This window comes from Brachybacterium sp. NPDC056505 (genome assembly GCF_042794925.1).
In the GTDB taxonomy this organism is placed as follows: domain Bacteria; phylum Actinomycetota; class Actinomycetes; order Actinomycetales; family Dermabacteraceae; genus Brachybacterium; species Brachybacterium kimchii.
In genome coordinates, this window is sequence record NZ_JBHTSV010000013.1 from 1 (window position 1) to 57,066 (window position 57,066).

At 72.6% G+C, this 57,066-nt stretch carries 45 protein-coding genes, 1 tRNA gene and 1 pseudogene (1 of these 47 only partly in view); 19 read left to right on the top strand and 28 right to left on the bottom strand.

Translation table 11 applies throughout. From position 1 onward, the window contains the following. Positions 1-71: 71 nt before the first annotated feature. From ACFQ53_RS09095 to ACFQ53_RS09105, 3 genes are all read right to left on the bottom strand, one after another. The gene (locus ACFQ53_RS09095) at positions 72-992 is read right to left on the bottom strand and encodes an endonuclease domain-containing protein (protein WP_377858447.1); all 921 of its coding nucleotides are present in this window, start codon (positions 990-992) and stop codon (positions 72-74) included. Positions 993-1,396: 404 nt separating this feature from the next. Beyond that, a complete protein-coding gene (locus ACFQ53_RS09100) occupies positions 1,397-2,185 on the bottom strand; it encodes a ferritin-like domain-containing protein (protein ID WP_152353709.1) in 789 nt (262 codons plus the stop codon). Next, entirely contained in the window at positions 2,169-3,341 is a 1,173-nt protein-coding gene (locus ACFQ53_RS09105) for a hypothetical protein (RefSeq protein ID WP_377858451.1), read from the bottom strand. The genes ACFQ53_RS09100 and ACFQ53_RS09105 overlap by 17 nt, the downstream gene beginning before the upstream one ends. A gap of 429 nt (positions 3,342-3,770) precedes the next feature. Between ACFQ53_RS09105 and ACFQ53_RS09110 the strand changes: the two genes are divergently transcribed. Then, complete coding sequence (locus ACFQ53_RS09110) at positions 3,771-5,933, top strand: hypothetical protein (RefSeq protein WP_377858463.1); 2,163 nt, start codon at positions 3,771-3,773, stop codon at positions 5,931-5,933. Positions 5,934-6,045: 112 nt separating this feature from the next. Beyond that, complete coding sequence (locus ACFQ53_RS09115) at positions 6,046-6,552, top strand: DinB family protein (RefSeq protein WP_377858466.1); 507 nt, start codon at positions 6,046-6,048, stop codon at positions 6,550-6,552. Between the two features lie 16 nt (positions 6,553-6,568). Here the strand turns inward: ACFQ53_RS09115 and ACFQ53_RS09120 are convergent, their stop codons facing one another. The 3 genes from ACFQ53_RS09120 to ACFQ53_RS09130 all read right to left on the bottom strand — a co-directional run bounded on the left by ACFQ53_RS09120 (position 6,569) and on the right by ACFQ53_RS09130 (position 9,721). Continuing rightward, positions 6,569-8,074, bottom strand: a complete 1,506-nt coding sequence (locus tag ACFQ53_RS09120) for a peptide MFS transporter (RefSeq protein WP_377858469.1) — start codon at positions 8,072-8,074, stop codon at positions 6,569-6,571. A 59-nt stretch (positions 8,075-8,133) separates the two neighbouring features. Further along, a complete protein-coding gene (locus ACFQ53_RS09125; RefSeq protein WP_377858472.1) occupies positions 8,134-9,069 on the bottom strand; it encodes an SDR family oxidoreductase in 936 nt (311 codons plus the stop codon). Positions 9,070-9,268: 199 nt separating this feature from the next. Beyond that, positions 9,269-9,721, bottom strand: coding sequence for a DoxX family protein (locus ACFQ53_RS09130; protein ID WP_377858475.1), 453 nt, complete (start codon positions 9,719-9,721; stop codon positions 9,269-9,271). A gap of 195 nt (positions 9,722-9,916) precedes the next feature. Here ACFQ53_RS09130 and dnaB point away from each other — a divergent pair, with 195 nt between their 5' ends. Then, positions 9,917-11,296, top strand: coding sequence for a replicative DNA helicase (dnaB, locus tag ACFQ53_RS09135; protein WP_200503355.1), 1,380 nt, complete (start codon positions 9,917-9,919; stop codon positions 11,294-11,296). A gap of 182 nt (positions 11,297-11,478) precedes the next feature. Here the strand turns inward: dnaB and ACFQ53_RS09140 are convergent, their stop codons facing one another. Beyond that, positions 11,479-12,096, bottom strand: coding sequence for a GNAT family N-acetyltransferase (locus ACFQ53_RS09140; RefSeq protein ID WP_377858480.1), 618 nt, complete (start codon positions 12,094-12,096; stop codon positions 11,479-11,481). Beyond that, the gene (locus ACFQ53_RS09145; protein WP_377858483.1) at positions 12,093-13,097 is read right to left on the bottom strand and encodes a hypothetical protein; all 1,005 of its coding nucleotides are present in this window, start codon (positions 13,095-13,097) and stop codon (positions 12,093-12,095) included. The genes ACFQ53_RS09140 and ACFQ53_RS09145 overlap by 4 nt, the downstream gene beginning before the upstream one ends. A gap of 57 nt (positions 13,098-13,154) precedes the next feature. Here ACFQ53_RS09145 and ACFQ53_RS09150 point away from each other — a divergent pair, with 57 nt between their 5' ends. Further along, on the top strand, positions 13,155-14,546 hold the full coding sequence (locus tag ACFQ53_RS09150) for an MFS transporter (RefSeq protein WP_377858486.1): 1,392 nt from the start codon (positions 13,155-13,157) through the stop codon (positions 14,544-14,546). An 89-nt stretch (positions 14,547-14,635) separates the two neighbouring features. Beyond that, positions 14,636-15,613: an alpha/beta hydrolase gene (locus ACFQ53_RS09155; protein ID WP_377858489.1), complete on the top strand. Its 978-nt coding sequence runs from the start codon at positions 14,636-14,638 to the stop codon at positions 15,611-15,613. 44 nt (positions 15,614-15,657) lie between these two features. On the opposite strand, the gene ACFQ53_RS09160 is transcribed toward ACFQ53_RS09155, so the two are convergent. After that, positions 15,658-17,136: a PLP-dependent aminotransferase family protein gene (locus ACFQ53_RS09160; protein ID WP_377858492.1), complete on the bottom strand. Its 1,479-nt coding sequence runs from the start codon at positions 17,134-17,136 to the stop codon at positions 15,658-15,660. Positions 17,137-17,197: 61 nt separating this feature from the next. Between ACFQ53_RS09160 and ACFQ53_RS09165 the strand changes: the two genes are divergently transcribed. After that, positions 17,198-17,860: a YitT family protein gene (locus tag ACFQ53_RS09165; protein WP_377858495.1), complete on the top strand. Its 663-nt coding sequence runs from the start codon at positions 17,198-17,200 to the stop codon at positions 17,858-17,860. Here the strand turns inward: ACFQ53_RS09165 and ACFQ53_RS09170 are convergent. Both ACFQ53_RS09170 and ACFQ53_RS09175 read right to left on the bottom strand, forming a co-directional pair. Next, positions 17,838-18,374: a GNAT family N-acetyltransferase gene (locus ACFQ53_RS09170; protein WP_377858497.1), complete on the bottom strand. Its 537-nt coding sequence runs from the start codon at positions 18,372-18,374 to the stop codon at positions 17,838-17,840. The two genes, ACFQ53_RS09165 and ACFQ53_RS09170, sit on opposite strands and share 23 nt — an antisense overlap. Further along, a complete protein-coding gene (locus ACFQ53_RS09175) occupies positions 18,371-18,673 on the bottom strand; it encodes a hypothetical protein (RefSeq protein ID WP_377858500.1) in 303 nt (100 codons plus the stop codon). The genes ACFQ53_RS09170 and ACFQ53_RS09175 overlap by 4 nt, the downstream gene beginning before the upstream one ends. Positions 18,674-18,873: 200 nt before the next feature. Here ACFQ53_RS09175 and ACFQ53_RS09180 point away from each other — a divergent pair, with 200 nt between their 5' ends. Next, the gene (locus ACFQ53_RS09180) at positions 18,874-20,214 is read left to right on the top strand and encodes a serine/threonine-protein kinase (RefSeq protein WP_377858503.1); all 1,341 of its coding nucleotides are present in this window, start codon (positions 18,874-18,876) and stop codon (positions 20,212-20,214) included. Between the two features lie 15 nt (positions 20,215-20,229). On the opposite strand, the gene ACFQ53_RS09185 is transcribed toward ACFQ53_RS09180, so the two are convergent. The 6 genes from ACFQ53_RS09185 to upp all read right to left on the bottom strand — a co-directional run bounded on the left by ACFQ53_RS09185 (position 20,230) and on the right by upp (position 30,707). Further along, positions 20,230-21,909 carry a serine hydrolase domain-containing protein gene (locus ACFQ53_RS09185; protein WP_377858506.1) on the bottom strand — a complete coding sequence of 560 codons (1,680 nt, stop codon included), beginning with the start codon at positions 21,907-21,909 and terminating at the stop codon, positions 20,230-20,232. A gap of 265 nt (positions 21,910-22,174) precedes the next feature. After that, a complete protein-coding gene (locus tag ACFQ53_RS09190) occupies positions 22,175-23,026 on the bottom strand; it encodes an SWIM zinc finger family protein (RefSeq protein ID WP_377858508.1) in 852 nt (283 codons plus the stop codon). Next, positions 23,023-26,373: an SNF2-related protein gene (locus ACFQ53_RS09195; protein WP_377858511.1), complete on the bottom strand. Its 3,351-nt coding sequence runs from the start codon at positions 26,371-26,373 to the stop codon at positions 23,023-23,025. The genes ACFQ53_RS09190 and ACFQ53_RS09195 overlap by 4 nt, the downstream gene beginning before the upstream one ends. Positions 26,374-26,461: 88 nt before the next feature. Then, entirely contained in the window at positions 26,462-28,258 is a 1,797-nt protein-coding gene (locus tag ACFQ53_RS09200) for a chromosome partitioning protein (protein WP_377858513.1), read from the bottom strand. Between the two features lie 527 nt (positions 28,259-28,785). Continuing rightward, complete coding sequence (locus ACFQ53_RS09205; RefSeq protein ID WP_377858515.1) at positions 28,786-29,682, bottom strand: winged helix-turn-helix domain-containing protein; 897 nt, start codon at positions 29,680-29,682, stop codon at positions 28,786-28,788. Positions 29,683-30,068: 386 nt separating this feature from the next. Continuing rightward, the gene (gene upp / locus ACFQ53_RS09210) at positions 30,069-30,707 is read right to left on the bottom strand and encodes a uracil phosphoribosyltransferase (protein WP_228356449.1); all 639 of its coding nucleotides are present in this window, start codon (positions 30,705-30,707) and stop codon (positions 30,069-30,071) included. A 122-nt stretch (positions 30,708-30,829) separates the two neighbouring features. Between upp and ACFQ53_RS09215 the strand changes: the two genes are divergently transcribed. From ACFQ53_RS09215 to ACFQ53_RS09235, 5 genes are all read left to right on the top strand, one after another. Beyond that, positions 30,830-31,375, top strand: a complete 546-nt coding sequence (locus ACFQ53_RS09215; protein ID WP_377858519.1) for a dihydrofolate reductase family protein — start codon at positions 30,830-30,832, stop codon at positions 31,373-31,375. A gap of 64 nt (positions 31,376-31,439) precedes the next feature. Continuing rightward, entirely contained in the window at positions 31,440-31,883 is a 444-nt protein-coding gene (locus tag ACFQ53_RS09220) for a nucleoside deaminase (RefSeq protein ID WP_377858604.1), read from the top strand. 119 nt (positions 31,884-32,002) lie between these two features. Continuing rightward, positions 32,003-33,031, top strand: a complete 1,029-nt coding sequence (locus ACFQ53_RS09225; RefSeq protein ID WP_377858522.1) for a methionine ABC transporter ATP-binding protein — start codon at positions 32,003-32,005, stop codon at positions 33,029-33,031. Continuing rightward, positions 33,028-33,723, top strand: coding sequence for a methionine ABC transporter permease (locus ACFQ53_RS09230; protein WP_200503337.1), 696 nt, complete (start codon positions 33,028-33,030; stop codon positions 33,721-33,723). Before ACFQ53_RS09225 ends, ACFQ53_RS09230 begins: the two co-directional genes overlap by 4 nt. A gap of 70 nt (positions 33,724-33,793) precedes the next feature. Next, positions 33,794-34,645 carry a MetQ/NlpA family ABC transporter substrate-binding protein gene (locus tag ACFQ53_RS09235; protein ID WP_377858526.1) on the top strand — a complete coding sequence of 284 codons (852 nt, stop codon included), beginning with the start codon at positions 33,794-33,796 and terminating at the stop codon, positions 34,643-34,645. Between the two features lie 151 nt (positions 34,646-34,796). Here the strand turns inward: ACFQ53_RS09235 and ACFQ53_RS09240 are convergent, their stop codons facing one another. Next, complete coding sequence (locus tag ACFQ53_RS09240; RefSeq protein WP_377858529.1) at positions 34,797-37,052, bottom strand: S9 family peptidase; 2,256 nt, start codon at positions 37,050-37,052, stop codon at positions 34,797-34,799. Positions 37,053-37,145: 93 nt separating this feature from the next. Here ACFQ53_RS09240 and ACFQ53_RS09245 point away from each other — a divergent pair. From ACFQ53_RS09245 to ACFQ53_RS09260, 4 genes and pseudogenes are all read left to right on the top strand, one after another. Further along, positions 37,146-37,231, top strand: a tRNA-Ser gene (locus tag ACFQ53_RS09245). Positions 37,232-37,379: 148 nt separating this feature from the next. After that, the gene (locus ACFQ53_RS09250; protein WP_377858532.1) at positions 37,380-38,777 is read left to right on the top strand and encodes a dihydrolipoyl dehydrogenase family protein; all 1,398 of its coding nucleotides are present in this window, start codon (positions 37,380-37,382) and stop codon (positions 38,775-38,777) included. A 138-nt stretch (positions 38,778-38,915) separates the two neighbouring features. Continuing rightward, positions 38,916-40,130 (top strand): annotated as a pseudogene (locus tag ACFQ53_RS09255) (beta-galactosidase); the annotation flags it as partial. Between the two features lie 761 nt (positions 40,131-40,891). After that, positions 40,892-42,562, top strand: a complete 1,671-nt coding sequence (locus tag ACFQ53_RS09260; RefSeq protein WP_377858535.1) for a beta galactosidase jelly roll domain-containing protein — start codon at positions 40,892-40,894, stop codon at positions 42,560-42,562. Positions 42,563-42,616: 54 nt separating this feature from the next. On the opposite strand, the gene ACFQ53_RS09265 is transcribed toward ACFQ53_RS09260, so the two are convergent. The 4 genes from ACFQ53_RS09265 to ACFQ53_RS09280 all read right to left on the bottom strand — a co-directional run bounded on the left by ACFQ53_RS09265 (position 42,617) and on the right by ACFQ53_RS09280 (position 46,428). Next, entirely contained in the window at positions 42,617-43,165 is a 549-nt protein-coding gene (locus ACFQ53_RS09265; RefSeq protein ID WP_377858538.1) for an NYN domain-containing protein, read from the bottom strand. 155 nt (positions 43,166-43,320) lie between these two features. Further along, positions 43,321-44,232 (bottom strand): carbohydrate ABC transporter permease, encoded by a 912-nt coding sequence (locus ACFQ53_RS09270; protein ID WP_377858541.1) that lies wholly within the window; start codon positions 44,230-44,232, stop codon positions 43,321-43,323. Continuing rightward, positions 44,229-45,131, bottom strand: coding sequence for a carbohydrate ABC transporter permease (locus ACFQ53_RS09275; protein ID WP_200503331.1), 903 nt, complete (start codon positions 45,129-45,131; stop codon positions 44,229-44,231). The genes ACFQ53_RS09270 and ACFQ53_RS09275 overlap by 4 nt, the downstream gene beginning before the upstream one ends. Before the next feature lie 13 nt (positions 45,132-45,144). Continuing rightward, the gene (locus ACFQ53_RS09280; protein WP_377858546.1) at positions 45,145-46,428 is read right to left on the bottom strand and encodes an ABC transporter substrate-binding protein; all 1,284 of its coding nucleotides are present in this window, start codon (positions 46,426-46,428) and stop codon (positions 45,145-45,147) included. Between the two features lie 326 nt (positions 46,429-46,754). Between ACFQ53_RS09280 and ptsP the strand changes: the two genes are divergently transcribed. Continuing rightward, positions 46,755-48,473, top strand: coding sequence for a phosphoenolpyruvate--protein phosphotransferase (ptsP, locus tag ACFQ53_RS09285; RefSeq protein ID WP_377858550.1), 1,719 nt, complete (start codon positions 46,755-46,757; stop codon positions 48,471-48,473). A gap of 124 nt (positions 48,474-48,597) precedes the next feature. Here ptsP and ACFQ53_RS09290 read toward each other — a convergent pair whose 3' ends face one another. From ACFQ53_RS09290 to ACFQ53_RS09305, 4 genes are all read right to left on the bottom strand, one after another. Next, positions 48,598-48,870 (bottom strand): HPr family phosphocarrier protein, encoded by a 273-nt coding sequence (locus ACFQ53_RS09290; RefSeq protein WP_152353681.1) that lies wholly within the window; start codon positions 48,868-48,870, stop codon positions 48,598-48,600. A gap of 183 nt (positions 48,871-49,053) precedes the next feature. After that, positions 49,054-50,205 carry a mannitol-1-phosphate 5-dehydrogenase gene (locus ACFQ53_RS09295; RefSeq protein ID WP_377858554.1) on the bottom strand — a complete coding sequence of 384 codons (1,152 nt, stop codon included), beginning with the start codon at positions 50,203-50,205 and terminating at the stop codon, positions 49,054-49,056. 6 nt (positions 50,206-50,211) lie between these two features. Then, a complete protein-coding gene (locus ACFQ53_RS09300) occupies positions 50,212-52,443 on the bottom strand; it encodes a PTS sugar transporter subunit IIA (RefSeq protein WP_377858557.1) in 2,232 nt (743 codons plus the stop codon). A gap of 123 nt (positions 52,444-52,566) precedes the next feature. Then, entirely contained in the window at positions 52,567-53,094 is a 528-nt protein-coding gene (locus ACFQ53_RS09305; RefSeq protein WP_377858560.1) for a GtrA family protein, read from the bottom strand. 99 nt (positions 53,095-53,193) lie between these two features. Between ACFQ53_RS09305 and ACFQ53_RS09310 the strand changes: the two genes are divergently transcribed. Continuing rightward, positions 53,194-53,997, top strand: coding sequence for a hydroxymethylpyrimidine/phosphomethylpyrimidine kinase (locus ACFQ53_RS09310; RefSeq protein WP_377858563.1), 804 nt, complete (start codon positions 53,194-53,196; stop codon positions 53,995-53,997). 22 nt (positions 53,998-54,019) lie between these two features. Here ACFQ53_RS09310 and ACFQ53_RS09315 read toward each other — a convergent pair whose 3' ends face one another. Together ACFQ53_RS09315 and ACFQ53_RS09320 are read right to left on the bottom strand one after the other, a co-directional pair. Next, on the bottom strand, positions 54,020-55,033 hold the full coding sequence (locus tag ACFQ53_RS09315) for a D-cysteine desulfhydrase (protein ID WP_377858566.1): 1,014 nt from the start codon (positions 55,031-55,033) through the stop codon (positions 54,020-54,022). A 2-nt stretch (positions 55,034-55,035) separates the two neighbouring features. After that, a complete protein-coding gene (locus ACFQ53_RS09320) occupies positions 55,036-56,373 on the bottom strand; it encodes a dicarboxylate/amino acid:cation symporter (protein ID WP_377858569.1) in 1,338 nt (445 codons plus the stop codon). A 189-nt stretch (positions 56,374-56,562) separates the two neighbouring features. Between ACFQ53_RS09320 and ACFQ53_RS09325 the strand changes: the two genes are divergently transcribed. Then, on the top strand, positions 56,563-57,066 hold the 5' portion of the coding sequence (locus ACFQ53_RS09325; protein WP_377858572.1) for an amino acid ABC transporter ATP-binding protein. The gene runs 267 nt beyond the window's last position; 504 of the gene's 771 nt are visible here — the first part of the coding sequence; the start codon lies at positions 56,563-56,565; its stop codon lies beyond the right edge, outside the window.

Here is a 57,066-nt window from a genome sequence, read left to right on the forward strand (position 1 = left end):
GGCTGTCTCTGCCACATGTGGCAGAGACAGCCCGCCCACGCCGTTCCACGACGCCGCTGCCCTCGCACGCGTCACACCGGCAAGGCCCTGCGATGCAGACGGCGCCGCAGGAGCGTCATGAGCACGGCAGAGGTCCTGTCCCAGGTGAGGAACACCTGCTCCCAGGTCAGACGCGTGACCTTGTAGCCGAGGGCGGCGAGGGCCAGGTCGCGCCGACGGTCCTCGCGGTACTGCTCAGGGTCGTCGTGGAACCGTTTGCTGTCGCACTCGATCACCCAGTTCGTGCCGATGAGGATGTCGACGCGTATGCCGGGCAGCACGCGCACCTGCGTGCGGACGGGCACACGGCGCTGCTCGAGCCACCAGCGCACAGCCGTCTCGGTGCCGGACTGGGCGTCCGAGCGGACCCGGCCGAGCGACGTGCGCTTCCTGCGGGGGAGTCCGGCCAGCAGGTCGTCGAGCTGTCCCCGGGTCAGCACGTCCTTGTTGAGCGCGGACTCGATGAGGATGGCGACGTCGAGGGTCGTCAGGCATCGGGCCGCGTGCTCGAGCGTGAGTGTGATGTCAGGGACCGGGTCGTCGTCCGGCCAGGTGCGCAGGCTGGGCCGGTGCAGGATCAGCGGCTCCAGCGGACGCCGGGGTTCGCCGGGCCCGGGCTGCGGAGGTGGGGCGAGTCGCCCGGTCCTCGGATCGATCCTGCGGCGGATCTGCATCAGCATCGGCGGCGGTGCGGGAGCCGACGTGACCCGCGGGCAGAACGCATGGACGCCGTGCCCGACCGGGACCCAGAGGCCATGCAGCGCCGCCGCATCCAGGCAGGTGGGACGCATGTTCATCTCGAGCAGCGCGACGAGGTCGTCCGGCGCCTCGGGTGTCACATGCCACTGGCCTGCGGAGCGCATGGCGCCGTCGCGCAGCAGTCGACGCCGGACGTTCGGGTCCGGCTCGATGCTCGAGAGCCGGGACTTGCGGATGACTCCGGGGATCTTCATGGAGCGATGCCACCAGCAGCGTCCCGGGTGCGGGGGTGGGACAGCCCGAATGTGGACGAAGCGGGTATGGGGAGGGCCGACGGCCAGCGGCGCAAGCAGCGCACAGCCGCACAGCCGCACACCGGGTTCATCCGGGGTGCGCCTCATCGCATTGCTTTCACCGACCGGTATATACGGGACATCTCTGCCATATACGGCAGAGATGTTCCGTATACGCCGCTCCATGACGTTTGCCGACCCTGCTGGGCGCCGACCATGCTGGGCGCCGACCATGCTGGGTGCCGACCATGCTGGGCGCTGACCGTGCTGGGCGCCGACCATGCTGGGTGCCGACCATGCTGGGCGCAGGCCATGACGGCTCCCCAGCCAGGAGGAGTGGGCCCTCTCGCGGCTGCCGCGACCGGTCAGATCGCGATGCCCATCCGTCCGAAGGCGTTGCGGAAGATGGTGAGGTCGTCCAGGCCCGGCAGCTTCTGGATCTTCTTGTCGAGGGCGTCGAGCTCCTCGCCGCGGCCGCCGAAGAGATGGCCCATGACGTGCACGACCTCGTCGTCGCTCATGACGCCTGAGCCGACGGGGCGCCACGCCTTCGAGAGCGCGAGGCGGGTGGCCAGGCGTGCCTTCTTGGAGGCCTCGAGGCGCTCGCGGCCCTGCGTCGTGTAGAAGGCGACGTGCCGGGTCTCCTGCTGTGCGATGCGCTTGAGCAGGGGGCTGAGGGCCGGGTGATCGGTCATCGCGGAGAGTCGGCGGTAGGCGGCGACGGCCGAGAGCTCGTTCGCGGCACCCCAGGTCATGTGCACCGCGACGAAGTCGGTGCCCGCGAGGTTGGAGAGCGCGGACTGCTTGAGTGGGCTGAGCGCCTGGGTCCAGCCCAGCTTGACGCGCTTGGACTTCAGCTCGTCGTAGTCGACGACGATGCCGTGGCGCTGGAGGACGGCGGCGAGGGCCTCGCCGTGCCAGAACTCCTCGCGGTTCCACACGGTCATGAAGCCGCCGGTGGCGTGCTCGCGCCGCGAGGGCGTGACCAGCATGTCCCGCAGGTAGCAGGAGGTGTGGTACTCGACGTCGCACATGTAGCGCAGGGAGCGCAGGGTGGGTTCGTCCAGCGGCTGGGTCTCGAAGGTGTCGAAGTCGAGGTCGTCCCAGCCGACGGGCTCCGAGGTCTCCGCGAACTTCTCAAGGTCGAATGCCATCGGCTCCTCCGTCCGCTCGTCCGACGCCCTGCTGCACGATCCCGGCGCCCTTCTGCGCCACGGCACCGCCCGCGTGGGCGACGGCCCCGCCCGCCTGTGCCACGACGCCGCCCGCGTGCGCGACGACGCCGCCGGCACGTCCGACCCCGCGACGGATCGCGCGCGCCGGCCCGAGCAGACCGTGCAGGTCGGGCCCGGGGAGCAGACGCGTGATCTCGAAGCGGGCCGAGCGCAGGGCGGCGCGGTCGGAGGCGCGCCGGAAGATGCTGGGAAGCGCAGTCTCCTCGTCCGGCAGATGCTGACCGGCCGGGCGCATCGGGTCGCCGCCGACGGCGAGGACCGCGCGGGCGGCGATCGCCTCGCCGCGCGAGCGCGTGATCCGGGCGATCGCCTCGAGGCGGAAGAACTCCATGGTGCGGGTGCGCCGGGCGAGCAGCTCGCCGAGCACGCGGCCCGCCTCGGGAACCTGCGCGGCGCGGGGGAGGAGGGCGTCGACGGCCGCCCGCAGTCCGCCCTCCTGGATCGCCATGCGCGCCATGTGTCCGGCGGTGACCTTCTCGCCGGCCAGCCAGGTCCAGCCCGGGCCGACGATCGGCAGCGCCCGCTCGACGTACGCGTGGCGCAGCGCGGCGGCGGCGTTCGGGAGATGCGGGTGCGGGAGACGCGGCTGCGGGAGGTGGGGCCGCTCGACGTCGTGCCCGCCGCCGGGCAGGGCCTCGACGATCTCCTGGAGGGCGTGGGCCCACCAGTGGCGCTCCCACAGCCAGCTGCCGAGGAACGCGGTGATGCGGGCCTCGTTCGCCGTCCACGAGCTGTACATCGTGCGGGTCTCGGTGAGCGCGGTCGACTCCAGGGAGTGGAGGAACGCCAGGTCGCGCCGTAGATCCTCGAGGTCGTGGGCCTCGATGCCGTGCGGGTCCGCAGCGAGGTCCCGGGCGGCGCGCGTGATCTCCTCGGCGTCGACGTCGATCTTCCCGGGCACCTCGATCGTGTAGGCGCTGACGTCGAAGGACGTGCGCATGACGGGGGCGACGGAGCCGTCGGAGAAGACGCGCGTGCCCTCGCGCGGCGCGTCGTCGTGATAGGCGACGGGGCGCGGCGTCGGGCGTGGGGTGCGGCTCCGAGGACTGGAGCTGCGCCGTGCGGGAGCGCTCACGGGTGCTGGAACCTCCTGGCGCGCGAGGGGATGGGCCGCGGAAGCATCGGTTGTCGCCGGAACGTCCGGGACGCCGTCGCTGCGGACTGCGGCGGTCGGGCCCGGGCTCCACGAGGGAGCGGATGCCCGTCCATCCTAGTGACGCCCGGGTGCTCGTGGGAATCCGGGGCGCCGCTGTGAGCGGCTCCACGTCGGGGCGGGGGCCGCGCGGAGAGGCCCGTCGCCGCCCCGAGCGGCCGACGGGGCGTGCGGGGTGTCCCGGCTCCGCCTGAAAAGCCCATGACGAGGGCCGATGCGCCACATCGCCCCGCACCCGCAGAACCGGACGAAACGGACGCGCGACGGGAGGTGTCGCGCATCCCGCCCGGGCGTCCCGCCGACTCCCTTCCAGACAAGACCCTCGGACGCGCTCATTGGTAAGTTGCCCCCATGACCGCTCCCCGCTCCGCGTCCTCCGGGACCGGGACGGCGCACCCTGGTGACGGTGCGGGCGGGCGCTTCCCCGATCTCGCGGCAGTGCCGGTGCAGGTGCCCTCGATGGCCCGTCTGCGCGAGGCGCTGCGGGGCCCCGAGACTCCGCTGCCGCCGCCCCGCGGGGTCCGCGAGGCGGCCGTCCGCGTGCGCGATCTCGTCCACGCCGAGCGCTTCGCCGAGGCCCTGTACGTCGCCGAGCGGTTCCGCAGCGCCCCTGCCCCGCCGTCCGAGCGGCTGGAGCTGCTGAGGGCCCAGCTCACCGCCGCCCTCGCCGCGCACGACGAGCGAGGGGCGCACGACGAGCGAGGGGCGCACGTCAACCTCGCAGGGCAGGGCGACCGCGCTGCCCACGACGACCGCGCCGGGCAGGATCAACCGACGAGCCCGCAGGACCTGGTCGCCCTGCAGGAGCTCGTGCGCGACATGGTCCGGACCATCGAGGACGCCGGTGCCCCCGAGCAGGCCTCCGCGACCCTCGAGGTGCTCGGGCCCCGCCTGCGTCGCCTGGCCGCCGCGCCGTCGGATCCCTCAGCCTCCGCCACCGCAGCCTCGGCGGCCGCACCCTCGGGTGCGGGCGCCCCCCGTCGGCACCGCCGTCGGCGCGATGGCGACGCGATCCCGCCCGGTCTGCTCGCGGTCGTCGGCTGCCTCGAGCTGCCGAGGCCCGGCGCCGTCGACGTCGAGCAGCGCGCCCTGCGCGAGGCCCTCGTCGCCCTCCCGGAGCTGCAGGTGGCGCTCGTGGACGACCCGGGGCCGCTGCTCGCCGTGCGCTACGCGCAGGACCTCGAGGCGATCGGCTGGCTGCCGGAGGCGACGCGCCTCGCGCTCGACGTCCTCGACGAGGCCTCCCGGCTCGAGGCCCGCGAGGGAGGCTTCGCCGATGCCACGCGCGTGGTGGTCTCCGCCCACGCCGTACTCGCCCGGACGCTGCTCGAGGAGAACCCCCTGGCGGCCGTCGGCCACGCGCTCGCCGCTCTCGAGGGCCTGCGCGAGGTCGAGGACCCGTCCCTGCGCGTCGGACTCATCACTGAGCTGCTGCGCGCGCTGGTGCGCTGCGACCTTCAGGATCAGGCGACGTTCACCGCCGGGCGGCTGGCCTCCCTCACCCGCACCCTCCCGCACGACGAGCAGCGGATCGAGCCGCTGCTCGCGGTCGGTGCGCAGCGCGTCGCCGCCCGCCGGTACGACGGGGCCATGGTCGCCCTCGGCGAGGTGCAGTCCCTGAGCGCGCAGCTGCGCGATCGCCGCTCGCGCCTCGAGGCGACGCGCCTGCTCGCCCGGCTGCACCACGAGCAGGGGCAGGGCCTCGAGGCGCTCGACCAGCTCCGTCTCGCGGCCGCGGATGCACGCTGGGTCGCCGACGATCTCTTCACCCCGCTCGCCGAGCGGCCCCGATTCATCCGCGCCGAGCTCGACGCGGAGGCCCTGGTGCTGCGCCACGCCCTGGATCTGGGCAGGCCGGCGGAGGCTGCCGCCGCGTCCCGCGAGGTCGTCCGCCGCGTCCGCTCCGAGCGCGGCACGGGCAGCCTTCCCGACGCGCTGCTCTGGGACCACGAGGCCGACGCCCGCATCGGCGCGATGATCGCCGAGGGCATGCGCGCCACCGCCGAGCTCAGGGCCGACGGTGCCGCGGACGCCGCTGACGCCGGTGACGTCGGGGACATCGCGGATGCCGCAGGCGCGGCGGATGCCGGGGACGCCGGGTCGCCCGGCGGGACCGGTGGGGCCAGCGGAACGCGCGTTGCCGGCGGGCCCGGCGGGACAGGGCGGATCGGCAGGGGCCACCAGACCGATGGCGCCCGCGGGGCGGGAGCGAAAGCCCGTACCCCGTACGAGAAGGCCCGGCGCGAGGCGATGGCGACCCTGGAGCGGGTGCCGGAGGGCCATGAGGCGCGCGCCTCCTACTGGGGCGCCTACCTCGAGGACCGCCACGCCGCGATGCTCGCCGCCCGCGGCGAGCGCGCACGGGCGCTGAAGGCCGCACGCCGGGCCGAGCGCGCCTGGCGCCAGCTGGGCCGCGAGGACGAGGCGGTGCGGATCGCCGAGGAGATCGCTCACTGGTCATCGGGCGGAGCGCCCCGGCACGCGGGTCCCTCGCTCCCCATCGACCCTCACTGATCGGCCGACGGAACAGCCGTCGGCCCGGTCCCGGACCACGCGGAACCCGACTCGTCGGACCGTCGGAACGGGGCTCGTCGACCCGTCGGACCCGGGGCGTAGCGTGAGGGACATGAACGCCATCGACATCCTCATCGACGCCGCGGCGCGCCCGGCGGACGCCGTCGACGCACTGCGACCCACCCTCACTCCCGAGCTGCTCGTCCAGCACCCGGGCGGCCATCCGAACTCCATCGCCTGGCTGCTGTGGCACACGGGGCGCGAGATCGACGTGCAGCTCGCGGACCTCTCCGGCGAGCAGGAGGTCTGGGGCAGCGGAGGATTCCGTGAGCGCTTCGACCTCGGAGAGCTCGGTGATGCCGTCGGCTACGGCCAGAGCTCCGATCAGGCCCACTCCGTCGTCGTCACCGATGGCGCCCTGCTCGCCGAGTACGTGCGCGCCGCGACCGATGCGCTCATCGCCTACCTGCGCACCCTCTCCGAGGACGAGCTCGGCGCCGTCATCGACGACGCCTGGGACCCGCCGGTCACGCGCGGCGCGCGGCTGGTGAGCGTCATCGACGACGCCGCCCAGCACGTGGGCCAGGCCGCCTACGCGGCGGGCATCCCCCGCACCTGACCCGTCGGGGGTCGGATCAGTGCACCCCGGCCATGCCGCGGGTGACGGGCTTCGCGATCGCGAGCATGATCAGGCCGACCGCGATGGTGACCAGGCCCGTGATGCCGAAGTAGGCGACCTCGTGGTCCACCGAGTACAGCGTGGACAGCGAGCCGGACAGGGCGGTGCCGAGCGCGACGGCCAGGTTGTACAGGGCCATCATCATCACCGGGAACGCGGCGGGCGCGAGCCGGGTCGCGAGGGAGAGGCCGACGGGCGAGATCGAGAGCTCGCCGAACGTCGCGACCAGCAGGATCAGCGCGACCCACAGCACCGGCACGCCCGCGACCGGGGCCATCGGCACGAACAGCAGGAAGGCGACGCCCACCAGCAGGATGCCGATCGCGAACTTCACCGGTGTCCCGGGCTGGCGGCGGCCGAGCTTCGTCCACAGCGCGGCGAAGACGGGCGCGAGCAGCAGGATGAACAGCGGGTTGAAGGACTGCGGCCAGGAGATCGGCATCTCCCAGCCGAAGATGCTGCGGTTCAGCCGCTCGTCGGCGTAGACGACGAGCACCGTGAACTGCTGCTGGAAGAGCGCGAAGAACGCGGCGGTGCCGATGAACATCGGGATGAAGGCGAGGACGCGCGAGCGCTCGGTCGCGGTGATCTTGGAGCTGGTCAGCATGATCGCGAAGATGATGATCGCGGCGACCACGGAGATCCCCACCACGATGTTCGCGAGGTTGCCGGGGTTGATCACGCCGGCGAGCACCAGGATCACGACGAGCAGCACGGCGACCACGGCGATGACGCCCCACAGGACGAATCGGGAGCGGGGCAGGGGGTCGGGCACGCGGTTCGCGTTCGTGGGCAGGGAGTCGCGGGTGAGGACGTACCAGACCAGGCCGACGGCCATGCCCACCGCGGCGGCGCCGAAGCCCAGGTGGAAGCCCCAGTTCTGCTGGAGGAAGCCGGTCACGAGCGGTCCGAGCAGGCCGCCGATGTTCACGCCCATGTAGTAGAGCGAGAAGCCGGCGTCGCGCTTGGGGTCGTCGACCGCGTAGAGCGAGCCGACGAGCGTCGCGGCGGTGGCCTTGAGCCCGCCGGAGCCGATCGCGACGCACAGGAGGCCCGTGACCAGGCCCGGGACTCCCGGAAGCAGCGCCAGGGAGATGTGGCCGAGCATGATCAGGACGGCGCTCGCGAACAGCGTGCGCTGCGGGCCGATGAGCCGGTCGGAGACCAGCGCGCCGACGATGCAGAACACGTACACGGCGCCGCCGTAGGCGCCGACGATCGAGGTCGCGACGCCCTGGTCGATCCCGAGACCGCCCTGGGTCATCGCGAAGTACATGTAGATCGCGAGGATCCCCTGCATGCCGTAGAAGCTGAACCGCTCCCACATCTCGAGGCTGAACAGGTTCATCAGCGGCCAGGGCTGTCCGAAGAACGTGCGGCCCCCGTGGTGCGGGGCGGCGGGATCGCCGGATGCTGCGGAGGGGACCGCCTCAGTGCGGTCCGGGTGCTGGGTGGCATTCACGGGCCGCCATCGTGCCGCCGCTGCGCGCCGGGCACAAACCCGTGCGCGCTCCTCGTGACCTAGCAGACGCCGCGGTCCGTGCTCGTCCATTCGCTCAGAGAGGGGCCGATCAGGCGGGCCGACGGGCCCGGCAGGAGGGTGTTCGCACTGATCAGGCCACCGAAGTAGGGGGCACGGGGCGACTCGCGGAGGGTCGGCGAGCCGGCCCCGAGGGCGCTGCGCACGAATGCGGCGAGGGACATCCGGTCGGGCCCGGCGATCTCGAGGTCGCCGCCGAGGGGCGCGGTGACTCCGTCGGTCGCGTCGGTCCCGTCGGCCCCGAGGAGCCGGGCGACGAGCCGGGCGAGGTGCGCGGCGACCGCGTCGCCGGCGATGGGCTGGACCTGGATCGCCGGGAGCAGGACCGCGGGGCTCGTCCCGTCCGGCTCGTCCGTGCGCTCGGTGTGCTCCGTGCGTTCCGACGCCGCGGCGATGCCGCGCGCGAACTCGAAGAACTGGGTGGCGTGCAGGATCGTCCAGGGGATCCCGCCGTCGCGGACGATCTGCTCCATGCCGGCCTTGGCCCGGTAGAAGGGCACGTCGGGCGCGCGGTCGGCCCCGACGATCGAGAGCGAGAGGTGGTGGCGCACTCCCGCGGAGCGCTCGGCGTCGAGAAGGTGGCGGATCCCGGTCGTGAAGAAGTCCTCGAGGACCTCGGGCGCGAAGGACCGTGGCTTCGAGGCGTCGACCACGATGTCCGCGCCGCGCAGGGCCTTCTCGAGGCCCTCGCCGGTCACGGTGTCCACGCCCGTGGAGGGCGAGGCGACGACCACCTCGTGGCCGTCGGCCTCGAGCAGCCGCACGAGCTTCGCGCCGATCGTGCCCGAGCCGCCCACGACGGCCACGCGGGCGGACGCGGACCCGTGAGCGGCAGCGGACCCGTGGGCGGTCGCGGTCGTGGTCGCGGCGGTGGGCGCGGGCCCGCCGGGCTGCTCGGAGCGTGCGGAACCTGCCATCGGAAGGGGCCTCCTGGAACGCGACGGGGCACGAGGAGCGCGGATCGCTCCGCACCCATCGTGCCCCGTGGTCGTCGCCGATGGGCCGTCGGCCCGTAAGTGGTGTCGAACCCGTGTCGAGTCGGTGTCGAGCCGGTGCCGATCGGACAGCGTGTCGTGCGGCCCGTCGGTCGTCCAGCCCGTGCGCCGTGCGCGCGTCTCAGGCGCGCGCGGAGCGCCTGCCCGAACGCCGGCCCACGACGAGGTGGTCCAGGGAGAGGCGGCCGGAGCCGGTCGCGGCCAGCGCCAGCGCGCCGGCGCCGAGGCCGCCCACGAGCTCCCAGCCGCCGCCGTCGACGAAGACGCCCGAGCCCACGTGGACCAGCAGGGCCGCGACGAGCATGTCGATCGCGAGCAGGATCCCGACCCACGGCGTGAGCACGCCGAGGATGAGGGCGATGCCGCCGGCGAGCTCGAGGATCGCCACGACCGGGGCGGCGAGCTCAGGCATCGGAACGCCCATGCCCGCGAAGTTCTGCGCGGTCGCGTCCAGTCCCCACTCGGAGATCTTCTGGATGCCGTGGGCCGTGAAGACGACGCCCAGGACGATGCGGGCGACGAGCAGGCCGAGGTCGCGGGTGGTCGAGTGGCGCTGTGCGGTGGCGGTGGCCATGAGGGGTCCTTCCGTCGGATGCGGGGGTCGACCCGGGCCCGCGCCCGCCACGGCGAGCGTCCGGCGTCGGGCGGTGGCCGCCCACGGTAGTGGAAAGATCAAAGAGTTGGGAAGGGGGCGTGCGACTCCACACGCGGTCCGCGTGGATCCACAGCCCCGTCGGGCGGCGTCGGCCCTCTTCCCTAGACTGTCCCGGTGACCCAGAACGACGCCTTCGAACCCGGCCCCGATCGCGGACTCGAGCGGACCCCGCCGCAGGACCTCGCCGCCGAGCGCGGCGTGCTGGGCGGGATGATGCTTTCCAAGGACGCGATCGCCGACGTCGTCGAGAAGGCCCGCGGCTCGGACTTCTACCGCCCCGCGCACGAGGTCATCTTCGACGCCATCACCGACCTCTATTCGCGCGGCGAGCCCGCTGACCTGGTCACCGTCTCCGACGAGCTCACCAAGCGCGGCGAGCTGCAGCGCGTGGGCGGCGGCGCCTACCTCGCCGACCTCATCGACATGGTCCCCACCGCCGCGAACGCCGGCTTCTACGCGGACATCGTCGTCGAGCGCGCGACCCTGCGCCGCCTCGTCGAGGCCGGCACCCGCATCGTCCAGCTCGGCTACGCGGCCGACGGCGGCGAGGTCGAGGAGGTCATCAACGAGGCGCAGGCGCAGGTCTACGCGGTCACCGAGCGCGGTCAGAGCGAGGACTTCCTGCCGCTGTCCGAGGTCATCGGCGGCACCATCGACGTCATCGAGGCCACGCAGAACCGCGGCGGCCAGGTCACTGGCATCCCCACGGGGTTCTCCGAGTTCGACGAGATCACGCAGGGCCTGCACCCCGGCCAGATGATCATCTTCGCCGGCCGCCCCGCGATGGGCAAGACGACGCTGGGCATGGACGTGCTGCGCTCGGCGTCGATCCACAACGGCCAGACCAGCGTCATCTTCTCCCTGGAGATGGACAAGACCGAGATCACCATGCGTCTGCTCTCGGCCGAGGCGCAGGTGCCGATGGGCAAGATGCGCGACGGCTCGATGGACGACCGCGACTGGCAGGCGATGGCGCGCGCCATGAGCCGCATCGGCAACGCGCCGCTGTTCATGGACGACTCCGCGAACATGTCGCTCATGGAGATCCGCGCGAAGTGCCGCCGGCTCAAGCAGAAGCACGACCTCAAGCTCGTGGTCATCGACTACCTGCAGCTGATGAGCTCCGGCAAGCGCGTGGAGTCGCGGCAGCAGGAGGTCAGCGAGTTCTCCCGTGCGCTCAAGCTGCTGGCCAAGGAGCTCGAGGTCCCGGTGATCGCGATCTCCCAGCTGAACCGCGGCAGCGAGCAGCGCCAGGACAAGAAGCCGATGATGAGCGACCTGCGCGAGTCCGGCTCGATCGAGCAGGACGCCGACCTCATCGTGCTCATCCACCGCGAGGACTACTACGAGAAGGAGTCCCAGCGCGCCGGCGAGGCCGACCTCATCCTCGCCAAGCACCGCAACGGCGCCGTGGGCACCATCGCCGTGGCCTTCGAGGGGCACTACTCGCGCTTCAAGGACATGCCCGGGGGCGGCGGCTTCACCGGCGGGTGAGCGGAGGCGTCGCCGGACAGCGGTGCGAAAGGTAGAGCAGCGTTCGTGCGAAAGGTATAGTAGAACGCCTGCTCACGGTGCAGTGGAGCCCGTCCTCGTGGGCGAGAGCCGGCCTTCGCTGAACCCGCATCAGGCCAGGTCCCGACCGCTGCTCGCCGTCCCGTCGGCCGAGCCCGCGGCGCTCACCGCAGGGTCTCGACCAGCTCCTCGTCGCTGAGCTCCCGGTCGGAGAAGACGAGCCGGACCGCCGACGGATCGGGGTTCCCCGCATCGGGTCCCCGGTGGCGCTGCACCAGCCCCAGCCGCCGGGCGAGAGCCGCGGAGGCCTCGTTGTGCTCGAGCAGGAAGGCCACCACCGGCACGTCGGCAGCGGCCGCACGAGCAGCCTCGATCGCGGCCCGCGCCGCCTCGCGGGCGAATCCCTGCCCCTGTGCCTCGGGGCGGAAGCGGTAGCCGAGGTTCCAGAACCGCGCACCCTTCGCCGCCTCGTCGACCGCCCCGCGCAGCGAGCAGCCGGCATTGCCCAGCAGCTCGCCCTCGCCGCGGGGGCGCACGATCCAGGTGCCCAGGCCGTCCCGCTCCCACTGGGCGATCCAGTGCTCGAGCATCGTGCGCGTGTCCTGCTCGTCCGTGTGCCGGAGCTGCGGGAAGTGCTCCCACACCCGCGGATCCGCGTACAGGGCATGCAGCTCGGGCAGGTCGGAGAGCCGCGGCACGTGGAGATCGAGGCGCTCGGTGCTCCGCTCGGGGCCGACGGGTCCGTCGGGTCCGCCCCGGTCCGCCCGCGCGTCGGGACTCATGCGAGCCCGTGGCCGGCATCGGCGCCGGAGCGCTCGTCGTGCAGGACCAGCAGCCGGCGCTCGGCATCGCTCGTCGGCTCGACGCCGTTCCACCAGACGCGCCTGCACGCAGCGCTGCCCGCGCAGGACGACTCGAAGTCCCGCACCCACGACGCGTACTCGTCGGCCGCCCGGCCCTCGGCCGGCCAGCGCACGCCCAGCGCCGCGCGGCCCACGCGCCACGGCTTCGGCGCGAGCCGCGCCCTGTAGGAGCCCTGTGCCCCGCACAGCCTGACGTACAGAGGATCGGAGCCGAGCTCGTCGAGGATGGCGCGGGCCTGCTCGCTCGCGGGCGCCGCGCCCGTCCCGCTGATCAGCACGCGGAAGCCCGCAGCCGTGCGGTGCAGGTGCACGCCCCAGTCGGGGTGGGCCCCGGCGAAGGCCTCGACCCTCTCGCGCACGGCCGTCGCCTCGGGCGTCGCGTCGAGCGCATCGGTCACGCCCGGCGCGTCGTCGGGCCCGGTCCCCGTGCGCGCATCGGCCCCGGCGTTCGCGTCGTCGCCCGCAGCGGCGGGCGCCTGCGCCCGTCGTCCGAACAGACGCCCCAGCAGGGATGGGCGCTCCCCGCCCGCGCCCGCAGCTGGGCCCGCACCGCGCGCGGAACCCCGTCGCCCCCGCGCCAGCGCCGAGGCCGGCAGGTCCACATCGGCGATGAGCACGGCGTCCGTGTTCAGCACGGCGGCGCCGTAGCGGTTGCGGGTGATCACCGCGAGTAGCGCGCCGTCGTCGCCGCGCACCTCCTCGAGGATCTCCTCGCGCACGGGCCGGCCGGGGTAGTACTCGGCCGCGCGGGTGTCCTCGATGCCGCGCGCCGCGAGCTCCTGCGCCCGTCGCTCGGCGCGCGAGAGCGCGTCCTCGCGGGAGCGGTCCGACCACCCCCACACGTCCACGGGGACCTCGCCGCGGCGACGGGTGGGGACGGTGGTGGTGCGCGGGGCCCAGAAGCGGGGGATCGGTTCCATCGGTCCAGCGTATGGGGCGATGCACGAGGAGCGGGCGAGGAGGGGGAGAATCGACCGGTGACGTCCCCGGGCACTCCTTCCTCCTCGACCCCCGATCCCGACCTCCCCGCGGCCTCGACGCGCCCCGCCGCGTCCCGCCGTGCCGCCGCGTCCGGCCGCACCGCGGGCGCCGTCGGGCTCGCGCTCGCGATCGTCTTCGTGGTGACGATCTCGCTGAACCTGCGCCCCGCGGCGTCCGGGCTGGGCCCGCTCATGGAGGACATCACCGGCGCCTACGGAGTGGGCGCCTGGGCCGACGGCCTGCTCACCGCGCTGCCCTGCCTGTGCTTCGGCGCGTTCGGCCTGCTCGCGGTGCCCCTGTCCCGGCGGATCGGGCTCACCGGGACCATCGTGCTCGCCTTCTCGCTGCTCGCGATCGGGCTGATCCTGCGGCCGCTCTCCGGCTCGTTCGGGCTGTTCGTGCTGCTCAGCGCGGTCGCTCTGATGGGGCCGTCGCTCGTCAACGTGGTCACGCCGGCCTGGGTCAAGCACCACGGCGGACGCTCGACCGTGCTGCTCATGACCGCCTATTCGATGCTGCTCTCGGTCGGAGCGGCCGTCGGTCCGGCGATCGCCGTCCCGCTCGCCTCCGGGGGCAGCGGCTGGCGCTTCTCCCTGCAGGCCTGGACGGCGCTCGCGGTGCTGCCGGTGCTGGTCGGTCTCGTGGTGCTCGCGAAGGTCGGCAACGACTTCCCGCGCGCGACCGACGGCGTCCTGCCCCCTGAGGACACCGCATCCGACCCGTCGGTCCCCGATGCCGCGACGGAGCGCGCGCGTGCCCGTACCGCCGCGCGCGTGGCGGCCCGCAGCGTCCCTCTGCACCGCTCGCCGACCGCGCTCTTCCTCACGCTCATGTTCGGCCTGCAGTCGATGAACGCGTACACGCAGTTCGGCTTCCTCCCGCAGATCCTCACCGACGCCGGGCTCTCCGGCGCCGCCGCCGGGGCGACGGTCTCGCAGGTCGCCGCCTGGGGCATGATCGGCGGCCTCGTGATGCCGACCGTGATCGCCCGCTCCCAGCGCCTGGGCGTGTTCGCGCTCGCCTTCGGCGTGCTCACCGCGATCGGCTACCTCGCCCTGATCATCGCGCCGGCCGCAGCGCCCGTCGCCTGGGCGGCGCTGCTGGGCATCGGCGGGTTCGCCTTCCCCACCGCGATCGCGATGATCCCCGGCCGCACCCGCGACCCCGCGATCACGGCGAGGCTCTCGGGGATGGTCCAGCCCGTGGGCTACCTGCTCGCGGGCATCGGCCCGCTCGTGATGGGCGCGCTGCTGCAGGCGACCGGCTCGATGACGCTCGTGCTGTGGCTCCTGGTGGGGAGCGCCGTCCTGCTGGGAGTGGCCGGCTGGCGGGCCAGCGCCAACAGGCTCGTGGACGACGACCTCGTGGACGCCGTCGAGCGCGCCTGAGACCCGATCAGAGGCCGACGGGTCGGGCATCACGCGGCATCGCGCGGTGTCCGCACCGCGCGATCGAGAGCGCATGCGAAGATGCCCTCATGAAGTCCATGCACGTCGAGACCCCCGTCCCGCAGGTCGACGAGGAGGAGGCCTCCGGGGCGCGCGCCCTGCGCGTCGGTGCGTTCATCAGCGCCCAGATGCCCATCGGCCTCTACGAGCTCAACGTGCGCCGCACCCACCACCCCACCAAGCCCGACCGCGAGCTCGTGGACCGCTCGCTGGTCACCCGCTCCCGCCACCGCGGCATCCCCGTGACCTGGATCGACCGTGCCCGCGCGAACACCGGGGTGGTCATCCATCTCCACGGCGGCGCCTACGTGAACGGCGAGAGCCCGAACCATTGGGACTGGCTCGCCGACGTGCAGCGTCGCACAGGGTCGGCCGCGGCCATGCTGCACTACCGGATGGCGCCGGAGATGCCCTACCCCGCCGCCTACGACGACGCCGTCGAGGGCGTGCTCGGCATCCTCGAGGACCTCGACGCCGTCACCCCGCGGTGGGTGCTCTCCGGCGACAGCGCCGGCGGCGGGCTCGCGCTCGCCGTGGTCCAGGCCCTCCGCGAGCGCGACGAGGCCCTGCCCGCGGCGATCCTGCTGACCTCACCGTGGGCGGATCTCACGGGCGAGGACCCGCGCCGCGTGACCCAGGCCGAGAAGGACCCGGCGCTGCGGCCCGACCTGCTCGCGCGCTGCGCGGCGATGTACGCGGACGGCTTCCCGCTCGAGGACCCGCGGCTCAGCCCGCTCGGCGGCGACCTCCACGGCCTGCCGCCCGTGCACCTGACCGTCGGCGACCAGGACCTGCTGCTGGGCGATTCCCAGCGACTGCGTGACCGCCTGGGCGAGGCCGATGTCCAGGTCACCTACCTCGAGCAGCCCGGCGGCTGGCACTGCTACCCGCTGGTCTGGCGCGGACCCGCCGCCCAGCGCGCCCGCCGCGCCCAGATCGCCTTCGTGCGCGACGCCCTCGGCTTCGACGCCCCCGTGAACGAAGGGCGCCGCGCCGCCGCGCACTGAGTTCCGCGACCGCGCCGTGCGCGCACGGTCGCGCCGGCGACCGCTCAGGCGCGGTCGAGCTCGCCGAGCACGGCGATCGCCGCCACGAGGTCCTGGGGCGACGCGGAGATCGGCAGCCTCAGAGCGCCCGGCCAGCCCTGCGCGGGGCGCCCGCCCGTTCCGTCGGCCCCGCCCGGGGCGAAGAGCGCTCCGGGCGTGAGCAGGACGCCGCGCGCCCCGGCCTCCTCGACGAGTGCGGACGACGGCCGGCGCAGGCCCGTGCACCACACCGAGAGACCGCCGTCGGGCGCGATGGCCGACCAGTGCGGCGCATGCTCCTCGAGTGCCGCGCGGACCTGCTCCCAGGAATCGCTGAGACGCTCCGCGTGCACGGTCACGCCGTCGGCGGACAGGACGGGGAGCAGGCGCGCGGCGATCCGCTGCTCGAGCACGGGCGCCCCCAGGTCGACGCCCGTGCGGCGGCGCGCGATCGTCTCGATGGTCTGCGCATCCGCTCGGATCCAGCCGATCCGCAGGCCGTTCCACAGGGTCTTGGACGCAGAGCCGACGGTCACCACCGTCGACTCCGCTTCGCCCGAGCCCGAGCCCGAGCCCGAGCCCGAGCCCGGGCCGGTGCCCGTGCTCCCGCCGAACGCCGCCACCGGGCGGTGCATCGGCAGCCCGCGCCAGTTCGTGCCCGCGAGGGTCTCGTCGATCACGAGCACGGTCCCCGCTCGTGCGGCGGCGCGGACGAGGCGCTCGCGCGCGCCCTCGCTCAGCAGGCGCCCCGTCGGATTGTGGAAGTCGGGCGTGAGCACCGCGGCCGCGAGCTCACCGGATCCGACGGCGTCCTCGAGGGCGCGCCCATGGTCGCCGACGACGGGGATCGGCACCGGCCACCTGTCGAGGCCGCGGATCACCTGGGCCGTGTTGGGGTACCCGGGGTCCTCGGTGCCCACTCTGTCCCCGCTCGCCGTGAGCGCGGCCAGCGCCAGGTGCAGGCCGCTCACCGCTCCTGCGGTCACGAGCACCTGGTCCTCCGCGGTGGGCAGGCCGCGCGCGGCGAAGTGCTCGCAGATCGCCCGGATCAGCTCGGGGAGCCCGCGCACGGGCGCGCTGCCCCAGGAGGGGTCGGTCTCCACCGCGGCGGCCTCGGCGAGCGCTGCTGCACGCAGGGCAGGGTGCGGGGGCAGGAGCGTCGAGCGGAGGTCGACGGCACCGGGTGGCGCCGCGGCGAGGTCGCCCTGGAGCGGTTCGAGCGGCCGTGCGGCCTCTCGGGGCAGGCGCAGGAACCGTCCCGAGCCCTGCCGGCTGACGAGGAAGCCCCTCTCCTTCGCGGCGTCGAGGGCCCGCACCACGGTGCCGCGGGAGAGTCCGAGCCGAACGGCCAGGGCGCGCTCCGAGGGCAGGCGGGCGTCCTCGGGCAGGCGCCCGTCCACGAGCGATGCGACCAGGGCGTCGGCGAGCCACTGGGAGCGTCCCGTTCGGGGAGCGTCGCCGAGGACCGTCTGCAGACGGGACACGGGGAGGTCGCGCGGATCCATGGGGCCAGTCCACCACGATTGGCTCTATCCCACAGGTCCAATCCATGGGCATGCTGGACGCATGCCCGCCGCTCTCGAGAACGTCAGCCTGCGCGACCAGTTCCACCTGGACCGCATCGCGCTGCGCCTGCTCTCCCTGTTCCTGGGCCTCACCGGATACGGCGCCGCGCTCGCGCTGCTCATCCGCTCGGGGCTCGGAGCGGATCCGTGGGACGTGCTGCACGTGGCCATCGCCCAGCGCATCGGACTGAGCGTGGGCACGGTGATCATCCTGGTGAGCTTCCTGGTGCTGGCCGCCTGGATCCCGCTGCGCCAGCACCCCGGCATCGGCACCCTCGCCAACGCGCTGTGGGTCGGCGTGGCCACCGACCTCACCCTGTTCGTCGTCCCGCCCGCGCACGGCCTGCCGCTCGCGATCACGATGATGGTCGGCGGCGTGCTGCTGAACGCCGTGAGCGACGCCGTCTACATCGGCGCCCACTTGGGGCCCGGCCCCCGCGACGGACTGATGACGGGCCTGCACCACCGCACCGGACGGCCCGTCGGCCCGCTGCGCTTCGGCATCGAGGCGACGGTGCTGGTCGCGGGCTGGCTGCTGGGCGGACCGGTGGGCGTGGGCACCTTCGTGTACGCGATCGCCATCGGCCCGATCGTCGGCTGGGTGCTCCCGCACGTGACGATCCCGGTGCGGCGTCGAGCGGTCAGAGGAGCAGCTGGAGCGTGACCAGGTCCCACCAGCGGTCGAACTTGAAGCCGGCCTCGGGCATGCGGCCCACCTCCTGGAACCCGCAGCGCTCGTGCAGGCGGATCGAGCCGACGTTGCCGGCCTCGACGAGCGCCACCAGGGAATGCATGCCGTGCTCGCGGGCGTGCGCGACGAGCGCCCCGAGCAGGGCCCGGCCCACTCCGCGCCCCTGCGCCGCGGGCAGCAGGTAGATCGAGTCCTCACCGGTGAAGCGGTAGCCCGCGTAGTCGCGCAGCGGGGAGAAGCACGCGTAGCCGAGCACCTCGTCGTCGGACCCCGCGGCCACCAGCATCGAGCCGCGGTCCAGGTGGGCGTCGAACCAGGCACGGGAGGACACGGACTCCGGGACCTCGTCGATCCACAGGCCCGAGGAGCTGCGGATGGCCTCGTCGCGGATGCCGAGCACCACGGGAGCGTCCTCGGCGAGGGCCAGCCGGATGCGCGGGGGAACGGCGGTCGACGCAGCGACGGCCGGCCTCGGATCTGCGCTCATCGGCGCGCGCCCCCTCGAGCGTCGGCTCCGCGACCGGAGTCGGCGTCCATCTCGCGCCGCACGCGCGCGGCCTCCTGCTCGCTGCGGGCGGCGATCCGCGCGAGGGGCGAGGAGCCCTCCGCGGCGGCGCCGTCGGACATGCCGTGCCTGCTGCCGCGCCGAGTCGACGGCTCCTCGCGCTCCAGCACGAGCCAGACGATGCTTCCGAGGGTGAGCAGGACGGTCAGGGCGACCAGCACGACGAACACGAACGGATCGAACTCGGAGGGGTCGCTCAGCCAGTCCACGAGCCAGTCCATGTGTCGTCCCCTCTCGCTGTGCGGTGCCGTGCGGTGATGTGCCGCGTCGTGCGCTGCTGTCCTGCGCGATCGCACGGCGCTCGAGGACGTCCACAGGCACGCCGGGAGCGCTGACCTCGCGCACGATCCATCGTACTGTGGACCTGCGCTCCCGCCGCGGGCAGAGCCGCGGATCGGGAGCACGGAGGGAACCGGAGAACATGGCCGACGTCATCGTGGGGCGCTTCGCGCTCATCGACCTGATCGCCAAGGGCGGATCGGGCGCCGTCTGGCGCTCCTGGGACTCCAAGGCCCGTCGACTGTGCGCGGCGAAGGTGCTGCGTCAGCGGGACTCGGCCGATCTCATGCGCTTCGTGCGCGAGAAGGGCGTGAGCTTCGACCATCCCCACCTGCTCACCCCCTACGGCTGGGGCGCCGAGGACGAGCACGTGGTGATCGCGATGCCGCTCGCCAGCGGCGGGACCCTCGAGTCGATGGTCCGCGCGCGGGGTCCGCTCGGCGAGCCCGCTGTGGTGGTGCTGCTGGACCAGCTGCTCGACGGCCTCGCGCACGTCCACTCCCACGGCTGGATCCACCGCGACGTGAAGCCCGCGAACATCATGCTCGAGTCCACCGGGCAGCGCCTGCCGCACTCGCGCCTGGCCGACTTCGGGATCGCCGTGCACGAGACCGATGTGCGCTTCACCAGCGTGGGCATGATCAACGGAACCCCCGGGTACATGGCCCCCGAGCTGTTCTCCATGGCCGAGCCGCACCCCAGCCACGACCTCTATGCGGCCGGGGTCGTCGTGCTGTTCGCGCTCAACGGGCCCTTCCCGCTGCGCGACGGCGCCTTCCGACCCGAGGAGGTCTCGCGACGCCTGCGCGGCGTCTCCCCGAAGCTCGCCGCCGTGATCCGACGGATGCTCGAACCGCAGCCCGAGCGCCGCTACCAGGACGCCGCGAGCGTGCGCCGGGACCTGCCGCGCGTGCCTCCCGGCCTGCCGCTCGCCTTCGCCGACGGCGCGCCCCTGCACATCCCCGACACCCTGCCGCCGCTCCCGCCCGACGCCCCGGGCGTGCAGCGCCCCGAAGCCCCCGCGCGCAGCGGCCCCTCGATGGAGGAGATCCGCCAGGGCAGCGTCTCGCAGGCCTTCACCCCACCGCAGGGACACGGCCGGCCCTCCGCGCCGGTCGCCCCGCAGGGCGGTCCGCAGGACCACGGCCCCTACCCCTACGGGGGCACGCCGCGGAACGCGGCAGGTCAGAGGCTCATGGACGGCCATCCGCAGGAACCGGCGGGACATGGGTCCGCGTCCCACGGCTCAGCAGGCGCGCACTCCCCGGGCGTGCACTCCGCCGGCACGGGCGAGCAGCCGGGGTCTCCTGTCGCTGCCCCCGCGGGTGCTCCCGCCTGGACATCCGCGCGACCGGCCCCGGCCCACGCGCCGGCGCCGAGGCCGAACGGCCGCGGCGCCACCCTCCTGGGAGCGGGCGTCGGCGCCGTCCTCGCGGTCGTGGTCGGAGTGCCCACCGCCGTGCTCCTGGTGAGCCTCCTCTGACCCTCCCGGACCCGGTCAGCCGGCCGTGACCGGCGCGCCCGCGCTGTCGAGGGCCACCGTGTCGAGGGACTGGATGAGGGCATCGGCCCGCGGATCCATGAGCAGCGTGATGCGCAGCCTCCGCCGGCCGGCGGAATCGTCGCCGACCGCGCCGTCCCCGGCGCCGCCCGTCACGGTCCAGCGCACGCTCGCCCGCGAGAGCACCTCGGCGTCCTCGGCACGCAGGGCGTCGAGGGCATCGGCCCCCAGCCCCGCGCTCTGCAGGGCTTTCGCGAGGCGTCGGCGCCGCTCCTCGCGGGAGATGTCGAGGTCCATGTTGTCGGCGAACCAGGTGTCGGCGACGCCGTCGGCGAGCCCGTCCGACGTCGCGCCGGTCGCGCCGCCTGGCGCCCCACTCGCCGCCCCGTCGGCCCCGATCCCCGCGCGCAGCCAGCCCAGCGCCGCGGCGGCGGCCTCGAGGGTGCGCGGCGCGGCCGTCGGCAGGCGCGCCGCGAGCAGATGCGGCGCCTGCGCGTCGATGACGCGCAGGGCGTCCATCGCGATCCGCGTCGCGGGCGCGTACTTGCTGTTGGCGAGGACCACCACGCCCAGGCCGCTGTCGCGATGCCACACCATGAAGGACCCGTACCCGGGGTAGCCGCCGGAGTGGGAGACGACCTCGCCGAGGTCCGGGTAGCGCTCGACGACGAGGCCATAGCCGTACCCGCGCACGTGCGTGAATCCGGGGGAGACGCTGCCGGGCCCGGCGGGCAGTGCGGGAGTGTCCTGGATGCGGTGCAGCTGCTGCATCTCGCGGCGGGAGGAGGTGCGCAGCAGCGACTGGTCGCGGTCGGCTGCGTCCGATGCGTCGGCCGCGGCGAGGAAGCGCACCCAGGTCGCCACGTCGGAGACGGTCGAGTACAGGCCCGCCATCGCCCCGTAGACGCCGGGGGAGTCGAACTCGACGGCCTCGAAGCGGGTGCGGTCCTCGCGGTCCGCCAGACGGTGACCGGTGGCGATGCGCGCAGTGTCCAGGCCTTCGCGGGAGAAGGCGGTGTCCTCCATGCCCAGGGGCCGCAGGAACGTCTCGGCAATGTACTGGTCGTAGGGGGCGCCGGTGAGCTCGTCGATGAGTCGGCCCAGCAGGGCGAAGCCGGTGTTGGAGTACTCGAAGCCGGTGCCCGGGGCGTGCACGTGGCCGAGTCCGCCGGCGAGCATCGCCGCGAACTCCTCGCGGGTCATGGCCTCCTGGCGGTCGCCCCACGGGTTGTCGGTGACCAGGCCCGCGGACATGCTCAGCAGGTCCCGGACGGTGATCGCGGGGGAGTCCGGGGTGACGGGGTCGAGGTGCGCGGCCTCGGGCACGTGCCGGGAGATCGGATCGTCCAGGCGCACGCGCCCCTCGTCGCGCAGGCGCAGCACGGCCGCCGTGGTGAAGGACTTGGTCATCGAGGCGATCCGGGAGATCGTCGCGGCGTCCATGGGCGCGGAGTCCGGGGCGCGCTCGCCGTCCACCAGGCGGCGTTCGCCCGCGGCCCCCGCCGCGAGCATGGGGGTCTCGTGGTCGTGGCCGCCGACGACCGCCCAGACCACACCGGCGGTGCGGTTCTCATCGACGGCGTCGCGCGCGAGGCGGTCGATCTGCGACCTCGCCTCGTCGGGCAGGACGGCGGGGCCGACGGGGGCAGGGGAATGCGAGGTCGTGGTGCGGGGCATGGCTCCCACTCTAGGGGTGCGGATCGCGGCGCGCGGACCGGCCGATCTGCGGCGTCGGAGCGCCCGACATAGCGAATGCACAGGGAAGCACCAGTGGTTTCCCACGTCGGGGGAGTTCCATGATTCTCGTGACGGACACCCCCTCGTCCCGATCCGGCACAGCTGTCGTGTCGTGATGGTTCCCTGAGTGCCGGGCCGGCGCGCTACCCCCTCTGCGCGCCGGCCCGGATTCTTCTCCGGGACCAGAACGCGCGGCGAGCAGGGATCAGTCCTCGCCGGCGGTCTCGTCCGGTGCGGATCCCGCGCCGGAGGCATAGAACGAGACGAGCATCGCGGACGCCTCCTCACCCAGCGCATCCTGCAGCAGGGTCGGGTCGGCGATCGCCGGATCGAAGCTCGCGGGACGGCTGGCCGCCGTCCCCTCCGCCGCGCCGTCGCCCGATGACGAACCGGCCGACGGGCTTCCCGCCGACGCATCTCCCGACGCATCTTCCACCGACGGCACCCCCGCGGCGGACGAGTCCTTCGGAGGATCGTCGTCCGATGGGCTCGCGGCCTCCTCGAGGGCCCGTGCGCCCCTGCCCGTCGCGACGGGCTGTGCGATCTCGGAGAGGGTGAGGCCGCGCAGGGTCAGCAGGTGCACGGGGGCCTCGTCGATCGCCTCGACCAGCACGTAGGCGAGCGCGGCGACGTGCACGCATGGGCCCGGCCAGTCCAGGCAGGTGCAGTCGTGGGTGACCTCGGAGGCGCTGCCCGGCAGAAGGGTCGCCATGTGCGCATCGAGCTCCGACTCGATCGCCTGCGGGTAGGTGCCGCTGGTCAGCAGCGCGGGCAGCTCGGTGTGGGTGCGCAGGGTGTCGATGACGATCTGCCGGTCGGCGGTGCCGAACGCGGAGACGTCGATCTCGGGCTCGTAGATCGTCCCGTCGTCGTCGAGGACGCCGGCGCGGGCGCGGCGCGGGGCGACGTCGAGCCATTGCACGCGGTCCGCGCGCGCGAGGCGCCTGCCGGCGGATCTGCGGCCGCTGCTGATCACGCTCTCGAGGGACTCGCGCAGGGCGGCGCCCTGCCAGCTGGCGCCGATCTGCCCGCGGCGCGAGCGCATGCGGATGCTCATCGTCCGCCTCCCTCCGTCCGCTCGCCCGGGGCCTGTCCTTCCGGCGCGTCCCCGTCGGACAGCGCGAGCATGCCCCACAGCTGCGCTGCGTCCATGTTGACCAGGGCGTTCTCGACGGGGGTGATGGTGAGGTCGGCGAGCGTCTGCTTCTCGGCGAGGACGTTGTCGATGCGCTCCTCGACGGTGCCCGCGGCCACGAGCTTGCGCACCTGCACGTCCTTGGTCTGGCCGATGCGGAAGGCGCGGTCGGTGGCCTGGTTCTCCACGGCAGGGTTCCACCAGCGGTCCAGGTGGACGACGTGGTTGGCGGCGGTGAGGGTGAGCCCCGTGCCGCCCGCGCGCAGGCTCAGCAGCATCGCCCCGGGTTCGCCGGGCGTGGACTGGAAGCGGGCGACCATGTCGTCCCGGTCGGCCTTCTTCACCCCGCCGTGGAGGAAGGGGATCTCGCGGCCGAACCTCTCGCGCCAGTAGGGGACGAGCATGTGCCCGAAGGTCGTGAACTGGGTGAACAGCAGCACCTTCTCGCCGTCGGCGAAGGCGGATCCGAGCAGGTCGTCGACGTACTCGAGTTTGCCGGAGCGGTGCTGCCCGTCGCGCAGGATCGAGGAGCCGTCGCCGAGGTAGTGGGCGGGGTGGTTGCAGACCTGCTTGAGCTTGGTGAGCGTGGAGACGACGAGAGTGCGGCGCTGGTTCTGGTCGGCGCCGTCGATCTGGGCCATGAGCTCGCCGACGAGCGCCTCGTAGAGCCCGGCCTGCTCGGGGGTGAGGTTGACGGTGCGCACCATGTCGATCTTCGCGGGCAGGTCGGAGATGATGCTCGGATCCGTCTTCACACGTCGCAGCACGAACGGGTGGGTCAGGGCGCGCAGACGCTCGAGCGCCGACTCGTCGCCGTCCTTCTCGATCGGGCCCGCGAGGTGCTCCTGGAAGGAGGCGGCACTGCCCAGCAGGCCGGGGTTCACGGTCTCCATGAGGGCGTGCAGGTCGCTCAGGCGGTTCTCGACCGGGGTGCCGGTGAGCGCCAGACGGTGCGGGGCGCGCAGTGCCCGCGCCGCCTTCGCCACGGCCGTGCCGGCGTTCTTCACGTGCTGGGCCTCGTCGAGCACGAGGCGGTGCCAGCGCACCTGGGAGAGCACCTCGAGGTCCCGGTCCAGGAGGGAGTAGGTGGTGATCACGAGGTCGACGTCTGCCGCGCCCTCGGCGAAGGAGGCGTCGCGGATGCGATCTCCGCCGTGGTGGACGTGCACCGCGAGGTCCGGGGCGAAGCGCGCGGCCTCGCGCTGCCACGAGCCGACGACGGACATCGGGCACACCAGCAGGGTGGGACCGGGCGCGGGGCCTGCGCCCGCGGTGCGCGAGCGGGCCCCGGGATGCGGGCGCACGCGCGCGGGCCGCACCTCGGGCGCGACCGCGGCGGGATCCGGCTCCCGCTCACGGCACAGCAGCGCGAGGACCTGCATCGTCTTGCCGAGCCCCATGTCGTCGGCGAGGATCCCGCCGAGCCCCAGCTCGTGCAGCGCCCACATCCAGTTCAGGCCCTCGAGCTGGTAGCCGCGCAGGGACGCGTCCAGGCGCTCGGGCTGCGGAAGGGGGAGCGGCCCGGGACCGCCGGGCACGAGGTTGCGCAGACCGTTGGAGCGTCCGCGCGCGGGGGCGCCGGCCTGGGGCGGCACGGGCTCCGCGTCGTTCGCCTGCAGACGGACCTGCAGGCCCTCGGCCTGGGCGCTGCCCAGCAGCGCGAACATGTCGCCCCAGCGCATGCTGCCGGCGCTCGCCGCGATCGGCTCGGTGCGCCCTGGGGCGCGGGGCTCGTCGGGCCGACGGGCGGGCGCCCGTCGCGCGGCGCCGGCAGCGCCCCCGTCCCGGGAACCGCGTTCCCCGTGGTGCCCGCTCGCCCCGTCGGTCCCGTTCTCCCCGCCGTCCCGTCCCCGCCTCCGCGCGGTGAACGCGTCGAGGAAGCGCTCGGCGGCGCGCAGCGTCGTGGAGTCCAGGCGCACCCACTGCCCGCGCAGCTGCACGAGCTCGGCCTGGGCGGCGCGGATCTCCGCGATCTCGTCCTCGGTGAGGTCCACGTCCCCGACCGACATCTTCCAGTCGAAACGGGCCATGGCCTGCATGCCCACGCCGCTGCCCGTCTTCTCCTGCTCGGCCTCCTCCTCGCCGACGACGGCCTGCAGGCGGGTCTTCTGCTTCGTCCACTCGCGCGGGAGCATCACGGTGACGCCCGCGGCCTCGAGCGCCCCGGTGTCATGGGCGAGGAAGGCGGAGGCCTGGGCGGTGGTGAGCAGCCAGTCCACGCCGGTGTCGTCGACAGCGGCCCCGCGCACCGTCGGCGCGAGGCGCATGACCTCGGCCGACGCCTCCGCGGCCCCTTCGACGCCCACGTCGCCCACGGCGCGCAGGTCGGCGACGGGCCGCACCGTCCCGTCGGCGTCGCGCAGGCAGGTCTGCAGCGGCCACGCGGTGCCCAGCGGCGGCTCGTGCAGGCGCACCACGAGCTCCGAACCGGTCGAGGAGAGATGCACCCGGGCCCGGCCGGAGTCGACGAACGCGTCGAGCGCCGCCTGCATCCGCCGCTGGGTCGGGACGTCGGCCCGCACGGGGGCATCCGCGGAGGGCGCGGACAGCGAGGAGATGAGGGCCGTCGGGTCCTTCGCGGCGCCGTCCTCCGACGTCTCCGTCTCCGTCTCCGCGCGGCGACGGGAGGCGACGTGCCGGGCGAAGGCCTCGCGTGCGCGGGCATCGACGAGGGAGTGCAGCAGCGGCTGGGCGTCCTCCTCGAGCGCGGACCAGCGCGCCCAGGGGCGGCCGAAGCGCTCGACGATCCGCACCCGCAGGTGCCGTGCGGCGACGAGGCGCTCGGCGTGCAGGTCCAGCACCACGGCCGTGAGCAGGTCCGGCATGGCGATGACCTGGTCGGACAGTCGCAGGGAGGTGCCGGCCTCCACGAGCGGCCCGATCACGGCGGCCACCTCGCTCCCGGTGTCCGAGGCCCCCGTCGGCCCGCTCGGCTCCGTCGGCCCTGCGGGTTCAGTGCCCGCTCCCGTGCGCGCGGCCACGAGGCCGCCGATCGCGCCGACCACGTGCAGCAGCGCCTCCCCGTCGAGCGGCAGGGCGGGGACGCGGTGCTCGCTCGTGCGGCCGCGCACGCGCACGCGATGGCGCAGCGTGCCCTCGTGCCGGCCGAGCGCGCGGGAGAGGGCGTCTGCGAGACCGCTCGGCGCCTCGTCGAGCAGACCGGAGAGGTCCGCAGCAGGGCGGGAGCCGCCGCCCTCGACCTGCACCCGCACCCACAGCGCGGGGCCCAGGTCGTCGTCGACGACCAGGTGCAGGCGGTTCAGCGGCATGAGGGCGAACCTACGTGCATCCTCCGACGTCCGGGGCGCGCGGTGGACGGGAGCCCGGTGGGGAGGAACGACCCGGAGGGCCCTGTCCTCACAGGCCGTCGACGATCTCGGCGGTCGCCCGCAGCCACGCGGCCCGCGTCTCCGGGTGGATCCGCGAGAAGTCCAGCGGTGCGCCGTCCACGAACTGCTCCTCGAAGGGGACCTCGACGATCGCGCGGGTGTGCGCGCCGAAGTGCTTGTGCAGCTGAGTGCGCAGCGAGGGGTCCATCTTCTTGCCCGAGGAGTGCGACAGGATCGTCACGGCGTGGTCGACCTGCTCGGCGAGGCCGGTCGCGCGCAGCTCGTCGATCATCCAGGCGGCGGCGTTGAAGGTGTCCTCGCGCAGGGTCGAGATGATGACCAGCTGATCGGCCGACTGCACGCCGGCCAGCCAGTTCGAGGCGCGCACGTTGTTCCCGGTGTCGATGACCTTGAGGCGGTAGAACCGCGAGAGGGTCTCGTCGAGCTCGCGGAAGGCGGCGTCGTCGATCAGGGCGGAAGAGCCCGGATCCTCGTCGGAGGCGAGGATGTCGAAGCGGGTGGCCTCCTGCCGGCGCACGTAGCGGTCGAGGTCCGAGACGGTGGCCTGCTCGGTGCGCAGCTGGTCGAGGTCGCGCAACAGGTCGATCGCGGTGCGGTGGTGCTCGGCGGGCGCGCCGCGCCAGCCCAGCGTGCCCCGGGTCTCGTTGTTGTCCCAGGCCAGCACGCCGCCGCCGCGGGCCATGCCCAGCGTCGCCGCGATCATGAGCGAGGCAGTGGTCTTGTGGGCGCCGCCCTTGAGGTTCACGACGGCGATGTTCTTCGGGCCGTCGAGGGTGCGGGAGATGCGCTGCAGCTGGGCGCGCTCCTCGCGCTCGGCGCGGCCGGGGCGCGGGGAGATCCGCCCGCCGGTCAGTCGCGTGAGGGTGCCCTGCCAGCCGCGGGTCGCCGGGGCGGGCGACGGCTGACGGCCGGCGGACTGGAGGTCCTGGAGAGTGGGCCGACGGCTTTCGCCCGACGGCTGCGGGTCCGCCACCTGCGGCGCGTCCGCCACCGGTGCGGAGGAGGGAGCCTGCTGCGCCGTCGTCGGGGCAGCGCGGCGGCCGTGGCCGGGACGCGCCGAGCGGCCCGCCTGGTCGCCGGGCTCGGCAGGCGACGCCGCCGTGGAAGCGGGGGCCGGCGCCGTCGGGGCGGGCGATGCGGCGGAGGCGCTCGGCGCGATCGCCGCCGTGGGGCCGACGCCCGACGCGCTCGCCGCACCGGTCTGTGCACCGGAGCCGGCGGCATCGGCGACGCGCTCGTCGCGGGCGCCCTGGGCGTCGTGGGAGCCCTGCTCGTCGCGGGAGTCCCGGACTCCCGGAACGTCCTGGGAGTCCTGCTCGTCCTGCGCCTCGTGGGTCTCCTCGCCGAGCAGCGACGGCGGGATCCAGGAGGGACTGTCCGCCGTGCCGCCCTCGGGGACCGCGGGGTGCACGGCGGTCGCCTCGACGTCCCCGTCGGGATCGAACGAGCCCTGTCCGAACGAGGCCATGTCGAACGAGCTCGCGGAGTAGGAGGGCGCGGGGGTGGAGTGCGAGGGTGAGCCCGTCCCATGGCCGGCACGGCCTGCGGACGGGCCGAAGAGCGGCCGGTCGTCGGCCTCGCGGGTGCTGATGCGGCCCGAGGGCTCCACGCGCAGATGGTGCGTGGCGTCGGGCTCGACGATCACGACGTCGAGGTCGCGCCCCGCGCGACGCGAGGCGTCGATGAACACGCTCTTGACGTTCGCCCGCACCTCGGAGATGTGCTCTCCGTGGATCCCGATCTCCTCATCGGCCAGGTGGACGGTCGCGGACCGGTCGGAGTCGATGCGCGCCTGCGCGATCATGGATGGGCTCTCCCTCACTGCGGTGGTCGACACACCCGCGGTGCGCGCGGGGCCATGCTCCACTCTACGAGACGCCAAGCGCCTGACCGGTGGACACGTGCCGGAGGCAACGGCAATCCCGACTTGGTCATGGCCGCGCAAAAGCATGCAAAGCATTGCATGTTCGCGTTTACATCCGCTCGCCGCGACCCGTAGCATCGTCCCGGACGTCGCCTCCTCGATCCCCCTCGCGGGAGGCGACGAACGGGTCCTCCGACGTTCCCCCCGATATCGGTGGACCCGTGTTGCCTGGTCGTCCGCACCCACCACCATTGAGGGACGGCTGGCATCGCGAACGGCCCGTGAGCCCCGACAGTGCGTCGATGTGAGCTCCGGGCCGTTCGCTCTTCCCGGATCCTCGTCCTTCCCGGAACGAAGGCGATGACGAGCACCCTGCGCGGAATGCACCGGCCCGGACGAGCGGCTGCCCGTCCGGGCCGATGGTCCTCGGGTGGGGGACTGGGGTGAAACGCGGGGGAGGACTGCGATCAGTCGAGGATCGCGACGTCGCTGCCGGTGTCCAGGCGGTAGCCCGCACCGCGCACGGTGGAGATCAGGCGGCGGTAGCGGCCGAGCTTCGCGCGCACGCGGCGCACGTGCACGTCGACGGTGCGCTCGCCGGTCTCGGACGAGGCGTCGGCCCACACGGACTCCATGAGCTCGTCGCGGCCGATGATCCGACGGGCGCCGCGCGCCAGGTGCGCGAGCAGCTCGAACTCCTTGTAGGTGAGGTCCACGTCCTCGCCGTCGATGCGCACGCGGCGGCCGAAGAGGTCGATCACCAGCGAGCAGTCCGTGCTCGCGGCGGGAGCGACGTTCGGGCTCACGGCGGTGGCGCGCAGCAGGCGCTGACGCGCCGCCTCGGCGTCCCGGCGGGCCGGGGAGTTCGGCGAGACGACGCCGGTGCGGCGCGTGCGCTCGGGCTGCGCGGCCTCGCCGTCCTGGGTGCGCGGCGGGAGCGCCCGCAGGGTGGGTGCGGTGCTCGTGGTGCCCGTCTCCGCAGCCTCGCCGGCGGGGGAGAAGGGGCGCGGGGAGCGCACGCCCACGCTCGCCGAGGCGCGGCGGCCGGCCGTCAGGCGACGGGCGTTGGCGCGCAGCGCGTCGGCGATCTGGGCTGCCTCGACGTCTGGCGTGCCGGCCGGCAGCGTGACGGTGAGGGTCAGCGTGACCTGGTCGGACTCCGGCGCGGCGGCCAGGGCCGACGATCCGGCGGACTGCCCGGCGGCACCGGGGGCCCGGAAGGCGGGACGGCCGGCGTGCTGGGGGCGCAGGGCGCGGGGTCCGCGATCGTGCGCGGGGCGCTCGACGCGGGCGGCCGGGTTCTGACCGGCGGCGCTCTGCGGGGTGCGGGTCTGGGTGACAGGACTGTTCAGGGTGATGCTCATGATGCGTTCTCCGGGTTCGTGCACGACTGGTGCAACGGGTGGGGACCCGGGATCCCAGTTCCGATCGACGCGTCAGGTTCGCGGATCGCTGGGTTGTGCTCCCGGCCGGCACCTGGAGCCCGCGCCTTCCGGCCGGCTCCTGTCAGCCGACCCCGGAGGATTCTCGAGCGCTCAGAGGCTCGGCTGACGGTGCATCATGCACATGCACATCATCATCGAACGCATCATCGAGCGGGCCGCCGTCGTGGCGACCTCTCGGCTCGGAGCGTTCGTGAACATGTCGGCCATCATGCCCGAGGCCGGCGCCCGGCCTCAAGCAGGTGTTCGCATCCTGGGACGCGCGAGGTCAGAGCCCGGTGGGGCCGATCGTCAGTCGACGGGCCCCGTCAGTCGACGACGCCGAAGAGGCGGTCGCCCGCGTCGCCGAGGCCGGGGACGATGTAGCCCTTCTCGTTGAGCTTCTCGTCAATCGCGGCGGTGACCACGGTGAGGTCGATGGCCGGGTCGATCTGCTCCTCGAGTGTCTTCAGGCCCTCGGGGGCGCACAGCAGCGTCACGCAGGTGATGTCCTTCGCGCCGCGCTCGTGCAGGTAGTTCACGGAGGCGATGAGGGTGTGGCCGGTCGCGAGCATCGGATCGAGCACGAAGCACTGGCGGTCGGTGAGGTCGTCCGGGAGGCGGTTCGCGTAGGTCGTGACCTCGAGGGTCTCGTCGTTTCGGACCATGCCCAGGAAGCCGACCTCGGCCGTGGGCAGCAGGCGCGTCATGCCGTCGAGCATGCCCAGGCCCGCGCGCAGGATCGGGACCACCATCGGCTTGGGATCCGTCAGGCGCGTGCCGGTCATCGTGGTGACGGGGGTCTTGATCTCGACGGGGGCGACGGCGACGTTGCGCGTGGCCTCGTAGGCCAGCAGGGTCACCAGCTCGTCGGCCAGGAGGCGGAACATCGAGGACCGCGTCTCGGCCTTGCGGAGCGCCGTCAGCTTGTGGGCGACGAGGGGATGGTCGAGTTCGAGCACGCGCATGGCGCCGAATCTACCCGACGCCCCTGCACGCGGGATCCGTTCGGGGGAGCCCCGGCGAATACTGGGACCAACACCTCGCAGCACCCGACCCGCGGCGCTGCGCCGCCGCGCAGGAGGCCCCGATGACCCGCTATCGCTTCTTCACCGCGACCAGCCTCGACGGCTTCCTCGCCGACGCGCACGAGAGCCTGGACTGGCTGCTCTCCCAGCCCACCGACGCGGAGCAGAGCATCCTGCCCTACGACGTGTTCGTGCAGGACGTGGGTGCGATCGTCACGGGGCGCGCCACCTATGACTGGGTAGTGGGCCACCTCGAGACCGTCGCGGACGCCTGGGTCTACGACCAGCCCACGTTCGTCTTCTCCCACCGGGAGCTGCCCGAGGACTTCACGGGCATCACCCGCGTCTCCGGTCCGCCCGCCGCGCACCGCGCCCGGCTCGAGGAGGTCGCGGGCGACAAGGACGTCTGGATCGTGGGCGGCGGGGACCTCGCGTTCTCCTTCGCGGAGGCCGGGATGCTCGATGAGATCTTCGTGTCCATCGCCCCCGTGACCCTCGGCAGCGGGAAGCCGCTGATGGGAGGACGCCTCGACCTTGAGCTGCGCGAGCTCGGGAGGAACGGCGCCCTGCTCGAGGCGCGGTTCGCGGTCACGGGTGCGCGCAGCTGACGGCCCGACCGGGGAGAATGGCGGTGTGGACGACGACACCCCGCCCCTCTCCGACGACGCCCTCATGGGCATCGCCCTCGACGAGGCGCGCGCCGCCGCGGAGCGCGAGCCGGCCGACGTCCCGATCGGCGCCGTCGTCCTGGACCCGACCGGGCGCGTGATCGCGCGGGCAGGGAACCGCCGGGAGGCCGACGAGGACCCCACCGCGCACGCCGAGATCCTCGCTCTGCGCGAGGCGGCCGGCGCGACGGGCCGCTGGAACCTCACCGGCTGCACGCTCGCCGTCACCCTCGAACCCTGCACGATGTGCGCCGGGGCGATCGTGCTCGCGAGGATCGCCCGCGTCGTCGTCGGCGCCCCGGACCCGAAGGCCGGGGCCGCCGGATCCCTCTACGACCTCGTGCGCGAACCCCGGCTGAACCATCGCGCGGAGCTCACCACGGGCGTGCGGGAGCAGGAGTGCGGGGACCTGCTGCGCGGCTTCTTCCGGGCGCGGCGGGGGCGCTGAGGCGCGCACCACACGCCGCGGCCCGTCGCGGTGATCCCTCCCACGCATCTCCCGGTCAGATGACGTTTCGTGAACGTGGGGGTCGGCAGGTGCGCTAGGGGGATGCTCTACTTCTGCTTGTGATCACTCTCGAAGGCCTCACCAAGGTCTTCCCCGCGCCGGGCGGGGGAGACCCCGTCACCGCGCTCGACGGCATCGACCTGACGGTCGACGCCGGCCAGATCCATGGGATCGTCGGCCGCTCCGGCGCCGGGAAGTCCACGCTCATCCGCTGCCTGACCGGGCTCGAGAAGCCCACGTCCGGCAGCGTCCGCATCGACGGCACGGACATCGCCGCGCTCGACGGCCCTGCCCTGCGCGCGGCGCGCCGCGAGATCGGCATGGTCTTCCAGCACGCGAACCTGCTGGACTCGCGCACAGCGGCCCGCAACATCGCCCACCCGCTCGAGATCGCCGGCGTGGGCCGCGAGCAGCGCTCAGCGCGCGTCGCCGAGCTCGTGGACCTCGTGGGCCTCACCGGACGCGAGCACAACCATCCCGCCCAGCTCTCGGGCGGCCAGATCCAGCGCGTGGGCATCGCGCGCGGCCTCGCCGTCGAGCCCAAGGTGCTGCTGTGCGACGAGCCCACCAGCGCGCTCGACCCGACGACGACCCGGCAGATCCTCGCGCTCATCCGCAGCCTGCGCGATCGCCTGGGCATCACCGTCCTCATGATCACCCACGAGATGAGCGTGGTCCGCGAGATCTGCGACTCCGTGACCCTCCTCGAGGACGGCAGGGTGCGCCAGTCCGGTGCACTCGCCGACGTCGCCTCGGATCCGCACGGGCCCCTCTCCAGCGAGCTGATCCCGCTGCCGCCTGCCCCGACGGGCATCAGCGCGCGCGTGGTCGACTGCGACTACGGCGCCGACCCGCAGAACGAGCGGGCCGTGGCCAGCAGCGAGGAGCTCGTGCGGATCGCAGCGGAGCACGGAGCGCTCGCGCAGATCGTCGCCGGCACCATCGAGACCATCGCGGGCCGTCAGGTGGGCCGCGTGCAGCTGGCCCTGCGCAACGAGGACGACACCCCGATCAGCGAGGAGGGCCTCGCGGCCTTCCTGCGCGAGCTCGAGGGCCGCGGCGTCGTCACGAAGGAGGCCACGGCATGAGCGAATGGCTGAGCAACCCCGTCTTCACCACCTGGGACTCCAACACGAGCCTGTGGTCGAACACGCTGATCACCCTCTACATGACGATCGGCACGATGATCTTCGCGGCGCTCATCGGCACCCCGCTCGGAGTGCTGCTGTTCGAGACGGACCGTGCCGCCGGCGGCGGTGCCCGGTGGGTGAACCGGATCGTCGGCTTCATCGTGAACGTGGGCCGCTCGTTCCCGTTCATCATCCTGATCATCGCGCTGATCCCCGTCACGAGGATCGTGGTGGGTCGGGTGACCGGCCCGAACGCCGCGATGTTCGCGCTCGTGGTCTCCGCGATCCCCTTCCTCGCCCGACTCATCGAGATCAACCTGCGCGAGATCCCCGCCGGGAAGATCGAGGCGGTGCAGATGATGGGCGCGAGCCGCTGGCAGGTCATCCGCCAGGTGCTGTTCCCCGAGGCCCTGCCCGGCATCATCGGCTCGCTGACCACCACCACGATCGCCGTCATCGGCTACACCGCCATGGCGGGCGCCGTGGGCGGCAAGGGACTGGGCGACCTCGCCAACCGCATGGGCTACCAGTCCTATGACAACGTCGTGATGATCTCGACCGTCGTCGTCCTCATTGTCATCGTGATCCTCGTGCAGTCGCTGGGCTCGGTGCTCGCCCGCGCGGTGGACCACCGCGCACGCAATGCCTGAGTCCGGCACCCCAGGCATCCCTCCCGTCCTTCCGCCCCACCACTCCGTTCCACTCCCCGAGGAGATCCCCATGTCGCACCTGACCCGTCGTTCCCTGTTCGCCTCCGGCGCCGGCCTCGCCGCGCTCTCGATCACCGGCTGCGGCCTGGTGGGCGGGGGCTCCGACGGCCCCGAGGAGAAGGACGGGGTGACCACGATCAAGATCGGCGCCTCGCCCAAGCCCCACCAGGAGATCCTGGAGTTCGTCAGCAAGAACCTCGCCGAGGACGCTGGCTTGAAGCTCGACATCACGCCCTACACGGACTACCAGATCCCGAACCAGGCGCTGAACGACGGCGACATCGACGCGAACTACTACCAGAACCAGCCGTTCCTGGACTCGCAGGAGAAGGAGAAGGGGTACGACTTCTTCGCGTTCAAGGGCGTGCACATCGAGCCCCTGGGCCTGTACTCCGAGAAGATCACGAAGCTCGACGAGCTGAAGGACGGCGACGAGATCGCGATCGCCAACGACCCCACCAACCGCGGCCGCGGCCTGGGCCTGCTCGCCGAGGCGGGTCTGATCACCCTCAAGGACGGCGTCGCGATCACCGACGCGACCACCAAGGACGTCGCCGAGAACCCGCAGAAGCTGAAGTTCACCGAGATCGAGTCCGCGCAGATCCCCCGCACCCTGGGGGACTTCGCGGCGGGCGTCGTCAACGGCAACTACGCGATCGAGGCGGGCCTCAAGCCCTCCGAGGACTCGATCGTGCTCGAGAAGAACGACGCGGAGAACCCCTACGCGAACTTCGTGGTCGTGCGCAGCGAGGAGAAGGACAACGCCGCGCTGAAGAAGCTCGACGAGCTCCTGCACTCCGACAAGGTCAAGGACTTCATCACCACCACGTACACCGACGGCTCCGTCATCCCGGCCTTCTGACCGGACGGGGTCCGACGGACGACGTCGGGCCACGCAGTCGGCGTCGTCGGCGTCGCTCGACGGGGCACATGCTCATGGCCAGGTTCTATGACAGAAAGTCCGGCTTTCTGTCATAGAACCTGGCCATCGTCGGTTCGGGCCCTCCGGCCGCTCAGATCCGGGCGGTCGCGCCGATCTGGTCGAGCAGCCAGGCGAGCTCGTCTGCCCGCTGCCCCCACTTCGCGTAGCGGCCCGAGCGCCCGCCGTGCCCGGCGACCATCTCGCAGCGCAGCACGATCGGTCGCTCGTCCTGGTCGCTGGTCACGGTCTCGCGCAGACGCGCCACCCACTTCGCGGGCTCGACGAAGAACACGCGGGTGTCGTTCAGCGAGGTCGAGGCGAAGATCGCCGGGTACTCGACCTCCCGCACGTTCTCGTAGGGCGAGTACGACTTCATGTACGCGTAGACCTCGGGGTCGTGCAGCGGGTCGCCCCACTCCTCCCACTCGCCCACGGTGAGAGGGAGCGAGGGGTCCAGGATCGTGGTGAGGGCGTCCACGAAGGGCACGCCCGCAATGATCGCTCGGAAGCGCTCGGGGGCGAGGTTCGCGATCGCGCCCATGAGCAGGCCGCCCGCGCTGCGACCCTCCGCGGACAACCGGTCCGGCGCGACCCAACCCGCGTCGACGAGGTGCGCCGCGCAGTCCACGAAGTCGGTGAAGGTGTTGCGCTTCTCGAGCAGCTTGCCGTGCTCGTACCAGGGCCTGCCCATCTCGCCGCCGCCGCGCACATGGGCAACTGCGACCACGACCCCGCGGTCCAGGAGGGACAGGCGGGTGGACACGAACGAGGGGTCCATGGACGCCTCGTAGGAGCCGTAGCCGTAGAGGTAGCCGGGGTTCGTGCCGTCGGGCGCGACCTCCCGGCGGGCGGCCAGTGAGATCGGGATGGCGGTGCCGTCGCCCGCCCGCGCCCACAGGCGCTTCTCGACGTACAGCTCCGGGTCGTAGCCCGGGACCGGGGTGCGGCGCAGCACCTCGTGCTCGCGGGTGCGCACGTCGACCTGGGCGATCGTCGACGGGGTGAGCAGGCTCGTGAGCTGGTAGCGCAGGAGCTGCTCGTGGAACTGGTGGTTCGCCTGCAGGAACACGGTGTCGAGCTCGCCGCCGTGGGAGACGTCCCAGGCGTCCTCGACAGCCCAGGCGTGCGCCGCCGTCTCCGCGTCGATGTCAGCACCGGCATCCGGGCCTGTGGCCGCGCTCGCCGTCGTGCGCCGCGGGATCACGCGCACCGCGGCGAGCCCGCCGCTGCGCAGCTCGAGCGCGGCGAAGTCCGCGAAGGCGTCGACGGACTCGAGGCGCTCGCCGTCGGCGGCCTCGAGGATCGTCGTCCAGGCGCCCGGGTCGTCGAGCGGCGCGGTCGCGAGCGCGAAGCCGGGCGCGCCGTCGTTGTGGACCACCAGCAGGTGGTCCCCGGCGGGCTCGAGCGAGTACTCGATCCCGGATCGGCGACCGCCCGCGGAGCGCGGCGCCGAGGTGGGATCCGAGAGGTCCAGGAGCCAGCCCTCGCTCGTCGTGGTCGAGGCGGCCTCGACGATCAGCGTGGAGCCGTCGCGCGAGGTTCCGAAGCCGATCGAGAAGCGCTCGTCGGCCTCCTCGAGCACCAACTGGTCCTCCTGGGCATCCGTCCCCAGGCGGTGACGCCAGATCTGGTGCTGGCGCCAGGCGTCGTCGACCCGCGCGTAGAACAGCCACTGCTCATCGGTCGAGAACGCGAGCCCGTAGCCTGCGCCGCGCACCGCCTCGTCGATCACCTCGCCGGCCGCGCCGCCCGCGCTGCCGCGGCGCAGGTCCGTGACCACCACATCGAAGCGCTCGTCGCCGCGCACATCGGTGCTGAAGGCGAGCAGGTCCTGGCTGGGGGAGGGGCGCATGCCGCCGAGGGAGAAGAACTCCTGGCCCTCGGCGAGGGACTGCGCGTCGAGGATCACCTGCTCGCCGGGCAGCAGGACACCGGGCTCGACGGCGGGCACGCCGCCCGCGCCGCGCGGCAGCTCCGAGGTCTCGGCGACGCGCGTGTGCCGCGGGTAGTCCTCGCCCTCGGTGGTGCGGGTGAGGTACCACCAGTCACCGCGGCGCACGGGCACGGACTGGTCCGTCTCCTGGGTGTGGCCGACGAACTCGGAGACCAGCTCGGTGCGCAGCCCCGACAGGTGCGCCGTGCTCGCGTCCGCGAAGGCGTTCTCCGCCTCGAGGTGCGCGATGACCTCGGGGTCCTCCTTGTCGCGCAGCCACTCGAAGGGATCGCTCACGGTGTCGCCGTGGTGGGTGCGGTCCGTCGGCCGATGGACGGGGCGGGGCGGCCGGTGCGCGGACGCTGCCGGATCCACGGGAGGCTGGGAGGGAGTCGGGGCATCGGTGCTCGTCATCCCGTCGAGGGTAGTGCCTGCGCCGGTGAACTGGATCGCACGTCGGCGCCCGCGGTTTGCCCGTCGTTCATGGCCCTGCGTAGAATCGCGGGCGGTAGCGTGTCCGAGCGGCCGAAGGTGCATCACTCGAAATGATGTGTGGTTAATAGCCACCGCGGGTTCAAATCCCGCCGCTACCGCCCATGGCCCGGAGCTCTTCCGGGTCCCGAAGGCCCCCGCCGGTTCCGGCGGGGGCCTTCGTGCTCTCCTGGCGTCGTCGTCACGGGGTAGCGTCGTCGCAGGCCCCTGCGTCGGGACCGCTCGCCGCGCCATCCCGGGAGGAACCCCATGACTGCACCGCGCACCCTGACCGCCGACCTGCTCGTCCTGGGTTGGGGCAAGGGAGGGAAGACTCTCGCCGCGAGCATGGCCGCCGCCGGGCGCCGCGTCGTGATGGTCGAGCAGTCCTCCCTGATGTACGGCGGGACCTGCATCAACATCGGCTGCGTGCCCACGAAGAGTCTCGTGCACGCCGCGGAGGAGCGCCGCGAGGGCGACGACCCCCAGGAGTACTTCGACCGGGCGGTGGACACGCGCGACGCTCTCATCGGGAAGCTGAACGACGTCAACCTGCACATGCTCGCCGACCACGACACCGTGACGATCGTGGACGGCCGCGCCCGCTTCGTCGGGCCCCGCGAGGTCGAGGTGACGCCCTCCGCAGGCGGCGCCGGCCTCGCCGAGCACCTCCTGATCAGCGCCGAGACCGTCATCGTGAACACCGGCGCCGAGCCCGTCCTGCACGCGGTGCCCGGCATCGACGGACCGCGCATCCACACCTCCACCTCGCTGCAGCACGTGAAGCCCTTCCCGCGCCGCCTCGCCGTGATCGGCGCGGGACCGATCGGCCTCGAGTTCGCCGCGATGTTCCGCAGCTTCGGCAGCGAGGTCACCGTCGTCGCCCGCGGCGAGCGCATCCTGCCTGCGGAGGACGACGACGTCGCGGACGCGGTGCGCGGGGTCCTCGAGGACGAGAGGATCACGATCCTCACCGGGACCTCCGTCGGCGAGTTCGTCGACGGCCCGGACGGCGTCGCGCTGCACGGCACGGACGACGGGAACGGCGCACCGCTCGTGGCCGACGCGGTCCTGGTCGCCACCGGCAGGCGGCCCGCCACCGCGGACCTGGGCCTCGAGCAGGCGGGCATCGAGGTCGACGAGCACGGCACGGTCGTGGTCGACGACCAGCTGCGCACGAGCGCCGACGGTGTGTTCGCGATGGGCGACGTCCACGGGCACGGGCAGCAGACCTACCTCTCCCTCGACGACAGCCGCATCGTGGCCTCCGCGCTCACGGGCGACGGTTCGCGGCGGCTCTCGGACCGCGTCGCGGTGCCGTCGACGACCTTCCTCACCCCGCCGCTGTCTGCCGTCGGCCTGACGGAGCACGAGGCTCGCGACGCCGGCCACGAAGTCCGTACGGTGCTCGCGCCCGTCGCGGGAATCAAGGCGATGCCCCGCCCCAAGACGCTGGGGGACGCCCGCGGCGTGATCAAGGTCGTCGTGGACGCGCAGACCGATCTCGTGCTGGGGGCGCGCCTGTTCCACGTCGACTCCCAGGAGGTCGTGAACCTCGTCGCGCTCGCCATGCGCGCGGGCATCACGGCCGCACAGCTGCGCGACGGGATCTGGACCCACCCGTCCTCGACCGAGGCGCTCAACGAGGTGCTCGGCCGGCTCTCCTGAGTCCCGGCCCGGGAGCGGTGCGCCCTGGGAGCGCGCAGCACCGGGGCGCCTGCGCTCCCGCTGTTAATGTGTCAATCGATTCGCAGGTGCGGCACGGCCCCGTGGCGCACTCCGCCGCAGACTCGACGAGGAGTCCCCATGGGTCATCGCTCCCACCCTCCCCTCCCCTTCGGCCCTCGCTCGGCGGTCTCCCGCTCGGCGTTCCTGCGGGCGGGCGCAACCCTCACCGTCCCCGCCGTCGCCGGGCCGGCCATTCTCGGCGCGCCGCCCGCTCAGGCGTCGCCCGCACCTCACGGGCCCGCGACGTCCGTCCCCTCCGCTCCCGGTCGCGGCGGGGACGGCGATCTCCTCGAGGACGGCTTGGTCCATGGCAGCAGCATCTTCCCGGGCAACGACTGCCAGGCGCACGAGGTCTCGTGGGACGCCCGCTCCTTCCGCATCGACGGCGAGCGGCTCCACCTCTACGCCGGCGAGATCCATCCGTGGCGCGTCCCCGCCCCCGCGCAGTGGCGCGAGCTCCTGCAGCTCATGCGCGCTGCCGGGTTCAACGCGGTCTCCTTCTACTTCTTCTGGGGCCTGCACCAGAGCGAGAGCGGCGGTCCCTTCGACTTCACGGGCATCAAGGACGTGGACCTGCTGCTGCGCATCGCCGCGCAGGAAGGGCTCTACGTGATCGCGCGTCCCGGCCCCTATGTGAACGCGGAGATCTCCATGGGCGGACTGCCCGCGTACACGACGAACCGCGCCGCCTCCTTGCGCTCGACCGACCCGCAGAACCTCGCCGACTCGAAGGACTGGCTGAGCGCGATCGGCGAGATCATCGCCCGCCACCAGATCACCGACGGCGGCGGCAGCGTCCTCATGTGGCAGATCGAGAACGAGCTGATCGACGACGACGCCCCGCGCAAGGCCTTCGTGCGTGCACTGGCCCAGCACGTGCGGGGGATCGGCATCGACGTGCCGCTTTTCCACAACGACTACGCGCTCGGCGGGCGATTCCGCGACGTGGCGGACCTCGACCTCGACTTCTACGCCTACGACCACTACCCGCTGGGCTTCGACGCGGGCGGGCCCCGGCGTCGGATCGACGAGGCGGAGGAGCAGTTCCGCGAGTACGCACCGGAGTCCCCGCACTTCATCACCGAGTCGCAGGGCGGTGCCTTCACTCCGTGGGGTGCGCCCTTCGAGGCCTCGCAGGCCTACGAGTTCACCGATTCCGCCTTCACCCGCCAGTGGGGCGTGCGGAACCTCGGCAACGGGGTCACGGCCTTCAACTACTACATGGCGTTCGGCGGCACGAACTGGGGCTTCACGGGATCCCCGTCCTCGGGCTTCACGAGTTACGACTACGGCGCCGCGATCACCGAGGACTGCCTGCTCACCGGCAAGCTCGCCGTCCAGAAGGAGCTCGCCGCCCTCCAGGAGGCGCTGCCGCAGATCACCTCGATGGCCCCCGGCGCCGCGCCCGTCGTCCGCGACCTCGACGGCGCCGAGGTGAAGGCCTACGCGCGCATCGCGACGGATGCCGAGCCCTCGGCGTCCGACGGCGGCGCTCCGCGCCTGCTCGGCTTCCGCCTCGCCGACTCCAATGACGAGACCGACACCCGTTTCGCCCTGAGGCTCGTGCTCGGCGCGTCCGACGCGGACGCGGGCACCGGTGCCGGGGGAGCCGGGGAGCCGGACGCCGACGACGCCGATCCCGCGATCACCTACGAGGGCACCTGGACCACGCAGGCCGATGCCGCGGCGTTCGGTGGCTCCGTGCACCGCACCGAGACGGCAGGGGCGAGCGCGACCTGGACCTTCACCGGAACCGGTGTCGACGTCATCACCGCGACCGGCACCGATCACGGCATGGCCGAGGTCCTCGTCGACGGATCCCGGGAGGGCACCTTCACCTCGCACGTCGCCTCGGACCAGAACAGGCCCACGCGCTCCGTCGCCCACCGCGTGCGCGACCTCGAGGACGGCGAGCACACGATCACGGTGCGTGCCCTGGGGAAGAGCGCCGAGGGAGGGACGGGCACCGTCGTCACCCTCGACGCCCTCGACGTGCCCGGAGCGGGGGGGGCGATGACCCCGACGCCCCCATCCCCGACGGCGCGACCGGATGGGTGCGCGTGCCCCAGAAGGACGGGGCGTTCCTCCGCCTGCGCGGCCGCGACGCCCTTGCGCTCGCCGCCGACTGCGTCCTGGGCTCCCACGCCCTGCTCTACTCGACGAGCCAGCCGTTCGGCCCTGCGCTCCCGCGCGCGGGTGCCGTGCTCCAGCTCCTCGTCGGCGCCGACGGCGATACGGGCGAGACCGTGCTGCGCTACGAGGGCGAACCGCGGGTCGACGCGCCGCGGCACGTCGAGACCCACTGGGACGGCCGTACCGGTCAGCTGCGACTCGACCATGTCCACGGCCAGGGCGACGGCGAGGCCTACGAGATCGTCGTGCGGGGTCGCCCCCGCTCGGCGAAGGGCATCGGCGAGCGCTCGACGCTGCGCCTGCGGATCCTCTCCCGCAGCGCGGCCGAGCGTACCTGGATCCTGCCTGGCCGGCCCAGCAGCGGCATGGACGCGACCGAGGGATCCGCGGACGCCCACGTGCTCGTCGAGGGGGCGGAGCACGCCCGCGCGGTCACCTTCGACGGCACCTCCGCGCATGTCACCGCGGGAGGGGCGGAGGCGGCGGCGCTCCGCCTGGACGTGCCCGACGGCGTGCGGACCGTGCGCGTCGGCGCCCGCAGCGCCCGCGTCGCGGACGGTGTCGCGCACGTCCGCCTGCCCGCCCCGCGCACCGTTCACGTCCCGTCGCTGCGCTTCCGCGGCGTCGACGAGGCACCGGAGATCGCCGTCGACCTCGACGAGGACGGCTGGACCAGGGCCGACGCGATCAAGGGGTCCACGCCCCAGCAGGGTCCCGGGCGCGGCGGCATCGTCCTGGACTCGAACCACTACGGGATGTTCGAGGGGTCCGTCTGGTACCGCGCGCGCTTCACCGCCTCGGCCTCGCGCACCCTCACCCTGCGGGCGAACGGCGGCACCGGCCAGCCCGCGACCGGGAAGGCGCCTGCCTTCTCCCAGGCGTGGATCGACGGGACGAGCCTCGGCGCCTTCCCCGCCGACGGACAGGACCACGAGTTCACGGTCCCGAAGAGCGCCATCGCCACGGGGAAGGAGACGGTCCTCGCCGTGCTCGTGCTCAACCTCGGGCAGAACCTCGACTGGAGCGACGACGGCCTCTCGAAGCAGAACCGGGGCCTCTACGATGCGATCCTCCCGGCTGACGGGGCCGTCGCCTGGCTGATCCGCGGGGCCGCCGACCCGACGGGGAACGACGACCCGCTGCGCACTATGTACAACCTCGGCGGGCTCCACGGGGAGCGCGAGGGCTGGCACCTGCCCGGCGTCGACGACCACCGATGGAAGCGAGCGGACACCATGGTCGCCGCGGAGCCCGGAGTGCGCTGGTACCGGTCGACCTTCCGGCTGCGCGTCCCCGAGGACCAGGACGCCTCCTGGCGTCTCGTGGTCCGCTCGGACCGCTTCACGAAGGACCGCAGTGATCGCAGCCAGGCGGTCCTCTTCGTCAACGGCTGGCAGATCGGGATCTTTATCGGGGACGTGGGCCCGCAGAGCGAGTTCACGATCCCCGCCGGCATCCTCGATCCGCGCGGCGAGAACCAGCTGGCCCTGTGGGTGGCGGCCAAGGAGAAGGGCGCCGGGCCGGACACTGTCGAGCTGAAGCTCGTCGGCAACCGCACGGGCGGCGTCGGCGACGCGGCTCCGCTCGTGTGAGCAGCGGTCGGGGCGGGGCCGCGCCGGTGGGCGTCGGCCCCGCCACGACCGGCGTCAGATGAACTCGTACGGGTCGAACTCGTCGATCTCGATGACGCGCACGCGCGGCAGCGGGCTCGTGAAGGTGCCGGCGTCGAACTCGAGGTCGAGGATCTCCACGCGCGGCACCTGCCGCAGGTCGGAGGCCATGAACTCGCGGAAGCCGACGATCGCGAGGCGCCGCTCCTCGTCCTCCGAGAGGTCGCGCATCTGGTCGACGAAGTCGCGGTCGTGGCTGACCAGGGCCACGTCGGCCGCACGGTCCTTGAGGGCGGTGAGGGTGCGCTGGATGGCGATGTCCACGACCTTGCCGTCGCCGCGCAGCGGGATCGGCGTGTAGCCCATGGCGAGCAGCGCCTGCACGAAGCTCGCGGGAAGGTCGCTCGCGACCGCCAGGAAGAACAGCCCGTGGGTAGGCTCGGCCCAGTGCTCCTGGATGAAGCTCAGCAGCGTGTTCCAGCGCGGCCTCTCCTCGGGGTGCGGGCGGCGCCCGAGGACCGAGAGGCCCAGCGTGGCGTCGATGTTCTCGCCGTCGACGAGGAGGTAGGAGCTGCGTTCATCCATGGTGGCGAGCCTATCGGTCGTGGCGGCGGTCGCGGTGCCGACGGGGCCGTCGGCGGGCGCGGGAGAACCGGGGGCCGCAGCGCCGGGGCGCGTCGGCGCGGCGGATGCCGGTGCCGGCGGTCCCGCGGGGCTCTCGGCGCGTCGGACCATGCCGCTCAGCCCTTCACCGAGCCGGACATGAGACCGGCGATGAAGTAGCGCGAGAGCAGCACGTAGACCACGAGGGTGGGCAGGGAGGCGAGCAGCGCACCCGCCATCGAGACCCCGTAGTCGGTGAGAAGCGCGCCGTTGGCCAGGTTGTTCAGGGCGAGGGTGACCGGCCCGTTGCGCGGGGTCGAGAAGAACACCGCGAACAGGAAGTCGTTCCAGGCGCTCGTGAACTGCCAGATCCCCACGACCACGAAGCCGGGGATCGCGATCGGCAGCGCGACCGAGGAGAAGGTGCGCAGCATGCCCGCGCCGTCCACGGTCGCGGCCTCGATCAGCTCGTGCGGGATCGTCTCGAAGTAGTTGCGGAAGATCAGGGTGGTGATCGGGATGCCGAAGACCACGTGCAGCAGGATCAGCGAGGGGATGCCGTTGGGGATCTCGGTCGCGAGCACCAGCTGCAGCAGGGGGATCATCACCGCCTGGTAGGGCAGGAACATCCCGAACAGGATGAGCGTGAAGACGATGTCGGCCCCCGGGAAGCGCCACCGCGAGAGGACGAAGCCGTTCAGGCAGCCCAGCACCGAGGAGATGATCGTCGAGGGGATGACCAGCGAGAGGCTCCGGCCCAGCGCCGGGGCGAGCGCCGTCCATGCCCGCTGCCAGTTCTCGAAGGTCCAGGCGTGCGGGAGCGCCCAGGCCCGCGCGGGGCTCGCGTCGCCCCCGGTCTTGAAGCTCGTGATGACCAGCACGTACACCGGGATCAGCACGAACAGCACGCCCAGCAGGATGACGAGGTAGCGCAGGGTGCGGCCGACGGGCGTGGGCCGGGTGCCCGGGGCGCCGCGGCCGCGGGAGGCGAGCGGGGAGCTCTCGCCGAGCGGCGCGGCGCTCGGCGGTGCGGACGTCGTCGTGCTCATCGGGTGCGCTCCCGGTGCTGCTGGATCAGGTAGGGGACGATGAGGATCGCGATGAACGCGAGCAGCACCGTGCCCACGGCCGCCGCGTTGGCGTAGTCGAAGCTCGACTTGAACACGTACATGTCCACCGCGGGCACCTTGGTCTGGTAGTTCGCGGGCTTCGAGATCGACATGATGAGGTCGAAGGACTTCAGCGACATGTGGGCGATGATGACGATCGCGCTCATGAGCACCGGCGTGAGCTGCGGGAAGATCACGTGGCGGTACATCTGCAGACTGCTCGCGCCGTCCATGCGGGCGGCCTCGCGCAGATCGTCGGGCACCCCGCGGAAGCCCGCGAGGAACAGCGCCATGACGTAGCCCGAGAGCTGCCAGATCGCGGGGATGGCGATCGCGGCGATGCCGAAGGTGACCTGGTTCCACCAGGGGTTCTCGAGCACGTCGAGGCCGACCATCTGGAACAGGCGGTTCAGGCCCGTCGCGCTGTCGCCCTGGTTCGAGTTCAGCAGCCAGCGCCACACCACGCCCGAGGCGACGAAGGAGATCGCCATCGGGAACAGGTACACGGTCTGGAAGATGCGGCCGCCCGGCAGCGGCCGCTCCAGCAGCCACGCCCACACGAAGCCGACGATCATCGCGCCCACGAGGAACACGGCCGTGAACAGCACCAGGTTCCACAGCGAGTGCTGGAACTGCGGACTCTTGAACAGGGCGACGTAGTTCTCGAGGAACACGAAGGAGACGTCCTTGCGGCCGTTCGCCTGCGCGGCCGTGTGGTTGTCGGTCATCGACGTCCACAGGTTCCTCGCGATGAGCACGTAGACGAAGACGCCCACCAGCACCAGGGAGGGGGAGATGAGCAGCAGCGGCGGTCCGTACCGGCGCACGCGGGATCGCATCGAGCTCCGTGCCTCAGCTCGCGTACTTGTCGGCCGCCGCGACCAGCGCCTTCTGGTAGGCCGCGAGGTCGGAGGCGCCCGTGGTGAACTGGCTGGTGGCGTCCGAGAGATCGTTGAGCCAGGCCACCGGGACCGCGGCGCCGTGGGCGATCGACGGGGAGATCGCGTCCTCGGCGAAGGACTTCAGGGCCGTCTGCGAGTAGGTGCCGAACTGGGACTCGTCGACATCGGTGCGCGCGGGGATCGAGCCCTTGGCGAGGTTGAAGGCGAGCTGGCCGTCCTTCGAGGAGAGGGTGTCGAGCCAGGCCTTCGCGCCGTCGGCGTTCGGGGCGCCGACGGGCAGGGTGAAGGAGTCGGCGAGGAACCCGAAGATCTTCTCCTTGCCGGGCAGCGGGAAGTACGTGTAGTCCTCGCCGTCCTTGAGCTTCGCCTGCTGGAAGGCGGCCTCCGCCCAGTCGCCCATCACGTTGTAGGCGGCCTTGCCGTCGATCAGCTGCTGGGTCGCGTCGGGCCAGTCCAGGGAGTCGCGGTCGGTGGTCGTGTACCCCATCATCTTCTGGAACGCCTCGAGCGAGGACGTCACGGCGGCGTCGTCCCAGGCGGTCTTCCCGTCGAACAGCCCGTTGTACTTCTCGGAGCCGAGCTCGGACATGAGGATGGCCTCGAGCAGGTTCACCTGGCACCAGGTGGTGCCGACGGACAGCGCGGTCACGCCCGCGCCCTTCGCCTTCTCGAGGTCGGCGAGGAAGTCGTCGACGCTCCCCGGCGCCTTCTCCGCATCGATCCCGGCCTTCTCGAGCACCTTCGCGTTCGCCCACACCACGTTCGAGCGGTGGATGTTCGAGGGGATCGAGTGGATCTTCCCCTCGACCGTGAGGCGGTCAACGAGGTCCTTCGGGAAGGCGTCGGTGAGCTTGTACTCGTCGTAGAGGCCGGAGACGTCCTCGATCTGCGCGGCGTCGATGTAGTCCTGCAGCTCGGCACCCGCGTGGGCCTGGAAGGTGTCCGGCGGGTCGCTCGCCTGGAGGCGCGACTGCAGCATGTCCTTCGCTGCGGAGCCCGCGCCGCCCGCGACCGCCCCGTTGACGAACGTGAAGTCCGAGTGCTGCTCCCCGAAGACCTTGACCAGGGCGTCGAGGCCGGCCTTCTCGGAGCCGGAGGCCCACCAGGTGAAGACCTCGACGTCGGTGCCGCCGTCGCCGCCGGAACCGGAATCGCCTCCCGAGCCGCAGGCGGCCAGCGCGCCGACACCGAGGGCGGCGGAGGAGAGGGCGAGGAAACGTCTGCGATCCAACATGTTCTTCTCCTTCGAAGACACGGGATGGGGGTGGGGAGCTGCAGCGGGATGGGGGAGGGTGCAGCGGGGTGGGGCGGGTGCCCGGCTCGACGTCGAGCCGACGCCTCGACTCTAGGACAGTCCTGGTCGCGGTGGGGTCGGGACCGGCCGACCGTGACCGCTTCGTGACGGCGTCCGCCCCGGTCCGCGGGCCCGTGCCCGCCCCGCTCCACGGGCTCCCGCGAGGAGCGTCCACGGCTCCGCGCAGGGCCCGCCGGGCACGTAGCATGAGGTGATCCAGCGCGCCCGATACCTCCCCCACGGGCCCATCACAGAGGGAGTCCGAGATGTCCCAGTACACAGGTGTGGCGGTCAGCCCCGGCCGCGTCGTCGGCACGGTCCGGACGATGGCGCCGCCGGTCGCGGAGCCGCCCGTCGGCGAGAAGATCCCCGAGGGCGCGGATCCGCAGGCCGAGGCCGCGCGCATCGCCGAGGCCGCCGCGAGTGTGCAGAAGGCGCTCACGCATCGCGCCGAGCACGCACCGGGCGACGGGAAGGCCGTGCTCGAGGCGACCGCGCAGATGGCGGCCGACCCCTCCCTCACCCAGACCGCGCAGGGCTTCGTGCTCGCCGGCGGCGCCTCCGCGGCGCGCGCCGTGTGGGAGGCCGGCGACCAGGTCGCCTCGATGCTCGAGGGCCTGGGCGGATACATGGCCGAGCGCGCGGCCGACGTCAAGGACGTGCGCGGCCGCATCGTCGCCGAGCTGCGCGGCGAGCAGGCCCCCGGCATCCCCGACGTCGAGGAGCCCTTCGTGCTCACGGCGACCGATCTCGCCCCGGCGGACACCGCGACCCTCGACCCCGCGCTGGTGATGGCCCTGGTGACCTCCGACGGCGGCCCCCAGTCGCACACCGCGATCCTCGCCCGTCAGCTGGGCCTGCCCGCGATCGTCGCCGCCAAGGGCGTGCTCGACATCGCCGACGGCACCGAGGTATTCGTCGACGCCGGCTTCGGCACCATCACCGATGACGTCACCGACGAGCACCGGCGCTTCGCCGAGGCCTGGACCGAGCTGCAGAAGAACCCGCTGACCTACGAGGGCGGCGGGATCGAGCTCACCGACGGCACCCGCATGCAGCTGCTGGCCAACATCGGCGGCGCGAAGGACGCGAAGGCCGCGGCCGCGGCGCATGCCGACGGCGTGGGCCTGTTCCGCACCGAGTTCCTGTTCCTGGACCGCGAGGACGAGCCGACCGTCGAGGAGCAGACGAAGGCCTACCTCGAGGCCTTCGCGTCGTTCCCCGGCCAGAAGGTCGTGGTGCGCACGATCGACGCGGGCGCCGACAAGCCCCTGCCCTTCCTCACCGACACGGACGAGCCGAACCCCGCGCTCGGCGTGCGGGCCTACCGCACCTCGTGGGAGAAGCGCTCGGTGCTGACCAACCAGCTCGACGCCATCTCCGCCGCCGCGAAGCAGAGCGACGCGAAGGTGTGGGTGATGGCCCCGATGATCTCGACCACCGAGGACACCGAGGACTTCGTGGGACTGTGCCGCGAGCGCGACCTCGCCCCGGCCGGGATCATGGTCGAGACGCCCTCGGCCGCGGTCACCGCGGACCGGCAGCTGGCCGCGTGCGACTTCGCCTCGATCGGCACCAACGACCTCACCCAGTACACGATGGCCGCCGACCGCATGCTCGGCACCCTCGCCCACCTGAACAACCCGTGGCAGCCGGCGGTCCTCACCCTCGTGAAAGCCACCTGCGACGGCGCCCGCGCGGCGGGCGGCGACCCCGAGGCCTTCGGCGAGAGCGCCGCGAAGCCGGTGGGCGTGTGCGGCGAGGCCGCGGGCGACCCGGGACTCGCGGTCGTGCTCGTGGGCCTGGGCGTCAACAGCCTCTCGATGACCCCGCGCTCCCTGCCCGCGGTCGCGAAGGTGCTCTCCACGGTCTCCCTCGAGCAGGCGAAGCAGCTCGCGACCGCCGCCGTCTCCGCGCGCACCGCGGACGACGCCCGCGACGCCGTCCGGGCCGGCCTCCCCATCCTGGGAGAGCTCGGCCTCTGACGCGGACGCCCGCCCGCGCGCCCGCGGGGGCGAAGATATGAGGGCCACGAACCAGGATCGGTGAGATCCGGTTCGTGGCCCTCCTATCTTGTGGGACCACGGGCCGACGGGGCCCGCCGCGGGATCACTCCTCGGCGTCGAGGTCCTTCTCGAGGAGCGCGGCGAGCGCCGCGACGGACTCGTCGGCGCCGTCGCCCTCGGCGCGCAGGGTCACCTCGTCGCCGTGGCCGGCGCCGAGGGTCATGAGCATGAGGATGCTCGACGCCTGGACGGCGTTGCCACCGGCCTTCTCGATGGTGACGGTCGCGGGCTGCTCGCCGGCGGCCTTCGAGAAGATGGCCGCCGGGCGCGCGTGGAGCCCGGAGGCGCTGGCGATGGTGACGGTGCGCTCTGCCATGGTTCAGCCTTTCGATGGACCGCCGCACGGGGCGGCGGTGCGGGGCGCGGACGGGTCTGCCCGCGCGCTGGATCGGGAGTACTCAGGGACGATATCGGACGCCGATGGACGGTGTCCTGGAGCCGGACGCCCGCCGGACGCCCGCCGGACGCCCACGGGATGCCCAGGGGCTCGCCCGCCTGGTCAGAGCACGGACTGCCTCTCGGCGATCCTCTCCTTGACCTGCGAGTACAGCGGATGCTCGGGCTCGAGCCCGGTGACCTCGGCAGTCGCGCCGTCGGCGTCCTGGGTGCGCAGGATCTCCTGCAGGTGGTCCGCCTCCTCGTCGCCCTCCGGAGTGAAGGCGAGCGCGGCGGCGAAGGAGTCCAGGAGACCCTGGGCGGCCATGTCGCGCTCGGCGAGCGCGGCGGCGGGGCCGACGATGCGGTCGTGCCGGGAGAGCTTGCGCAGGGGCGCGCGGCCCACGCGCTCGACGGGATCGGGCAGGGCGCGGTTGTGGAAGCGCCCGAGCACCTTGGTCGCGTAGTCCTGCTGCGTCTGCGCGTCGAAGCCGTGCTTGGCGATGAGCAGCTCGGAGGTCTCGGCGAGCACCTCGCGGACCTTGGCCTCGACGGCCGGGTCCTCGATGGCGTCGGCGATGGTCGCGTGCCCGGCCCTCCAGCCGTGCCACGCGGTGGTGGCGTGGCCGGTGTTGACCGTGAACAGCTTCCGCTCGATGTAGGGGGCGAGGTCGTCCACCCAGGTCACGCCCGGGATGTCGGGCACGTTCCCGTCGAAGGGCGTGCGGTCCACGGCCCACTCGTGGAAGTCCTCGACGGTGACGTCGAGGCCTGCGGCGGGGTCCTGGACGGGCACGATCCGGTCCACGGCGGTGTTCGCGAACAGCGCCCTGGCGTCGAGATCGTCGCCCTCGTAGTTCTTCCGGATCTCCTCCTCGAGGGCGTCCGTCGCGTTGATCGCGTTCTCGCAGGCCATCACGGCGACGCGGGGTGCGTCGGCCGGGCGCGCGGCGATACCGGCGGCGATCGCCGGCGCCACGAACCGCAGGATGTGCACGCCCACGGCCGTGGTGACCACGTCGGCGGAGGCGATCTCACCGGTGAGGGACTCGACGTCCTTCCCCGAGTTGATGGCGCGGAAGCCGTCGACGACGGTCTCCGTCGGGTGCTCGCCGACGGTCCGCACGGTGTAGGAGTCCGCGGCGTCGAGGGAATCGATGAGGGCGTCGGCGACGTCCGCGAAGACGACCTCGTACCCGGCCTCGTGGAGCAGCAGCCCCACGAAGCCGCGGCCGATGTTGCCGGCGCCGAAATGCACTGCCTTCTTGCTGGCCATACCGGATCAGTCCTTGTCCTCGGAGAAGATGTCCAGGATCTCCTGCGCGGTGGTGGCCTTCTCGAGGCGCTCCACCTGCGCGGGGTCGGAGAACGTCATGGCGACGTTCTGCAGCAGGGCGAGGTGCTCGTTGCCCACGCCCGCGATGCCCACGACGAAGGTCACGGGGTTGCCGTTCCAGTCGATCCCGTTCGGGTAGCGCACGAACGACATGGCCGAGCGGGAGATCGACTCCTTCGCCTCGTTCGTGCCGTGGGGGATCGCCAGGCCGTTGCCCATGAACGTCGAGACGGTCGCCTCGCGATCGTGCATCGCGCTCACGTACTCGGTGTCGACCGCGCCGGCGCGGACCAGCAGGCCGCCGGCCTCGTCGATCGCGGCGTCGGCCGAACCGGCGCTGCCGTCGAGCACGATCGAGGAGGCCGAGAGGATCTCAGGGCCCTGATCGGCCGACGCGGCATCGGCCGACGCGGCGTCGCTCGACGACGGCTCCTGGGCGGGCTCGGCGCGGTGCGTGTTCGCGGAGGCCGCTGCGGCACCTGCCCCGGCTCCCGCGGCTGTTCCGGCCCCGGTCGCGGCGGCGGTGCCGTCGGCACCGGCATCCCCGGCAGTCCCAGCGGAGGCGGCGTCGGACCCGGCCTGATCACCGGCGGAGTCGTCGGCCGACGCGGCATCGGGGTTGTTGCGCTGCTCGACGAGCTCGACGACCTCGTCGTAGCGCGGCGAGTTCATGAACTGGTCGACGCTCACCTGGATCGCCGAGCCGGTGCGCTGGCGGGCGCGGTCGGTGAGCTCCTTCTGCGTCACCACCACGTCCCACTCGTCGTTCAGGCTCGAGATCGCCTTGTTGGTGACCTCGACGTCGTCGAAGCCGGCGGCGCGCACCTTCTTGCGCAGCACCGTCGCGCCCATCGCCGAGGAGCCCATGCCCGCGTCGCACGCGAAGACGATCCGCTGGATCGGGCCGGTGTGCGACGAATCGTCGGCAGCCGCCGCTGCGCCTGCCGCGCCGCCCGCCGCGGCACCGCCGGTGAGGGCGCCGGCGACGGAGGACTTCTTGCCCTTCATCTGCTCCATCTTCGCAGTGGCCGAGGCGATGTCGCCGTCGTCCTGCTTCCCGATCTTCAGGAGGAGCATGGAGAGCACGAAGCTCACCGCTGCCGCGCCCAGCACTGCCAGGGAGATGCCCAGATAGGAGTCGCGCGCGGCCACGCCGAAGATCGCGAAGATCGATCCCGGCGACGCCGGGGCGATGAGCCCGGTGCCGAAGGCCACGTTGATCGCGACGCCGGTCATGCCGCCGCCGATCGCCGCGAGGATCAGGATCGGCTTCATGAGCACGTACGGGAAGTAGATCTCGTGGATGCCGCCGAAGAACTGGATGAGGGCGGCGCCCGGGGCCGAGGCGCGCGCAGCGCCCCGACCGAAGAAGGTGTAGGCCAGCAGGATGCCGACGCCCGGGCCGGGGTTCGCCTCGAGGAGGAACAGGACCGACTTGCCGCTCTGCGATGCCTGCGAGAGACCCAGCGGGGTCAGCACGCCGTGGTTGATCGCGTTGTTGAGGAAGAAGACCTTCGCGGGCTCGATGAGGATCGACACGAGCGGAAGGAGATGCGCGTGCACCAGGGCCTCGACGCCGCTGGAGAGCAGGCTCATCAGGCCGTTCACGAGCGGAGCCAGTCCGAAGAAGCCGATCACCAGCATGATGAAGCCGAAGATGCCGGCCGAGAACATGTTCACGAGCATCTCGAAGCCCGCGGGGATGTGGTCCTGCCACAGCCGGTCGAGCTTCTTCATGAGCCACGCGGCGAGCGGCGCCATGATCATCGCGCCGATGAACATGTGGACCTGGCCCAGCTCGGTGTAGTCGGCGGCGTCCTTGCCTGCGGCGACCCACTGCTTGAGCATCTCGGCGTTGTCCTGGGCGATCAGCCAGTCGGATCCGGCGATCACGCCCATGGTCGCGATGACGCCCACGACGGCGCCCCTGGCCTCGTAGACCATCCGACCGCCGGTGTTCGCGATGAGCAGCGGCAGCAGATAGTGGATCATCGGCGTCGTCGCGCTCTCGAGAGCGGCGTTCGGGGTCCAGCCATCAGCGATGAAGAACGCGGTGAGGATGCCCCAGGCGATGAGCGCCGGGATGTTCGGCATCACCATGTTCGACAGCGAGGTGCCGACCTTCTGCAGGGCCACGCGCGGACTGAAACCGCTCTTGGCCTCGGTTGTTGTAGTCATGACTGTCCTCATCGACGCCCCGGGGCGGGAAAGGTCGCAACCCGGGTGGGCGGAGCGGCGTGCCGGTGGAACGCCGAGGCCGACGCGGAGGATGTCCGCCGGTCTGCCTGGATTCTAGGACGGTCAGCGGTCCTGCAGGGAGCCGGTGCGCTCGTCCGACGCGATGTCGGCGTCATCGGGCGCCGTCTCCTGGTCGTGCGGGAACACGAATCGCCCATAGGTGAGATATCGGAAGGTGGTCGAGGCCACCTGTCCGACGAGCGTGCCGGAGACGTTGTCGGCGAGCGCGGAGTCCAGACCCAGCACGTACCGCGAGAAGCCCAGGCAGGCGAGCTGCAGGGCCGAGGCCAGCACGTTGAGGCCCACGAACACGAGGATCGAGCGGGCGGTGCGCGGGCTCGGCCGGTCGCGGTAGGTCCAGAGCCGATTGCCCAGGTAGGTGAGCGACGAGGCCGCCACGATCGTGAGCACTTTCGCGCTGATCGGATGCGCGTGCAGCAGCCCGTGCCCCCAGCCGGTCGTGGGGGACCAGAAGACGAGCAGGTTGTAGAGGGCGGCGTCGAACAGGAAGACGAGGCCGCCCACGGTGAGGAACTTCAGGCTCGGACCCAGATGCCGGGCCCAGAGCCCGTCCGTCGCTGATCCGGGCACCCCCGCACACTATCGGCCCGGGTCGTAGAGTGGGCGATCGCCCGTTCCCCGTCGGCCGCGCCGCATCCGCGCCGCCGACCCCAGCTCCCGGAGGTCCCCATGGTCCACGTCGCCCTCGCCATCGCCGGCTCCGAGGCCACCGGGGGCGCGGGCGCGCAGGCCGACATCAAGACCTTCCACCAGCTCGGAGTCTTCGGCACCGTGGCCCTGACCTGCATCGTCAGCTTCGATCCGCAGGACGGCTGGGCCCACCGCTTCGTGCCGATCGACCCGGGGGCGATCGCCGACCAGATCGAGTCGAGCACCGCCGTCCACGAGGTCGACGCCGTGAAGCTCGGCATGCTCGGCACCCCGGAGACGATCGACGTCGTCGCGGGGGCGCTCGCCGAGCACGTTTTCCCGCACGTGGTGCTCGATCCGGTGATGATCTGCAAGGAGGGCGAGGGGGACACCCCCGCCCGCGCCACGGACGACGCGCTGATGGCGAAGATCCTCCCGCGCGCCACCTTCGTCACCCCGAACCTGGGGGAGACCCGGATCCTCGCGGGCACGGGTCCCCTCGACTCCCTCGAGGACCTCACTGCCGCGGCGCGCGCGATCCACGAGCGCTGGGGCGTGACGGTGCTCGCGAAGGGCGGCGTCGAGCTCGCCGGCGAGGACGCCGTCGACGTCTTCGTCGACGACGAGCGCGAGGTCGTCCTGCGCAGCCCGAAGATCGGGGAGCACCGCGTCTCCGGCGCCGGCTGCACGCTCGCCGCGGCCGTCACCGCCGAGCTCGCGAAGGGCGCCGACGCGCTCGACGCGGCGCGCACCGCGAAGCGCGTCGTCACCAGTGCGATCGAGCACCGCCAGCACGGCCGAGCCCCCTTCGACGCCGTCTACCAGGGCTTCTACCGGGGCTGATCCCGCGGGTGCGGCTGCCGGCTCAGGCGAAGGCGGCGGTGCGCGCGAACAGGCCCGGCGTCCCGCCGGAGTGCACGAGCACGACCGTCTGCCCGGGGCCGAGCTGACCGCTGCGGATCCGCGCCACGAGCCCTGCCGCGGCCTTGCCCGTGTAGACCGGATCGAGCACCAGGCCCTCGGTGCGCGCGAACAGCCGCAGCGCCTCGACCATGCCGGGCGTGGGCAGCGCGTACCCGGGGCCGACGAAGTCGCCGAGCCCCACGACCTTCTCGCCCGGCACCTCCGGCAGACCCAGCAGCTGCGTGACCTCCCGGGCGAGGGCTGCGATCTTCGCCTCCTGCTCCTCGCGCGAGCGGCTCACGTTGATGCCGACCACGTCGATCCCGCTGCCCGCCGCGTGCAGTCCGGCGACGAGTCCCGCCTGCATCCCGGCGGAGCCGCTCGGGGTCACGATCTCGTCGACCTCGAGTCCCGCTTCGTCGATCTGGCGCAGCAGCTCGTCGGCCGCATCGACGTACCCGAGGGCGCCCAGGGCGTTGGAGCCCCCGATCGGGATCACGTAGGGGTGGGCGCCGGCGGCTTCGAGCTCCCGGGCGATCTCCCCCATGCGGGCGCCGAGGTCGGCGCCGTGCGGGTGCACCTCCACGGTCTCCGCGCCGAGCAGGTCGAAGAGGAAGCGGTTGCCCGTGTCCTCGGGCGCATTCCCGTCCGGGACGGCCGTGCCGTCGGCCCCCAGGTCCTCCTCGAGCACGAGGTGGCAGGCGAGGCCCTCGACGCGGGAGGCGGCCAGGGTGAGCCGGCAGTGGTTGGACTGCACGCCGCCGGCCGTGACCAGGCAGTCGGCGCCTCGGGCCAGGGCGTCGGCGACGAGGAACTCTAGCTTGCGGGTCTTGTTCCCGCCCAGGGCGAGGCCCAGCAGGTCGTCGCGCTTGACCCAGATCTCCGGCCCGCCCAGCTCGGCGCTCAAGCGCCCCAGGCGCTGCAGCGGCGTGGGGCCGTCGGTGTACCGGCGGCGGGGGAGGGCGGTGAGGTCCATGGTCACTCCGTTCGGGTCGCGGCGAGGTCCGCCGCCGCGGGTTCGGGGGCGGCCTGCTCGTCGGCCTGGTCCATCCAGTCCTTCCCGTCGAGCACCCGCGCCACGAGCATGCTGCTCGCCTGGTCCCCGACGGAGTTCACCGTGGTCGCGGGCGGGTCGATGACGGTGCCGATGATCTGGATGATCGGCAGCGCCGCGGCGGGGAACCCGTAGAGCGTGATGATCATCAGCTCGCCGATGAACCCGCCGGAGGGGATCCCTGCCATCACCATGCCCGAGAGCAGGGCGACGGCGATCGCGATGAGGATGTTCGAGGGCGTGAAGAAGTCCCGCTGGAAGACCGCGAACAGGAAGGCGATCTTGAGGATCGCGCTGAGCGAGGAGCCCTCCATGTGGATCGTCGCGCCGATCGGGATGATCGTCTCGCGCACGTCCCGCGGCACGCCGATCCTCTCGCCCGCGCGCAGGTTCGCGGGGATCGCCGCGACCGACGAGGAGGTCCCGAGCGACACCGCCGTGGGCTCCAGGATGTGCGTCCAGAACCGCCTCACGCCGCGTCTGCCCCCGGCGAGGAACGAGTAGAGGGTGAAGGCGAGCAGGAAGTAGAGGATCGCGACCGGGTAGTAGACGAGGAAGGCCCGCAGGTAGTCGCCGACGAGCTGCGCGCCGAGCTCCCCGATGAGCGCCGCGAAGTACGCGCCCAGTCCGATGGGGGCGTAGTACATGATGATCGAGGTGAACTTCAGGAACACCTCGGACCCGGAGCTGAGGAACCGCGCGAACGGCGCGCCCTTCTCCCCGATGCTCGAGGTCGCGATCCCCACGAGCACCGCGAAGACGATGAGCGCGAGCATGTGCTCGGTGGAGAGGATCTTCGAGAAGTCGTCGACCACGAAGGTCTGCACGAGCTGGTCGCCGATCGAGCCGACGTCCTCGGTCTTCTCGGGCTGCGTGAGCTCGACCTGCACGCCGTCGGTGGGCCGGAAGATCCCGAGCGCCGCGATTATGAGCAGCGAGGCGATGATGCCGGTCGCGGCGAAGATCGCGAGCATCGCACCGAGGATCTTCCCGAGCCGCTTGGCCGAGGACATGCCCGCGACCGCGGAGGCGATCGAGAAGAACACGAGCGGCACCACGAGCGTGAACATCATGTTCACGAACAGCGTGCCGAAGGGCTTGAGCACGCTCGCGCGCTCTCCGAGGACGAGGCCGATGACCGCGCCGATGACGACGCCGGTGAGGATGGCCAGGGGGAAGCGGTAGCTGCGCAGCAGTCGTCGGGTCCGCGAGGGCGGGGCCGTCGGCGGGGACGCGGCGGAGCGGGGAACGGAGGAGGGCACGCTCTCCACCTCTCGTGTGCGGTCGGTGCGGATGCGCTCTGTGGCGGTTCGTGGCACCCTACGCGGTCCCGGTCGCTCACCGTGAACTCGCCGGTGACCAGCCCCGCGAGCGGTCACGAGAGGGCATCGATCCACGAGGCGGGGCCGCGTCGCGTGGACAGAATGCCCGGATCAGGGAATGCTTCCGGCATGAGCGAACACAGCCCGGGCAGCCCGTCGGGCGCCGAGCCCGTGATCTCGGTGCGCGGCGTCGACAAGCACTTCGGGGACTTCCAGGCCCTCAAGGACATCGACCTCGACATCCACCGCGGCGAGGTCGTCGCGCTCATCGGGGCCTCCGGCTCGGGCAAGTCCACGCTGTGCCGCTGCATCAACCGTCTGGAGACGATCAGCGGCGGCGAGATCCTCATCGACGGAGAGCCCCTCCCGGAGGAGGGGAAAGACCTCGCGCGCCTGCGCAGCGACGTCGGCATGGTCTTCCAGTCTTTCAACCTCTTCCCCCACCTGCGCGCGGTCGACAACGTGACCCTCGGGCCGACGAAGGTCCGCGGGGTCCCCAAGGCCGAGGCGACGAAGGAGGCGATGGACCTGCTGACCCGCGTGGGCCTCGCCGGCAAGGAGCACAGCCTGCCCGCGGCGCTCTCGGGCGGCCAGCAGCAGCGCGTCGCGATCGCCCGCGCCCTCGCGATGAAG

Coding starts and splice junctions, on each gene's coding strand:
- ACFQ53_RS09235 (WP_377858526.1), top strand. CDS start 33,794: ATGTCGCACCTGACCCGTCGTTCCCTGTTCGCCTCCGGCGCCGGCCTC.
- ACFQ53_RS09175 (WP_377858500.1), bottom strand. CDS start 18,673: ATGGACTGGCTCGTGGACTGGCTGAGCGACCCCTCCGAGTTCGATCCG.
- ACFQ53_RS09270 (WP_377858541.1), bottom strand. CDS start 44,232: ATGAGCACGACGACGTCCGCACCGCCGAGCGCCGCGCCGCTCGGCGAG.
- ACFQ53_RS09200 (WP_377858513.1), bottom strand. CDS start 28,258: ATGATCGCGCAGGCGCGCATCGACTCCGACCGGTCCGCGACCGTCCAC.
- ACFQ53_RS09140 (WP_377858480.1), bottom strand. CDS start 12,096: ATGAGTCCCGACGCGCGGGCGGACCGGGGCGGACCCGACGGACCCGTC.
- ACFQ53_RS09220 (WP_377858604.1), top strand. CDS start 31,440: ATGGGCATCGCCCTCGACGAGGCGCGCGCCGCCGCGGAGCGCGAGCCG.
- ACFQ53_RS09185 (WP_377858506.1), bottom strand. CDS start 21,909: ATGCCCCGCACCACGACCTCGCATTCCCCTGCCCCCGTCGGCCCCGCC.
- ACFQ53_RS09190 (WP_377858508.1), bottom strand. CDS start 23,026: ATGAGCATCCGCATGCGCTCGCGCCGCGGGCAGATCGGCGCCAGCTGG.
- ACFQ53_RS09215 (WP_377858519.1), top strand. CDS start 30,830: ATGACCCGCTATCGCTTCTTCACCGCGACCAGCCTCGACGGCTTCCTC.
- ACFQ53_RS09300 (WP_377858557.1), bottom strand. CDS start 52,443: ATGACTACAACAACCGAGGCCAAGAGCGGTTTCAGTCCGCGCGTGGCC.
- ACFQ53_RS09205 (WP_377858515.1), bottom strand. CDS start 29,682: ATGAGCATCACCCTGAACAGTCCTGTCACCCAGACCCGCACCCCGCAG.
- ACFQ53_RS09295 (WP_377858554.1), bottom strand. CDS start 50,205: ATGGCCAGCAAGAAGGCAGTGCATTTCGGCGCCGGCAACATCGGCCGC.
- ACFQ53_RS09110 (WP_377858463.1), top strand. CDS start 3,771: ATGACCGCTCCCCGCTCCGCGTCCTCCGGGACCGGGACGGCGCACCCT.
- ACFQ53_RS09145 (WP_377858483.1), bottom strand. CDS start 13,097: ATGGAACCGATCCCCCGCTTCTGGGCCCCGCGCACCACCACCGTCCCC.
- ACFQ53_RS09280 (WP_377858546.1), bottom strand. CDS start 46,428: ATGTTGGATCGCAGACGTTTCCTCGCCCTCTCCTCCGCCGCCCTCGGT.
- ACFQ53_RS09130 (WP_377858475.1), bottom strand. CDS start 9,721: ATGGCCACCGCCACCGCACAGCGCCACTCGACCACCCGCGACCTCGGC.
- ACFQ53_RS09195 (WP_377858511.1), bottom strand. CDS start 26,373: ATGCCGCTGAACCGCCTGCACCTGGTCGTCGACGACGACCTGGGCCCC.
- ACFQ53_RS09265 (WP_377858538.1), bottom strand. CDS start 43,165: ATGGATGAACGCAGCTCCTACCTCCTCGTCGACGGCGAGAACATCGAC.
- ACFQ53_RS09290 (WP_152353681.1), bottom strand. CDS start 48,870: ATGGCAGAGCGCACCGTCACCATCGCCAGCGCCTCCGGGCTCCACGCG.
- ACFQ53_RS09310 (WP_377858563.1), top strand. CDS start 53,194: ATGGTCCACGTCGCCCTCGCCATCGCCGGCTCCGAGGCCACCGGGGGC.
- ACFQ53_RS09315 (WP_377858566.1), bottom strand. CDS start 55,033: ATGGACCTCACCGCCCTCCCCCGCCGCCGGTACACCGACGGCCCCACG.
- upp (WP_228356449.1), bottom strand. CDS start 30,707: ATGCGCGTGCTCGAACTCGACCATCCCCTCGTCGCCCACAAGCTGACG.
- ACFQ53_RS09155 (WP_377858489.1), top strand. CDS start 14,636: ATGAAGTCCATGCACGTCGAGACCCCCGTCCCGCAGGTCGACGAGGAG.
- ACFQ53_RS09095 (WP_377858447.1), bottom strand. CDS start 992: ATGAAGATCCCCGGAGTCATCCGCAAGTCCCGGCTCTCGAGCATCGAG.
- ACFQ53_RS09100 (WP_152353709.1), bottom strand. CDS start 2,185: ATGGCATTCGACCTTGAGAAGTTCGCGGAGACCTCGGAGCCCGTCGGC.
- ACFQ53_RS09115 (WP_377858466.1), top strand. CDS start 6,046: ATGAACGCCATCGACATCCTCATCGACGCCGCGGCGCGCCCGGCGGAC.
- ACFQ53_RS09250 (WP_377858532.1), top strand. CDS start 37,380: ATGACTGCACCGCGCACCCTGACCGCCGACCTGCTCGTCCTGGGTTGG.
- ACFQ53_RS09275 (WP_200503331.1), bottom strand. CDS start 45,131: ATGCGATCCCGCGTGCGCCGGTACGGACCGCCGCTGCTGCTCATCTCC.
- ACFQ53_RS09165 (WP_377858495.1), top strand. CDS start 17,198: ATGCCCGCCGCTCTCGAGAACGTCAGCCTGCGCGACCAGTTCCACCTG.
- ACFQ53_RS09180 (WP_377858503.1), top strand. CDS start 18,874: ATGGCCGACGTCATCGTGGGGCGCTTCGCGCTCATCGACCTGATCGCC.
- ACFQ53_RS09160 (WP_377858492.1), bottom strand. CDS start 17,136: ATGGATCCGCGCGACCTCCCCGTGTCCCGTCTGCAGACGGTCCTCGGC.
- ptsP (WP_377858550.1), top strand. CDS start 46,755: ATGTCCCAGTACACAGGTGTGGCGGTCAGCCCCGGCCGCGTCGTCGGC.
- ACFQ53_RS09170 (WP_377858497.1), bottom strand. CDS start 18,374: ATGAGCGCAGATCCGAGGCCGGCCGTCGCTGCGTCGACCGCCGTTCCC.
- ACFQ53_RS09230 (WP_200503337.1), top strand. CDS start 33,028: ATGAGCGAATGGCTGAGCAACCCCGTCTTCACCACCTGGGACTCCAAC.
- ACFQ53_RS09240 (WP_377858529.1), bottom strand. CDS start 37,052: ATGACGAGCACCGATGCCCCGACTCCCTCCCAGCCTCCCGTGGATCCG.
- ACFQ53_RS09125 (WP_377858472.1), bottom strand. CDS start 9,069: ATGGCAGGTTCCGCACGCTCCGAGCAGCCCGGCGGGCCCGCGCCCACC.